Source organism: Streptomyces sp. NPDC037126 (genome assembly GCF_055605965.1).
Genome location: NZ_JBVJTD010000013.1, coordinates 240,618 through 283,844, shown reverse-complemented (window position 1 = coordinate 283,844; position 43,227 = coordinate 240,618). Strand labels below are relative to the sequence as shown.

The window sequence follows — 43,227 nt, the reverse complement described above, 5'->3', positions numbered from 1 at the left end:
TCACCAGACCACCAACCGCGGACCGGCAGAGTCCGCCCCGCAGCCACACGATCAGGCGACACCAGATGCAGTCAAAGGCTCACGAACCGCCCACTGAAGACCCGCAGATCCCGCACACGGTCCACAACGTCGTCGCTGTAGTCGTATGCGATGTCTCGCAGGGCAGTCAGCACGCTGACTCTCTCGCCATCCGTCAGCGTGCTGAGCGCCTCGTAGTACCGGTCATCGACGCCCAGGCTAAAGAAGTCCTCGTCGAGAGCAGTGAATCGGCGTGGCAGCCGACTCTCCGTGGCGTTGAACTCACCACGGCCACCTGACCCCATCTCAACGTGCCCGATACGGACACCGCCAACGGTCTGCGAAACACTCCCGCGACGCTTGATGCGCAACTTGTATAGCGTCACGAAGCCGTAGTCGTTCCAGTTGTCCGGCACCAGAAAGGCGCCGTCGAACTCCGCAGGTAGATCCCGTGGCCCTTCCACCACCACGAACTGCATGACGCCACCTCATCCCCCAGCTCGCCCTTGATCACACTGTAATCCAAAGACCGCGACCAGCTACAGAAACCCTGAGTCGGACGACGTGCTGCCCACCCGGTCGGCAAATAAAGGGTCGTTTCTTTCTGGTGTTTCATCACTTATGTGACGTTTGACGTCTGGAGTCGGGTTGCGCCAGGAGATGGTGGTCTCGTTGGTGAGGCGTCGGACCATGAGGCCGGTCATGGCGTGTGGATCAAACGCACAAGGCAGTTCCCCATCATCATGGATGCCGAGTACCGGGCGGGTCGCGCGACGTCCCCTGCTCACTACTTCGGCGCGGTCAGTTCCTAGCGAAACGGGTTCTCGGTACCACGGTCATGCTCGGTGGCGGCGTCGAGGAGTTCGGGCAGGTCAGTACCGTCAGCGTCGCGCTGATCGATCCACCACCCGGCCCGTGTGACCGTACGGGCTTTTTCCTCCAGATCTGCCCAATCGGCCTCGTCCCAGGTGCCCTCGACAACGAGCGTGGTGTGGGCTGCAGTCATGAGTTGGTGGCGGGAGCGTTCACCCCAGTCCACGGCGCGTTCCGGCCCTTCCAACGGGGGCATGCCGAACTTGGTGGCCCACTCGGCGGCGGCCCGCTGTTCCTCGGCCCGCTTGGCGGCAAGCCACTCCTCCTTGGAGGCAGTGTCGTTGCCGCGGGTGGCCTTCCAGCAGTCGGTGCAGTCCCGTTCGCCGAGCCAGCGGGCGAACCCGGCCCGCCGGTCGGTGGCGCGGTCGGACAAGTCATGGACGATTTCGTGGCCGCAGGCGTGCTCGACGGTCCACTTCGTATGGACAGCCATAGATCGATCTCCTTGAACGGGTCGTGTGTGAGTGAAGGTGAAAAGGGGCCAGCCCGCCGAACCCGCAGGCGGTCCTACGCTCGGCGGGTGACGGCCGTGCTACGGGGCGGCGCTGGGGGAGGTGTGGTGCTCAGGGCGGGGCGGGGCCGCATCCGCGGTGGTACCGGGGTGCCGTATGGCGGCAGCACGCCGACCGTGGCGGCGAGATCCTTGGCCGCGTCGTGCACCTCGCGGGTGAGGAACGTGAGTTGCCAGCCAAGGGCGTCGAGCTGCTGCCCGCGGACGGTGTCCAGGCTGTAAGAGAAGCGGCCCGCCGTATCAAGGAGGCGCTCCAACCGGACCAAGGGACCGGCTTCGTAGCCTTGCTGCGCGCGGTGAGCAGGGCCTCGGAGACCTCGCCGGCGGTGCGGGCCTCGATGACCTCTTGGAGCAGCTCCTGCATCGGAAGGTTTCAGCGGCGGGGCGTCCTGCTGGGCGGTGCATCGGCAGTCATGGCCGGCGGCCGTGAGGGCGCGGCCGGCGCCTCCTGGCCGGGTGGGTGAGGGCGAAGGCCGGGGTCGAGGTGCACCGGGTAGCGGGCGGCGGTGAGCATGTCCGCCGCCCAGGCCGCGTGCTCGTTCTCCCAGTCCCGGCCGAGGTCGAACGGCAGCCGTATCCAGTGCCCGCGCAGGGCCGGCAGGAAGAGGAACCCGGCTCGGAGCAGGATGTCCCGCGCGAACGCGTCGATGGTGCCGGTGACCTCGACCTCGCCACCCCGCCCGCGGGTGATGCGGATCGTCTCACCGCAAGGTGTCATCGGGAGCGTCCAGCCGACAGGTGAACGGTCGGAGCGTAGGTGGGCTTCGGCGGGATGGCTCGCGCGGCCGGTGCGGTGGTGGTCGGCGCCGCACGGCGTTGGGGGGAGCGCATGGCCGCGGCCTGTGCGATGCGGGCGCGACGATCCGAGACATCGTGGCGCCGTACCGGGCGCGGTGCGGCGGCCGGTGCGTCCGGATCGAGGCCCATGTCGGCGGACACCGAGTAGCCCTGAGCCCGCAGATCGCGGCCGGCCTGGCGGGTGCGGCGCGGACCGTCACGGTCGGGCTCGGTGAGGCGGTAAAGCCCGGGACGATCGGGGATGGGCTCGAACTGCTCGCGGGTGAGGAACCAGTGGGCCAGGTGCGCTGGCATCGTGGCGGTGAAGGAGGCGACGAAGCCGTGCTGGGGATGAGTGCCGAAGGCGAAGTGAGTACCAGGGTCCAAGAAGGTGGGTCTCCTTAGGAATCGGGTGCCGGTCAGCGATGGCGTGCCTGGCCGGGCGTGAGCCGGTGGGGCGGCTGGGGAAGGGCAACAGTGGGGCGTGGGCGAGGGGAGGCAGCGCGGGCCTGGCGCAGAAACTGCTGGCTGTGGGCGAGCCAGGTCTCGATGGCCGGCCGGGTCTGTGCTCGGTGCTCGGCGCGAGACAGCGGAACGCCGCTGTTCAGGTCCTCGCGAAGCTGCAGCGTGGTGAGGAGCGCGACGGCGAGCTGGTCGAGCACCTCGGCGTCCTGCGGCCACGCGCTGGTCGCTGGACGGCACTGGTCGAGTAGCGCCGGGGCGTGGTCCAGGACGGTGAGGAACTCCCGCCACGCGCTTTCCAGGAACTCGCCGACGGCCGTGGTGAACGCCGGGGGTTCGACGCGCACGGCGCCGCCGGGCTGGGGGGCGGCAGGCAACTCATTCCAGGAGCCCCACTCCGACTGGATGAGGTCGAGGGCCTCGGCCACGTGCGCGATCCGGCGCTCGTGGACGGCGCGGTCGTAGGCGGGCAGGTAGCGCTGGATGATCACCTGCGCGGCGCGGCCTGGGAACGGCGGCACGGTGATGCTGCGGGGAGCGTGCGGATCGTCGAACCCCTCACCGAACGGCTCTGGTACGAAAGCGCCGACGAGGTAGCTCAGTTGATGACCGGGGTGTTCGACGAGGAGCAAGGTGGTGCCGGAGATGGGGTCGGTGAGAGTGGCGGCGTGGGGGATTCGGTCGGTCTGTACGACGCGGGCGAGTTCGCCGCAGTCCCACAGGTAGGCCACGAGGTCTTCCTGCCACACCGGATGGGAGTAGATCTCGACCCGGGTGTCCCACTGGCCGGGCAAGCAACGGGCGATGTCCTGGGCGGTGTCACCGATGAAGCGCCGGCTGCTGGCCGTCACCTGTATCCCCCGCGCCTCGGCATGCTCGGCCAAGTGGGCCAGGGTGGCTCTGACTGCCGCCTCGTCCGTGTAGGTCAGCTGGTACACCCCGGCCTCGCCCCGGCGAAAACCGGCATCGTTCAACGCGCTTTCCGCGGACTTGTACTGCTCGCCGGTCGCAATGGCGACGACGCCGACATTCCGGCTGTAGGTGAGCGTGATCTGTGCGTCAGCCACGCAGGGCCTCACGGTGCAGGAGCGAGCGCAGGCTGCGGCCGTACTGCCAGGCGTGCTCGCGGGCGGCGCTCTCCAGCTGGTCGTATCCCGGCTGGGCGGTCATCTGCCCGGTGTGCTTGCGGTAGCGGTAGACCGGCAGTGGCAGCAGGATCCCGGGAGCGAGGCTGGTGATGCCGACGGCCGTCATGTAGTCCTCGCCCTGGACGAGGCCGCCCATCGGGGCCGCGCGCACCAGCTCGGTGCGGGCCAGGATCGTGGTCGGTCCGATCGGAATGGTGTCGGCCGGTGAGCGCCAGTACGTCCATACATCCCCCGCCTCGTGCCGGCCGGGCGGCGCGGGGCACCGCCAGAGCGTGGTGCTGCCGTCGGGGTGGAGGTCCTCGCTCCACCCGGCGCACCAGCCCACCCCCGCCTGCTCCAGGGCGTCGAGCCGGGCGGCCATTGCGTGGTCTGGGAACAGGTCGTCGTCGTCCGCCCAGTTCACGTACGGAGTGCGGACGAGATTGAGGGCGAGGTTTCGGGCGCAGGCGGCGCCGACGGGCCGCGGCACTGTCAGGGTGCGTACGCGCGGATCGCTGGCGAGCGCTGCCGGCAGACGGTCGGGGCCGACGCCGTCGAGGGCGAGGACGGCCTCCCAGGGCACGGTCTGCCGACAGAGACTGCGGTGCATGGCGGTCAGGAAGCCGAGGCGGTCCTCGCGCAGGCGGGTGGCGATGACGACCGTGATCAGGGGGGTGGACAGGGCGAGGTCTCCGGTGTGCGGAGGCTGGGGTTAGCGGCGTGCGGCCGTGCGGGGCCGTGGCGAGACCGCGGTCCGAGCGGTCCGCGGGACCGTGCGCGTGGAGGTGGCGAGCGGCGAGGGCGTGGGCGCGGGCCAGTCAGCCGGATGGTCGCTGAAGAGGGTGCGGGGATCGGTGTCCCAGCCGATGACCGGACCGGCGTCGGCGTGGGTCACGCTGATCACTTCGATGCCCTCGGAGCGCAGGCCATAGCCCCACTGCACGTCCTGGTCGGCGGCGGTTCGTTCCGTGACCGTCATACGGACTGGTGGGGATCCGTCCGGGGTGATGAGGTGGTCGAAGGTGCGGCTGGGCCACTGCTCGCCGCCGGTCAGCGCCGTGAATACCTGTGGTGGCGCGCCGGCAAGGAGGTCGGTGCCCAGCTCGTCCCAGCCGACGGCCACGCCGTCGACGAGGTGTTGGACCATGGCTTCGACGTCGCCTTCGAAGCGGTACTGGAAGGCGGCGAGGAGCAGGGGCAGCTTCGCGCTCGGCTGGCCGTCGAGCTGGACGTAAATGCCGTCATAGCCACTGGTGGTGGGGCGGGCGATGAAGGAACGGGTCGACAGAAGGAGCCTCCAGAGGTTGTGATCAGCGACCCGGGGCCGCACCGGTGGGCGGTGCGCCGGGCGGCGCGGGCGGGAGGCCGGGCCCAGCGCGGCCCGGGAACGGGCTGGGAGTGGGCGGCGGTGTCGGGTCGTACTCGGCGCGCAGGATCGCCAGATCCGCTTGATGGCCGAGGGCCAGCGCCGACAGGCTGTCGCTGGCCGCCCTCATCAGCATCTTGGGCGGTGAGCCCAGCTCCGCTCCGCGGTTCTGGCCCCGCCACCGGGCTGCAGCCACAAGGTACTCACTCACCGCTTCGAGCACGGGTGCGGCGGCATCCAGCAGGCGCTGGGTGACCGCACTGGCCTGCGCGGGGGTCTCGGCGGCGGCAAGGGCATGGAGATAGGGGCCGAGGTCGGGCGCCGGCAGCGGCTGCTCGGGCAGTGGGTGCTGGGCCAGGAACGGCTCGGCGTCCCGCCGGGCCCACCGCAGCAGGTCGTTGTCCGTGGCGATGCCGTAGCGGGCGGCGGCGATCTGGTCGCCGTCTCGGCCGACGTTGTCGTACAGCTCGAAGTCGGGTCTCGCAGGGCCGGCTCCTAGAGAGAGAAGTCGGGGACAGTGGGCTTGGCGTCCGTCCGGCGGCAGCCGTAGCCCAGCAGGCTGGAGGGCTTCGGCGTGGCCGGGACACCAGCGACGTCGGAGCAGGTAAAGGTGTAGGTGAAGGCAGGGGCCGGTGCGTTGAGCCAGGCGCGGTCGAGCTTGTCCGGCACGATCTGAAGCCCCGGGGCGGCCACGGCGTCGTGCTGCGTGTGCGTGTGGGAGAAGATCACGAGTGCACCGGTAGTCGTCTTCAGCGCGTACGCATCAGGGAACTCCGTATCGGCAGAGGAGAAGCGGGTGGTGCCGCGTGTGCCGAACTTGCGGGTCGTCTGGTCGTGGACCTTGGTCTGCCGCCGGGACGCCTCGGTCGGGGTGAAGACCTTCTTCCCCGTCTTCTCGCCTCCGGTGGCGAAGTTGTCCGCGATGGCCGTCCGCAGCACGCCGACCGGCGCGGCGAGCGAGGCGGAGGAGGCGTCGACCGCGGTGGCGTAGCCGTCCTTGTCGAGGATGATGTTCGGTAGATGCTCGGGGTCGTCGAGGTCGACGGCCGCGACCATCTCCCAGCGCTTGGCCTTCGTGTTCTCGGCCAGGACCAGCACGCAGGCGTACTGCTTCCTGCTGCCGGAGCGGGTCACGGCGGCGAACCACCGCTGTTGCCCTGGCGTGATGCGCGGGATGTAGACATCCGTTGCGTCGAGGTCGTACGCCCGCGGCCGGTACGGCTCGCGGTCCGGCCTCGGCAGGGCCGCCTCCTCCTTGAGGTCGGCGGACGACATCGCGTACAGCGGTCCGTCCTCGACGGTGTCGAGGAGCTTGGTGTCGCCGGTGGCGTTGGCCGTGTTGTTGATCTTTGAGTAGTGGGCGATCTGGGCCAGAGCCTCCTGCTTCGCGAGCGCCGGCTCAGCGGTCGGCGTGGGCTGCGCGGTGCGGGGCGCCCGTGGTGCTGTCGTGGGTGCTGCTGGAGGTGGAGCACGCGGACGCGGTCAGCGCGACAGCAGCGGCGGTGAGCAGGAGTGTGGTGCGGCGGACAGAAGTGTGCAGGGGAATGAGGAAACTCCGGGGGATCGTGATTCAGCGGGTGCGGGCTGGCGCGGGCGTCGGCGGTGACGGGGCTGGCCGTATCGATCGGGCGTCCGCAGCAGTGCGCAGGGACTTGGCGGCACGGGCGAGATGCGCGCGGCTCTCGGCAAGGCGTTCCACGAGTTGCTGGTGCGCGGTGTCCACGGTCCAGTTGCCGGCGCGGCCAGGATCTTGGTGGCTGAGATCGGCGAGGACGCCAAGGCAGTGGACGGCACCGCCCAGAGCAGCGAGTGCGGCTCCGGCGGGTTCAGCAGCACGCGCGAGGGCGAGGGCGGCGCGGCGTTGGGACGGCGTGGCCTGGTCCGGATAACGAGCAGCGGCTCGGTGGCGGAAGGCGCTCTCGCCGGCCAGGTAGCCCAGCAGCCGGGCCAGGTGCCGTACCTCATCGTCCAGAATCTCGCCGAGTCCGGGGCCCGGTTGGACCTGGTCAGGAAGCGGGAGCTGGTCGGCGACGGTGTTGATCCGGTCGGCCACGTCGTGCAGCAGCATCCGCTGGTCGGGATCGGACAGCGACGGTGTGCGCACAGGGAGGTCCGGTTCTACCGCCGGGCGGTCGGCTGCCTCGCGCCGGGCGGTGCGCCCAGGGCCGGTGCTGCCGTGCGGGGCGGAACGGATGGGATGGGGGCGGCATGCCGGAAGTTGACGCCGATGCCTTGAACGGTGAGCTGCCGGACCGCGCTCTGCAGCAGCAGGGCGCGTGCCTCGGTGCTGTAGGAGGCGGGGAGGACGAACGCCGCCTCGTGCGGGCTGTACTGGAAGTAGCAGGCGTACAGCACGGTGCGGGCCACGGCGGGCACGCTGGCGGACGGGGCGCCCACCACGCCGTCGGGGTACCAGATCAGCGTGAGCGACTTGGTGACCTCAGGCGCGGCGGGCCGGTGCGGTGGCTCCGGCTGATGGAGGGCGTTGCGCCGGACCGCGTTCAGGGCTTCGGCGTAGCGGGGCAGGACACGGCGGACGACCTGGGCGGCGGCACGGACCGGATCGTCGGGGACGGCGATGCCGTTCGGCTCGTCCACCCCGCGTAAATGGTGCGGCCTGAACCCGTCGGGCCGTAGCGGCGCTACCAGGTACTGGCGGGGGTAGTGGGGGCGCGGTATCACGCAGAGCTGTTCGCCGGCTGGCCCGTTGAGGAAGGCGGTCGGCGGGTCCCAGTCGAGCAGGGCCGAGTGGGTCGGCCCGCAGTCCCAGACCTGGTCTGCGACATGCGGCTGGTCCTGGGGCGGCGGGAATCCGGTGTACCGGCGGTGCCACTGCCCAGGGAGGTGCGCCGTGAGGTTGGTGGCGAAAGTGCTGTGAGTCTGTGAGGACAGGTGGCTACTCCTGGGGGCGGAAGGGGCCAGGGCGGCAACGTCAGCGGCGGGACTCGGGCGTGTGCCGTGGGGCGGTGGGGCCCGGCGAGGTGGTGGCGGTGGGCGTGGTCGCGCGTGTCGGTTCTGCGTTTGCTGTCGGTGGCGCGTAGTGGGCGCGCAGGTTCTCCAGGTCGGCTTGGGCCACCTTGGCCAGGGCGGTTCGGATACTCAGGGCCGCTTCGCGCAGCAGGCGCACCGACTGGGGCGTGTGTCGGTGCTCGGTGCCGGCCCAGAGGGCTATGGCGATGAAGTGGCTGGCGATGTGGTCGAGTGCGGGTGCGGTGGCGGCGACCAGCTGGTGGGTGATGGCGCTGACCTCGGCAGGTGTCTTGGCCGCGGGGAGTGCCTGGAGGTACGGCGTCAGGTCCGGTAGAGGGGTGGGCTGGTCCGGCAGCGGGTGGTTGGCCAGGAAGGTCTCGGCGTCGCGGCGAGCCATGCGATAGAGGTCGCCGGGTGGAGCGGGGCCGTCGGACTGTGTGGAGGGGCGTGGCGACAAGGAGCCTCCGGTGCGGTGGGCGAGGCCGTCCAGGGTCAGTGCATGCGGGCGTCGGTGTCGAAAAGCGCCAACTCGCTGCTGTGGAGCAGGTGTTGGACGATGAAGGATCTGCCGGCGACCTTCCACAGGCCACGGCCGCGGTTGAGGTGGGCGATGGCGTCGACTTCGACGGAGGTCAGGCCGAGCAGGGAGGCGGCGGCGTGGAGCTGGTCGGTTTCCTGCCGGTAGATGATGCGGGTGGAGCAGTCGGCGAGGAGGCCCTCGGCGAGTGCCCGGCCCTGTGATCCGGCGTCGCCGGCGGTGAGCAGGTCGCTGAGCCTGTGGATGACCATGAGGTTGGCGATGCCGAGTCCGCGGGAGAGTTTCCACTGGGCCTGCATGCGCTGCAGCAGGCCGACGTGGCGCATCAGGCGCCATGCCTCGTCGTAGACGATCCAGCGCCGGCCCCCGTGCGGGTCGGTCAGGGCGGACTCCATCCAGGCGGAGGCGCAGGTCATGGCGAGGACGAGGGCGGTGTCGTCGCCGGATCCGCCGAGCCGGGACAGGTCGATGGTCAGCATGGGCGCACGCGGGTCGAAGCGGACGGTGGAGGGCGCGTCGAACATGCCGGCGAGGTCGCCGTGGACGAGGCGGCGCATGGCGTGGGCGAGGTCGCGGGCGGCCTCGCCGAGGTGTCCGGACATCGTCCCGGCGGCCTCGTCGAGCTGGGCCGGGTTGTTGAGGGCGGAGGCGACGTCGCCGAGCAGCGGCGTGCGGCCGGTGCCGGCCGCACGGTTGACTGCGGCGTCGAGGGCGACGTCGAGCGCGGTGTGCTCCATGGGCAGCAGGTCCCGGCCCAGGACGGTCCGGGCCAGGGACCCGAGCAGGAGCAGGCGCCTTTTGCGGATCTCGCCTTCCCAGTCGGCCTCGGTGATGCTGTCCGGGCGCGGGGCCGCGTCCAGGGGATTGAGGCGGCCGGGCAGCCCGGGGCCGAGGGCGACGGAGGTGCCGCCCAAAGCCTGGGCGACCGGGGTCCACTCGCCCTTGGGGTCGCAGGGGACGTACACGCGGTAGCCGAAGGCGATGGACCGCAGGGCGAACGACTTCGCGAGCGCGCTCTTGCCCTGGCCGATCACGCCGGCCAGCAGCACGTTCGGGTTGGTGAAGCCCTCCACCTTGCCGTACAGCGCGAACGGGTCGAACACGAAGGATGCTTCGGCGTGGACGTCGCGTCCGATGTAGATGCCCTCGGCGCCGAGCCCCCCTTCGGCGAGGAAGGGATAGGCGCCTGCCGCGATGGCGGTGGTCATGCGGTGGGCGGGCAGCTTCAGCCGGTTTCCTCGGGCGGAGGCCCGTCCGGGGCGCCCGCCGGGCGGATAGACGGGTGCAGGCGTGGCGTGCTCGTCCGGTGCCGGGCCTGTGGCTGGGTGGGTGGCTGTCTCGGCGCGTGCCTTTGCGGCGGCTTCTGCGAGCTGCCTGCGGGCGGCGCGCCGGGCGGCGCGGTCGGTGCCGTGCGGGGTGAACAGCGGGCTGGCGGAGGCGCGGCGTGCGCGGCGGGCGGGCCGGTGGTTCATCGGGGCCCTCGATTCGGCGGATGGTGCTCATCGCACGCACGAGGTGGTGTGCGGTGCGCGGTGCAGGTCGGTGGGGGTGGTCTTGCGCCGGACGATGTGCCCGGCGGCGAGATGGCGCTGGCAGATGGTCAGGAAGGGAGGCCCTTCGGGGAGCTGCCCGGGCTGGCACTCGGCGGAGTCCGCGGACGTGGCCGGCAGAAGGTGGAAGGCCGCGTGGATGTCGGTGGTGGCCTGCCACAGCCGGGCGCGCGCCGCAGCAAGGTGTCGGCCAGCTGCGGGATGCGGGGGCCGTGCCGCCTCGGCCAGCTGGTCGAGGAGCCGGTGCAGTTCTGTGAGGTGGGCGTGGAGGGTGTCGAGGTGCCCCCGGTCCGGGAGGATCGCGGGCACGGAGCCGCTCAAGACACGCCTGTGATGGCGGATGCCTGCGGTGGCGGCCCGCAGGTAGGGGTGGGAGTCGGTCTCGCTGGAGCGGGGCTGGGGCAATCGGGGGTCCTTGCCGCCGTGGAGGCGGGAGCGGTGGCGTTTAGAGGGTGGTGCGGGCGAGGGGGAGTGCCGCGACGGCGAAGGCGTCGGGCTGCTGATACCAGAGCCTGCGCAGGTCGACGCCTGCGGTGACGGCGGCGGTCTCGATCTGGGCGCAGGCGGCGTCGAGGGCGGCGTCGGTGTCGGCGGTGACGGTGATCAGGCCGGTCAGGGCGACGTCGGCGTGCCCGGCGATCAGCTGGCGCTCGCGGTTTTTGACGTCGGCGTACTCGATGGAGTCCTCCTCGCTGTCGACCTGCCCGCGCCGGGCGCGTTCGGAGGCGTCGGCGATGATCGCGGCCTTCTTTCGCTGGACGTCGCGCAGCGCGGACTCGAGCGGCTGTGGGACGTAGGTGAGGGAGAGGGTGCGGCGCACGCCGGCGGTGAACATCAGGCCGTGCAGGAAGCCTGCGCCCATCTCGGTGCGCGGCCAGTTCTCCACCCAGTAGGTGGCGTGGCGGGCGGAGTCGGTGGCGATGCGGTCGTACTCCTCGACCTGGACGACGGGGCCGGCGGCAGCCGGGTCGGCTTCCGCGCGGCCGGTCGGGGACCACTGCTGGAGCGCGGCGAGGGCCTTGGGGTCGTAGGCGGTGCGCACGACGGCGGCGATCTCCCGCGCGGACAGCCACCCGGTGATCATCAGTCCGGCGTTCCGGGCGGCCTGGGCGATCGAGGCGGTGGTCTGTTCCATGACGGTGAACGCGCCGGGCAGTCCGCCGCCGGCCTGGGAGATGAGGCGCTTGGCGGCCTTGAGGTCGAGGGAGATCGCCAAGTAGGTCTCGTGCGGGGCGGCGGCCGGTCCGGCGGAGGCGACCAGGTCTGCGTACACCTGTCCTGCGACCGGTGCTTCGGGCCGGCCGTGCTGGGCCCAGTGCCGGGCCAGGGTGTCACCGGAGTCGGGGACCGTGCGTTCCAGGACCTGCACGGTGGCGACGTGCCCGGTGCGGGCGGTGCCCGCCAGCGCACGCCCCCAGCCGTTGACGTTGTGGTTCTGCGTGGCCGGGTCGAGCAGGGCGAAGGCACGGCTGCTGACGCGGGCGACAGCGGTGAGGGTCTGATGGTGCGGGTCGTGCACGGCGGCGGCCCCATTGGCGGAGTCGCCGGGGGTGACGACCTTGAGAGAGGCCGCCGTGCCGGGCAGATGAAGGATGCCGTCCTGGCGGGGCCGGGTGACGGGCCGGGCCAGCCACAGGGTCTGTCCGCTGTGGCGGCGCCAGGCGAAGCGCGCGACGATCGGCGCCCAGTCGATCAGCGAGCGTCCCTGCCGGCGAACGGCGACCACAACGGCCACCGCCGCCCACAGCGGAGTCAGGGTGATGGCGCCCAGCAGCCCGGTGGTCAGGACCGTGACCAGGAGCAGAGCCAGCGCGGCAGAGACGAGGACGAGCTGGTGGAGGGTGAGGCCGAGCAGGATGCCTCGGCGGCTGCGGTGCGGGAACTTGACGGTGGCCGGGGATACGGCGAGGTCGGACAAGGAGGCTGCTCCTGGAGCGAGGGCCCGGGGGCGGGAAGGACCGTGAGCCTTCCCGCCCCCAGGGATCGGGCATCGGGCAGGAGATCAGAGACCGGTCGCGGGCGGCGGCTGTGAGGCCGCACCGTTAGGCGCGGAGGTCGTGCCAGCGGTCTGTGTGCCCGCGGCGGGCGGGGCGCCCTGTGGCGGCGGAGTCGTGGCCGACGGCGCGGACTGCCATCCGCCGCTGTGGCCGGCGGCTGCGGCACCTTGGCCGAATCCGCTCGCACCGGGGGTGCCTGCGCTGGTAGGGCTGCCGCCCATCTGGCCGCTGGTGTCGTCGGCGACGTGGGTCGGCGGCGGCTGGACGGCTTGCTCCAGACCGGACTTGGCGGAACTGCCGCCCGACGGGCCATCGGAGGCACCGCCTTGGGCAGAGTCCTGTCCGTTGCCGGACGAGTGGGAGGCGATGTCGCCGGGGAACCCGTCTTGGCCGGGCACGGTGTCCGGGCCCTGCGGAGCTGCTGCGGCTCCGGCCGCGGCACCGCCGGTTCCAGCGGTGGCCGCCATCGCCGCGGCCTTCCGGCCCGCGCGCTCGGCGTGCTGCCTGGCCAGCTGCGCGCCCGCTCCGCCGGCACGGTGCAACGTCTCTCCGTCGGATCCCTCGGCCGCCCAGTGCACGAACTTGAAGGTGGCGTAGGGGCACAGCAGCACCAGGATCATGACGACGATGCCGGCGAGGACGTCCGCGAGGGCGGCCAGGCCGTCCTTGGCGTCGGTCTTGCCCATGGCGGCGATGCCGAGGACGAAGACGATCGTCATCAGCAGCTTGGATACGACGAGGGTGGCGGTGGCCTCGATCCAGCCCTTGCGCCAGCGGCGGGCGACTTCCCAGCCGCCGCCAGCTCCGGCGAACACGGCGAGGGTGACCATGACCAGGATGCCGACCTTGCGGACCATCATCACGCACCAGTACAGGAAGGCGCCGATGGCGGCTCCGATGCCGGCGAAGACGGCGACGAGCCAGCCGAGCCCGGCAAGTCCTGGCAGGGATGCCACCTTGACCATGCGGCGGACCGCGGAGGCTATGTCCGTGTGCGCGGCCTGGAAGAGGCCGGCGGAGAGGGCGTCGGTGACTTCGATCGCGACGGTGGTCAGGGCGATCGCGGCGAACGCGAAGATCACGCCGGAGGCGGTGCCGGTGAACGCCTGGGTCAGGGCCTGGCCGTCGCGGCGGATCGCGGCACGGACCAGCTGCGCGCAGAAGGTGGCCACGAGCATGACCAGGCCGATGGGCAGGATCGTCTCGTAGTTGTCGCGGAACCATCCCGCGTTCAGGTCGACGCGGGTGGTGGCGTCGACGGCCTTGGACGCCAGGTCGGCTGCGGACGCGGCGAGTTCGCCGGCGCTTTTCGCCATCCAGTCGCCGATGTACTTGCCCGGGTCGGAGGCGAAGTCGATGGCCTCGCCGACCGCGCAGACCTTGTCCGCGACGGGGAGATCACAAAACCCCATGAGGACTCCTTTCGGTCAGGGCGCGACGCGCGGGGCGATGGCGACGAGCGAGCAGTCGGCGGAGGGGCGGCACTGCACAGCGAGGGTCATCGAGCGGTCCTCCGCACCCCCGCCGCCCTTGGTCCAGGTGATCGTCTGCTGGCCGGTGACGGTGACTGCGTAGATGTACGCCTTGGTGATCGCGGCCGGGTCCTCGGACAGGGCCTGTTTGAAGGCGGCCGGGTAGTGGCCTTCGCTGATGGTCGCGGTGGCGTGCTGCTTCTGGTCCGCCATCCGAGACCACAGCACCGGGTCCGGTATCTGCGCCGAGACCGACGCCCAGTCGCCGTACTCGCTCTCCTTCGTCATCCACGCCTCCATGCCGGTCAGCTGCTGGGCCTGGCTGGTGGTGCGGGTGTCGTAGGACCAGAGCATCTTCGCGGCGGCTTTGGCGAACTCCACCGGATCGGAAATCCTCGGCGGCCCGGCCACCGGGCCACTGGCGGAGGAAGGCTGGTCCGTCGGGGAAGCGGAGCCGTGCACCGGCGCCGGGACGGGCGGGGCAGCGTGGGTGCGGTTGCCGTGGCCGGAGAAGATGGCCGCCGCGGCAGCCAGGGCGAGCAGGCAGGCCAGGCCGACCGCAATGGCGATGATGCGGCGATTCGGGGCCCAGCCGAGGCCGTATCCGGGGAGGCGTTTGAGCATCAGTGGACCTGCGACCCCAGACCGGAGAAGAAGGCCACGATGCCGTTCGCGGCGCCGAGCCCGAGGGCTGCGCCGACGGCGACGGTGGCGCCCTTCTTGCCGTTGGCCTCGGCCTGGTGGCCACCGGTGTGGTGGCCCCACGCCCAGACCGCGAGGCTGACGGCCAGGGCGCCGACGACCGCGATGATCGCGAACATGTTGATGCTGTTGACGACGTTCTTCAGGACGGTCAGGCCCGGAAGGCCGCCGCCTTTGGGGGAGATGCCGGGATCGTAGGCGAGTTGGACGGCAAGGGCAGCGAGGGGTGACGCGGGTATGGAGGGCTCCTTGCGTGGGCAGGCCCGAAGGCCCTGGCGGGAGGGGCATTTCAGAAAGAGGGGGTGTGCCGAGCGGCGGGAGAGAGGCCGGCGTCAGATGACGCGGCGGGCGGCGAGGACGGCCCAGTCCTTGAGCGGCGTGATCCGTACGGGCTTGCCGGTCCGGGGGGCTTCGATGACCAAGCCCTCGCCGATGTACATGCCGACATGCTCGGGCCGGGCCGCGGTGCCACGACTGAAGAGCAGGTCACCGGGCTTGAGGGCCTTCGGTGAGACGGCCTTGCCCTCGCCGACCTGGGTGTAGGTGGTGCGGGTGAGGGTGATGCCGGCGTGGGCGTACGCCTGCTGCATCAGGGAGCTGCAGTCGCAGCGGGCCATGGCGTCCGGGCCGTGGGGGTTGGTGCAGGATCCGCCCCACTGGTACATCGTGCCGAGCTGCTGCATCGCCCAGACGATCGCCTTGCGGGCTCGCGGGTCGGTGCCCTTGGGGATCTTGTATCCCTTGGGAACGGCGCCCTCGGGGATGGGCCCGTAGGACGTGCCGTCGGCGGTGTCGCAGCCGGTCGCGGGGGCGGGCTTGTCGTCGGTCTTGCCGGCGTCCTTCTCCCCGGAGTCGGGGAAGGTGGCGGCAATCGCCTTCTGCAGCGTGGTCGCCAGCGGTTCCCACTGTGCGTAAGCGTCCGGATAACCGGAGCGCTGCACTGCTTGGGCGGCCTGGGTGACGGTCATCTGCTGCCAGCCGTGGACCTTCAGCAACGCCTTGTAGAACTGCTCGGACGCGTAGACGGGATCGTGGATCTGCGCGGCGGTGCCCCAGCCCTGGCTGGGCCGCTGCTGGAACAGGCCGAGAGAGTCACGGTCGCCGCCGCCGAGATTGCGCAGCCGGCTCTCCTGCATCGCGGTGGCCAGCGCCACGATCTGACCGCGCTTGGGAACGCCGAGGCTGATGCCGGTGGCGACGATGGTCTGTGCGTTCGGGATCTGCTCGCCGGGCAGGTCCAGGTCCTTGATGTGCACCTTGGAGGCGTCTGCACCGTCGAGGATCTTGGTGACCTGATCAGCGATCTTGCTGGTGTCCACGTCGGAGAGGCAGTCGAGCGATGAGGTGGTGCTCTGGGCGGCTTCGCTGGAGGTGGCCATCATCACGGCGCCGCCGCCGAGAAGGAGAGGGGAGAGGAAGACGACGCCGATGCCGGCGGCGAGCCCCTTCAACCTGTGGTGCCCACGCGCAGATCACCGGTTTCGGGCAGGGGCGGATAACGAGACGTCATGCAGGGGTCCTTCGGGTGCGGTGTCCGGCACGCCGCGCGAGCGCAGGGAACGCGGGAAAGGGAGCGCAGCAGACCGGGGTGGGCGGAATCAGGAGTGGCCGGCCACAGGCGAGTAGCCGCTCGCCGAGCGTGGCCGACAGGTGAGGTAGGTGTGCGGGGGCAGCGTGAACCTCCACGAGCCAGAGGGGGAGTGGGCCAGCGCCGGTGTGCGCCGGGCGGTCCAAAAACAGTAGGCCCAGATCGGCCGTTGACCAAAAAGTCGGCGCGAGGTGCCGGAATCCGGCCCCTCAGCAGCGCACTTCTTGGTCATCGGCCGAATCACGTCTACAGTTTTTGAACTCCCCCTCGCCCTCCCCAGACCATGGTCATGGGCCTGCTCATGCCCGTTTTCCGGCCAATGGGACTTGCCGACGCGACGGGCATTCCACGCACGTACTCCCACCCGAATCGGGGTTCCTCTTTGCCTTTTTCCCTGCACCAGGGCGACGCGCTGAGCGTCCTGTCCAAGCTCCCGGACGACTGCGTCGACGCCGTCATCACTGACCCGCCGTACAACTCCGGTGGGCGCACGGCGAAGGAGCGCACCAGCCGGTCCGCCAAGCAGAAGTACACCTCCGCCGACGCCAAGCACAGCCTGGCCGACTTCACCGGCGAGAACATGGACCAGCGCTCTTACGGGTTCTGGCTGACGCAGATCATGACGGAGGCCCACCGCCTCACCAAGACCGGCGGTGCGGCGCTGCTGTTCACCGACTGGCGCCAGCTGCCCATCACGACGGACGCGATCCAGGCGGCCGGCTGGCTGTGGCGCGGCGTCCTGGCCTGGCACAAGCCCCAGGCCAGACCCCAGAAGGGACGCTTCACCCAGAACTGCGAGTTCATCGTGTGGGCGTCGAAGGGCGCCATCGACGGCTCCCGCAACCCGGTCTACCTGCCGGGCATGTACTCCGCTTCACAGCCGTCGGGCTCCCAGCGGCAGCACATCACGCAAAAGCCCGTCGAGGTCATGCGCGAGTTGGTCAAGATCTGTGCGCCCGGCGGCACAGTCCTCGATTTCTGCGCTGGCTCCGGATCCACCGGCGTGGCCGCCCTGCTCGAAGGCCGGGACTTCATCGGCGTGGAGAAGACCGAACACTACGCGTCCATCGCCGCCGACCGGCTGACGAAAACGATCCGTCAGACCCTCGGCCAGGAGGACGTGGTCCTCACCGCCTGACTCCACCGCCCCGCCACATACGAATCCGTGTCGACCGCCGCATTCGGTCGGTGCACTGCCGGATAGTTCCTGTCCCCATTTCCGCGGCACTCAGGAGGTTACTTCTCTCATGTCCGAATCCATCGACCCCCCGGCTGACGGAGAACTGGAGCCGGTGCGGATCCCGGACACGCAGCTGGAGGGGATCGAAGCCAGTGTCCGTCGGCTGATGGAACAAACCGCAGAACAGGCCCGGCAGTTGGATCACCTCGCCTCCGCTCCGCCCGCAGCTTCGCCGTTTGCGGCGTTCGGCATGCCGGGGTTCGGTGGATCCCCGGCACCGGCTGCGCCGGAGCCTCGTCCCATCCTGGAGCTGGAGGGCGAGGCGTACGAGGACGAACTCGACGCCCTGTCGGACTGGGTCGACGACTTCCTCTTGCCGATCTACGGGGCGGAGGTCACCACGGCGGCGCCCTGGTGCCTGCAATGGCAGGAGCACAGCGACGTCGTCGCCTGGCTGCACGCCCTGTGGCTGGCCTACCAGCAGCACAAGGACCCCGAGGCGGGCCTGGCCGGCATGTTTGTCTGGCACCGCGACTTCCTCACCCACGCCATGGCCGCGATCCGTGCACCTGGCGGCCCCCTGTCCGCCTGCATGACCTCCCCGGACCGTCCCGCGCACCGTCTCCTTCCCGGACCGCCCCCCTCGGCCCGCGCGGAGAAGGAGTCCGCCGCGGCGGAGGCGTCCGGGCCTGGGGAGTACGGGCTGACGGCATGAGCGAGGGGCAGCAGCCGGCTTTCGGCCTGAGCTTCGATCCCCGTGCCCTGAACGACCTGCTCCAGGCGCCATCCGACATCCGCGATCTCACCCTCGCCTATCTGCAGGAAGTGGTGAACGCCGAGCGCTTCGGGCTCCGCCTGACTGGTGACCTGGAGGGCTACCGCAAGCTGTTCGTGGACGCTCGCAAGGACTGGCGGGTCGTCTACGGCATCCGCCCGGCGCCCGAGTCGTCGGCGCACCGGCGGGAGATCCACGTGGTCGCCGTACGGCCGCGGGCGGGCAACGACGTCTACGACGAGGTCGGCCGCCGCCTGGGAATGACCCGCCGACCGCTCAGCGCCCGCACCCACGCGGCACGCGCCCGTTCCCCGCAGCTGGTCACCCGCGGTCCCGTACCCAGGCCGGCACCGCTGCCGTCCGCCATGCCGGGCCTGCCCCGCCCCGCGCAGAGCCCCTCCCCGCTTCACACTCGCTGACCACAAGGAACCGCCTATGCCCCCTGATCCGGCGCCCACGGCTGCCCGCCGCGCTGTGTCCCCGCTCGACCCTCGCATCGAGGCAGCCACCGGCCACGACGTCGACACCCTGTGGGCCCACCGCGACCGCGGCATCCTCGACCAGGAGCACACCGAGCTGGTCGACCGACATCGGGAACTGGCCCAGGCCGAGACCGGCGTCACGTTCTACCGCACCCTCCTGCACCGGCTGTCCTCCGGGGAGTTCCCCGTCGATGCCGCTTTGTTCGAGCGGATCGACCGCACCGTGGACCAGCTGGAGGAGGCCGCCGCATCCCGCGACGCCGCCATGCGGCGGGTGCTCGACGCGCTGGAGCCGATCGAAGCCGCCGCGCGATCAGCACAACGTGGCGGCGAGGCGCAGATCACCGCGGCTGATCAAGCGGCGCTGCTGGCCATCGCCGGCGGCGCCAAGCTCTACGAGCATCTCCTGACCGGCCGGCTGTCCGTGACCACCGCCTCAGGCACCCGCGTCCCCTACGCCGAGCTTCAGCGGCTCCAGTCCGCCAGTCTCGTCGCCCTCGATACCAGCCATCCCGTCCAGGCCGGCCAGCCGGTCAGTCTGACCGACGCCGGCCGTGCCGCGCTGACCGCCAACCGCCGTACAACGCAAGCGTCGTTGCCCACGGCGCGACCAGGGGCATGGCCGTCCGCACCGGCACAGCGACGCTGAGCTGAAAGACCGCATGCCCACCCACGAACCATCCCCACCCGCCGACCGGGACCTGTCCCCTTCCCTGAGCTTCCGGGTGGACGACCTTGACACCGACGAGCAGATCAGCGCGGCATTCTTCCGTCTCGTCAGCGTTCACAAGGACATGCTCGTCTCCCTCGCCGAGCACCACAGCGCCGATGGCGCCCGCAGCTTCTACGTCCTGTACGACGGCTCGGCCACCTGGGACCACCCAGGTGTGCCGCAGTACGTAGCTCTCCACCTGCAACGAGACCTGGAGAGACGCACGTTCAGTCTCGAGCGGGCCACGTTGCCTCCTTCCTCGATGGCGCAGTCCTGGCTGATCCGCCGCGGCTGTCCGCCCGAGTTCCTCACGCTCGATCCCGAACGGGGCACAGCGCCGGCCGACGAGGCGACGCAGGCCCTGGAGCAACGGCTCATGAGAGACGGGGACCACTACGCGCTCGGCTGGTCCCACACCCAGGACGACCCGGACGACTGGCTCACGCTCGCGGTGTTGCGGGCCCTGGACGAGCGCGCCCCCTCCCCATTCCGCGTCGTAGTCGAGGACGTCGACATCGAAGCGGGAACGCACACACTGCGCGAGGGCGGCTTCGATTCGGTCGAAGAAGCCTTGCAATGGTGCGATGACCGCCTCGGTGGCGTAAGTAAGGCTCTGCCGCCGGTCCGCCCGGTGCCATCCCGCCCTGCTCCTGCGCCGAAACCGGCGTCCTCCCGGCCCTCTGGCCGCTCACGCTGAAGCCCCGTTTTCCCGTCGGCGCGGCGAAACATAGCCGATGATCGCCGGTTGGCCAAACCGGCGATTCTCCGGACTCTTATACGGCCGCCGGGAGCACCCCGGGTTCGGCACTCCCCAGCATTCCTTTTCCCTCGTATGGAGGTTCTTTCCGCATGCGCGCAACCCGCATTGCCGTATCCGCTGCGATCCTCGGCGCCCTCGCCCTGCCGATCGCGTCGGCGACCACCGCCACGGCCGCCCCGAGCAGCGCCCTGACCTCCCAGTCCTGCAACGACCCCGGGCCGTGGGTCATCGGCACGAAGGCCGTGACCATCCGCTCCAAGGCGTCGGCCAAGTCCACCGCCGTGGGCATCCTGTACCGCGGGCACAAGTTCACCGTCCACAAGACCAGCGGCAACTGGCGCTACATCACGGACCGAACGACGGGTGTGAAGGGCTGGGTGTCCGCCACCTACGTCTACCGCGACGTCCGCATGTGCCTCGACTAAGCCGCGCACGCCAGTAACTCGACTGTATAGCGGCGCTTTTGAGCGTTCGATTCCCTCCCGGACCTGCCAGTTAGAGGATCCCGGTGTCTACCAAGAGGAGTCTCTCGTGTCTGACGCTCCACTCGATGCGATAGACGATGTCGTGGGCGTGCTCACCGAACAGATCGAAACCGTTTCGGGATGAGCATGGATCAGTTGAAAGCCGCCGTCGCCGCTGCGCCGACCGCCAACTCGCAGGCCACCGACGTGGTCAAGTGGCACGGCCTTCTCCTCGAATCGCAGGCAGCGCTGGAGCGTGCGGAGGACACCCTCGTGGCCGCGCTGGACGGCCAGCCCAGTGAGGTCGACGACCCGACGATGGAGTTGGCCCATCGCGTCAACGCTGCCGTCACCACCCGCGACGGGCGGGCCATGGTTGTGCGGTGGCTAATCGACCCGGAGGCCAGGGGCAAGCAGGATCTGGCCGCCCGGCGGCCGGCCCGCTTGCGCGGGCGTCAGGGACCGGCCGTCACCACCAGCCCCCCGCCGAGGCCGGCGACCACCCAGCAGCAGGGAAGGAGCCTTGCGCGGTGAGCGCCCGGCTCAAGCCCAGCTCCGCGGACGACCGGCTGCACCAGGTCTTCGGCGTCCCGGTCTGCGACCTGTACACGGCAGCGGTTCGTCCCGACGCTTCCCCCGCGCTGTGCCGGGCTCTGGAGCTGCGCTCCTTCCTGGCTCTGGCCGAGGAGCAGGTCGCCCGGGTCCGTGACCGTGTACACGCGGCGATGGCCGGGGACCGTGACATGGGCGAACTGTCCGCCGAGGACCTGCGGACGGATGCGCAGTGGCTCGAGGCGGCACTCGATGCCCGCGACGGTTACCGCTTCGCCCTCGATCAGCTCCTGCGTGCCATGCCCGCACCCGGGCAGCATGCCCGGGCCGCGCGCACCGCACAACCGGCCCGTCCCCCCGCCCCGTTCCCGACCGCGGTCGCCCCGGCACCCACGGGTGCCGGGGCGACCCGGGCCCGCCGACTGTGAAAGCCCCGGCTTGACCCACCCGATGTCCACCGAGATTGCCGGACGGATCGAGGACCTCTACGGCGCTCCGCTCGCCGCCCTCGAAGTACATGCCCGAGACCAGCCGCCCGGCATGCTCACCGCCCTCCTCGGCCTGCACGACACGCTCGACTTCGCCGAGCGCAGCATCACCTTCCACCGCGAACGCCTCGCCCAATTTATCCACGTCGGGCGGAAGATCAGTGCCCACGAGGTGGTGCACGTGCTCGACTGCGCCCGCCGTCTCGCCGAGGCGGTCGCCGTCCGGGACACCCAGGCGGTCGCGGCGTCGGCGGTGCTGCAGAGCCTGGTGCGCACCGAGCCGGCCGGGCAGGCCGAGCCGCGGGAGCCGTCCCCGGCCCCACCCACCACCACGGTGCCCACGGGCCCTGCCGCTGCCGCCACGAGCAGCACGCCGAGCCGCTGACCCGCACGCGTATCCGTCACGATCACAGGAGTTTCTTCCTTGGCCCTCACCGGTCTGCCGCCCGACACCGACGCCGACGTCGCCCGGGTCACCGAGGCACTCGCCATGATCACCCCGCGCTGGTACGTGCGGATCCTGCTCGCCCTGAACGGGCAGCCGCTGCGCTACAGCGAACTCGCGGCCAAGGTGTCCTGGCTGCGCGACGGCCAGCTGCACCCCAAGGTGCGGCAGCTGTGCGAGGCCGGTCTCGTCCAGCGAAACGAGCACACCCCGCGGCACGTCACCTATGGGCATACCGACCGTGCCACCGCGCTGCTGCCGGTCCTGCCGCTGATCGTCACCTGGGCCGAGCAGTACCTGGAGAAGGCGGAGCAGCCGCTGACCGCGATCGAACAGATCGAGGACAGCCTCACACTCCTGACCCGGCGGCACGCCGCCGCGATCCTGTGGGCGCTCAAGATCCGGGGAGAAGCCAGCGGCCGGGCTCTGGCCCAGACGGTCATGCCCGGCAGCGACTGGACCAACATCTACCCCCCGCTGCGGCAGCTCGTGGACGACGGTCTCGTCACAACCGACGGGATCGGCCAGCCCTACCGCCTGTCCGCCGCCGGCGACGGTCTCGGGCCCCTCCTGGGCGCCCTGTCGGCATGGTCCGCCGGCCAGCCCCTCACCCAGGCCGGACAGCACCCGGTCTGGGGACAGACCAGCGCCACACCGCAACAGCGGATGTGGCTCAGCAGCCAGGCGCGGACCGTCACCCCGGCGACCACACCGGCACCCACCAAGACCGATCAGACATCGCCGCCGGCCTGGCAGCGCAACGCCCTCTTCTCCCACGCCACCCCACCCCGCCCGCTGGTGGCACTTCATACTGGAGCACCACGCCGATGACCACCCTCACCCCGGCCGCCATCCGGCACGCCTGCACGGTGCTGTCCGCACCCGGTCTGATCCGCCTTGTCACCGAGATCGACGACAACGGCCCCATCCCGCCGCGCAGCCTGACCCGCACCCTCCCCGACCTGCCAGTCCCTCAGCTGCGGCATTCCGTCGAACAAGCCCGCGCTCTCCGGCTGGTCCACAACCGGCCTGGTGCCGGGCTCACCCTGACACCGTCCGGATCCGGCCTGGCCGACGTCTACGACGCGATGGCCCGCTGGGCGCGCCACCACTGCCTTCCCGCTCCGGTCTGCGACTTCACCAGCCGCGTCCAGCACGCCCTCTCGCTCTACGCCGTGCCTACCGCTCTCACTTCGCAGGAGGGGCGGGAAGGCGCTCCGGTTATCGAGACCGGTGAGAAGCATGCCAGCCCGGGCGACCTTCTTACCCAGTGGCTGCACGAGAACCCGCAGCTTGTCCAGGGCGCCGAGCCCGTGCTGGCCGCGTGAGGGCTGGCAGAGCCCGGCACGCCGACCACCCTTCCTTGTTCCGCAGCGTCTACCTGCCCCGCTCGGCTGACGGTGCCGCGTTCGCGATGACCACCTATGGCATCCCGCTCATCGTGGTCGCGACGACAAGGTCGGCAACCCTGACGGGCGTCGCGTTCGCGCTGGAGTGGATGCCGCGCCTGGTGGCGTTCACGGTGGCCGGCTCCCTCGTCGACCGCCAAGGCGTCTCCCGTATCTTCCGTACCGCGTGTGTCGGCAGGGCTCTTGCCGTCCTGCTGGCCGCGCTCCTGCTGGCGGCGCCTGACGTCGGGGTGCCGGCGGCGGTCACCGTGATGGCGCTCGCCCCGGTCAGCGGCTTCCTCACGGAGTGCAGTTACATCGCTGTGGAAACGGCTGGCGGCGAGGCGAGCCGGACAGCCGGATCGCGGGCGCACCGGGTGCAGTCCGTCCTGCTGGGGATCGACCAGATCGCCATGCTGGCCGGCCCTCTCGTTTCCGGCTTGCTGCTGAAGTACGGCGGGCCGGCGCTCATGCTCAGCACGCTCGCCGCCCTCTCACTGCTCGCCGCCGCGCTGCTTCCGCGCCGGCCGACCGCGCCGAGCCGTTCCCCCGCGAGCAGGAGTGGTGTGCGGGCAGGCTGGGGCACTCTGCATGCCCTTCCTGCCCTGGCCTGGCTGGTGGGCGGCCTGCTCGTCTCCAATACGGCCATTGCCCTGTTGCAGGCGGCGATGCCGGTGATCGTGGTCACCGAGCTGGGCCGCTCCAGCGCCGACGCTGGACTCATCTGGTCCGCCGCCGCTGTCACCTCCCTGCTCGCCATCGCACTCGCGCGCCGGGCGATCGACCGGTGGGGGCTGTGGCCGGTTGGCGCCACCGCAGCCGCCCTTGCCGCGGCAGCCACCCTCGCGGTCGCCAAGGCCGACACCTACCCCGAATACGTCCTGCTGATCGCCGTGCTGATGGCCGGCGAAGGCGGCCTCACCGTCGTCCTGCGCACCTTGCGCTCCCACCTCATCCCGCCCGAGGTCTTCGGCAGCACCCTGAGCCTGACCATCCTGCTGCTCCTGGTGCCCTTTCCCGCCGCCGGACTGCTCGTCGCAGTCGTCCCGCCCGCCCAGATCGGGCACGCCGTCACCGTCACCGCCCTCATGCAGGCCCTCGGCCTCTTCACCGCCTTCGCCCGGCTGCGCACCCTGCGCACCACGCCCACCTGAACCCCACCCCGAAAGGAACCGCTGCCCGCATGCCCTCCACCGTGCAGGACGGACTGCCCGGCCTCGACTTCCCGTACCGGGACGGACCCACGATCACCGAACAGTTCCGCGCCTTCGACGCCCAGTACCCCTGGATCTACCGGTCTTTGGAACGGCTCGTTGAGGAACGTCTTGCCGCCGGAGCCAAGCGAGTCGGGATGAAGGCGCTGTTCGAGGCCCTGCGCTGGCGCCAGCCAGCAGGGGTCAAGGGCCTGAACAACAACTACACCGCCCTCTACGCGCGCAGGCTGCTCGCCGCCCACCCGGAGTGGGCGTCCGTGATCGAGGTCCGCCGCCGACGCAGCCCGTAAAGCCTCCCTCGGCCCCTTCATCCCCCGTTGATCTCTGAGGAGTTCGTACTTGTCCCACCGTCCTGTCATCCTGGTCGTCGCCGCCGCCGACATGGAAGCCGAGGCGTACCGCGGCTACTGCCTCCAGTCCGTGGCCGCCGCCTACGACGTCGTCCTGATCACCGGTGAGGAGCCGTCGTGGGAGGTGCCCTATCTCCGTGACTGCGTGGTGGTGCCCGACCCGGCCGACCCGGTACAGCTGTCGGCCGCCGGGCAGGCGCTGGCCGACCGCTACGACCTGGCAGGCGTGTTCACCTGGACCGAGTGGTACCTCGTCCCCGTCGCCCGCCTCGCGCGCCGGCTCGGCCTGCCCACCAACACCCCCGAGGTCATGCAGGCGTGCCGCAACAAGGCCGTCTCGCGCAGCCTGTTCGCCCAGCACGGGGTCCCGTCGGCCGCCTCGGTGACGGTACGCACCGAGGCCGAGGCCGAGGCGGCGGCCGAGCGGATCGGCTACCCGGTCGTGCTGAAGCCAGCCGCGCACGCGGCCAGCATCGGCGTGATCCGCGCCGACACCCCCGGACAGCTCACGGCCGCGTACGCGTTCGCCAAGAAGGCCGCCGGTCTGGGGCAAGAGAGCACGAGCGTGCTGGTCGAGGAGTATCTCGACGGGCCGGAGGTGTCGGTGGAGTGCGTCACCTACCGGGGCAAGACCACCGTGGTCGCGGTGACCCGCAAGACGGTCAGCGACCCGCCGTACTTCGAGGAACTGGCCCACGTGGTGGACGCCGCTGATCCGCTGCTCGACGTGGTCGCCCCCGCAGCATGCGCCGCGATCCGCGCTCTGGGGATCACCGACGGTGTCAGCCACGTCGAGATGCGCCTGGTCGACGGCCAGCCGAGGCTGGTCGAGGTCAACGGCCGGATCGCCGGCGACATGATTGGCCACCTCGTGCACCTGGCGACCGGCATCGACCTGCCGCGCGCCGCCGCCGACATCGCCTGCGGCCGGGCACCCGATCTCACCCCCAACCGCTCCTCGGCCGCCGCGATCCAGCTGATCTACCCGGACGTCTCCGGCACCCTGCGCCGCGTCTACTTCGACGGCATCTGCCCGCGCTGGCTGGAACGCGTCCACTTCCAGCACCAGGCCGGAGACCCACTCCTCCTCCCGGCCGACGGCGGCACCATGTTCACCGCCCGCATCGGCTACCTGATCACCACCGCTCCCACCGCCGACCTCGCACGAGCACGCGCCGAACAGGCCGCCCGCCGCCTCCACATCGACATCGCGCCCCTCGCGGGCGATGCGTCTGGCACCGGAGGTCGCGCCGCGTGAGCCGTCCCACCACCGCTGCCCGCCGCAGCCGGATGCTGCTGACCGGCTACTTCCTCGGCCTGGGCGTGGTGATGGCCATCTGGGGCGCCCGGATGCCCGCCGTCCAGCACGCCGCCCACCTCAGCACCGCCCAGCTGTCCTGGGTCCTGCTCGCCGCCGCCCTCGGCATGGTCGCCGGCCTGCAAACCGGTGGCCGCCTCGCCCGGCCAAAGCGGCTTCCCGTGCTTCTGATGGGCGGAGCTGTCGGCCTCGCCGGGGCTCTCGCCGTGCTGGGCCAGTGCCGCACCCTGGCCTCGCTGCTCGCGGCGGCGCTCACCTTCGGCATCGCGCACGGCGTCCTGGACGTCGCCGCGAACTCCGCGGCGGTGCGCTGCCAGAACGCCTACGGCCGGCCCATCATGTCCTCCCTGCACGCCGCCTACTCCCTCGGCGCGCTGGCCGCCGCCGCCCTGGCCGCCGCCACCGCCGCGATCAGCCACCACACCCTGTTCCTCGCCACCGGCCTGACGCTGACCGCTGTTGTGTTCGCTGCCGGACCAAGCACCCTCGCCCTGCACGGCACCGATCAACCTCTGACGTCCAACAACGCCGGCTCCGGCGCTGCCCAGGCGACACTGGCGCCCACGAGGCTGTGGCTGCTGGGTGCACTGGCGGCCGCAAGTCTGCTGGGGGAGGGGGCGGCAGCCGACTGGGCCGCCGTGCACGCTCACTCCCTGCACGCCACCACGGCCGTCGCAGCGAGCGCGTTCGCCCTCTACAGCGCCGCCATGGCCCTGGGACGGCTGAGCGGCGACCGGCTCACCGCCGTCTTCGGCGCCCCCACCGTGTTCTGTACCGGCGCACTGCTCGCCGCCACCGGCCTGACGGTCGGTGTCCTGGCCGACAGCGTGCCCGCGGCCCTGGCCGGCTGGACGGTCTTCGGACTCGGCCTGTCCGGCACGGTCCCCTGCCTGATCACCGCCGCCGGGACCGGCGGACCGAAGGCCGTGGCCGCGGTCTCCGTCACCGGCTACCTCGGCCTGCTGGCCGGCCCCGCACTCATCGGTGCCCTCGCCAGCACCACCACCTTGTCCACGGCACTTCTGCTGCCCGCCCTCCTCGCAGCCGCCATCGCCTTCCTCGCCCACCGCGCCCTGGAGAACACCACCTCTTGACCCGCCACACCGGCCTCGACGCCGTGATCCTCGACTACAACGGCGTCATCGGCCTGCAGCCCACTCGCAGCCAGTGGCTCCGCCTCGCTCGCACCGCGTCCTGGCCCGACGACGACCTCACCGGTTTCCAGCGCGCCTTCTGGAGTGCCCGCGAACCCTACGACGCCGGCCAGCTCAGCGACATGGCGTACTGGGCCCGCGTCCTCGGCTCCCACCCCGGCCCCCGGCTCCTGCGCGAACTCCTCACCGCGGACACCGACATGTGGACCGGAACGGACGAGCACGTCCTGGCCGTCCTTCGCCGCGTCCACCGGAAGGGACTGCCGATGGTGCTCCTGTCCAACGCACCCCGCCACCTCAGCGACGTGCTCGACACCCACGACTGGCAGCAGCTGATGACCCAGGCCCTGTACTCGGCCCGGCTGGAGGCGTGCAAGCCCGACCCGTCCGCCTACCACCATGCCCTTGCGGCCACCGGCGCCCGCAACCCGGAGCGCGTGTTGTTCGTAGACGACCGCGCCGACAACTGCCAGGCCGCTCGCAGCCTGGGGCTGACCGCGCTGCACTACACCGGTCGGCCCGCCGTCCTTGAAGCGGCACTGCTCCCCACGGCGTGAACCGCCCCACCTCACTGTCCAGGATCCTGTGCTACCTCACGACGACACCATCGACGGGGACGTCTACGTCTCCCCGCGCTACCTTGCCCGCGCCACCGCGATCGGCGATCCCGGCCTCGACCCGCTGCGCAACCTCGGTTGGGAACTCCGCCACGACGATCTCGGCAACGCCTACCTGACCGCGCCCGACAGCAAGGTCCGCCTCGGCTACCTCCCCGAGGGCGAGGACGACGGCCTGTGGCGCATCAACGCCTACAAAGACCCCTTCGGCCCGCCCGTCTGGGGCGTGTGCTTCAACGACTCCTGTCCGACGGAGTTCGTCACCGCCTTCACCACCGCGCTCGCCGAGGCATATCAGCAGGGGCCGGACAGCTACCTGGCCAGACCCCTCTCGGGGGACAAAGACCATGACCCCTTCCTCGCGGTCGCACCACTCATCAACCGGGGCTGGCTCATCGACCGGCCCCGCTGGGGCGTCTTCGCCGTCCAGTCACCCGACAAGCTGGCCGGGCTCGAATACACCACCGGCGACCTCGACCCGGAAACCGAGCTGACCACCCGTGGGGCACGCTGGCAGCTGTGGGCCGGCACCTCCATCGACCGGCCCTACTGGTACGCCACTGCCAGCACGGACACCCCCGTGGCTCTGCTCAAGGCCGTCACCGAGTGCGTCTCCGGCCCGGCGCCGCTGCCTCGCTGGCGCGAGGACACCTACAGCTACGTCAAGAGCAAGGGCCAGGTCACCTCCATCGTCCCGCCGAGCCCGCCGGCTCCGACCCCGCTCGATGTCCAGCGTGCCGTCACCCGCCGCCCGACCGCCCGGCCCGCTGCCAGCGTCCCACGCTGGAGCACCACCAGCCGACCCGTGCTGGCCGGGCCACACCGCTGACACCACCGGGAGACCCACATGGCCATGCACGCCCCCGAGTTCTTCGCCCAACTCGACTTGCCCTTCGCCGACAGTGCCGTTGTCGGCGACACCTACTACGCCACCCCCGTACCCGGGGGACCGCTGCGGCTGCGGATCGACTTCAGCCCCACCCAATGGGCCAACGAGTACGCCGGCCTCCGCCTCGCTACCCTCCACCAGGACTGCGGGCAACTGGACGTCACCGTTCTGCGGTTCGCCGATCACGGGACGTTCGATCACCGCGACTCCACGCGCGGCCTTCAGCCGCACAACTCGGGCTACGGCACGTTCAAGGAGTTCAAGGACCGACCCGACTGGGTGCCGTGGGAAGGGGCCCACACAAACGGCCTGCGCGATGCGATCGAGCAGTACAGCGCTGTGTGGTTCCCCGGTACGTGGCCGGCACCCGCCCTCAGCCGAGCCGCGGGCCGGACGGCGCGGCCGGTCCCGTCGCCGGCGGCTCAACGCAGCGCCGCGAGGGCCCGCTGACCACGAAATTCCCACAGACAGGATCCCTTTCTGTTGCCCGACCCCTTCGAAGACCCCGACCGTGGAGCCTGCCCTCGTTCACCTCGCAGACTGCTCCATGATCGAGGGCACACCGCACCCGATCAGGACAGACGAGGCACGAGCGGCGCTCACCGATCCCGCCATCGAGCCCTGCGTATTTTGCAGACCGGACACCGAGCTGGGTATGGATCTTGCGTGACCGTCGCTGTGCGCGCGCCCCCGTGTGGCCGGATATATTCGCACCTATGGACGGGGTGCTTCAGCGCATCGACCCGGAAACAGACCGGTCCGTCGCGGCACGCCTGCTGGGCTGTGCGCCCGACGAGGTCGGGTATTGCCCACGCTGCCAGGGGCTGACTCACCGATACGGTCGTAATGCCCGGATCATCTGTCCAGCCTGCCGCGCCGCTGAGCCCACGCCGGCGGCTGGTGCTTCGGAGTGACATGGTGCTTCGACCGCCGGTGGAACCGATGCTGGCGCAGGCCCGCGACAGCCTGCCCGCGCCCAGCGCGCTCCCGGGCGAACTCATATTTCAGCCGAAGTGGGACGGCTACAGGGCGATCTTGTTTACTCCCTGTCCGTCGCCCGGACCGGTGCTGCTGCAGTCTCGCCGGGGGACTCTCATCCAGGGGCGGTTCCCTGACCTGGTGAGCGCGGCGTCCAGCCTGCCTCACGGCCTGGTCCTCGATGGCGAACTGGTCGTACTTGCCGGTGAGCGACTTTCGTTCGAGGCCCTCCAGCGACGTGCGGCCTCCGGGGGGCTGACTGCTGCCCGGCTTGCCGGGGAGTTGCCGGCCCACTTCGTTGTGTTCGACGCCCTTCAGATCGATGGGCGTGAACTCTTGCGGACGCCGTACGTCGAGCGACGTGCCTGCCTGGAGGCCATGTTCACCGAGCGCCGCCTGAGTGATCCCTGGAGGCTGTGCCCGGAGACGACTGACATTGCCCTCGCGCAGGAGTGGTTTACCTCCTGGACCCAGGTTCCCGGCATCGAGGGCCTCGTGATCCGGGGCAGCCAGCAGCGCTACCTCCCCGGAGCACGAGCGCTCATCAAGGTGCGCCGTCGGGACACGACGGAGGCCATCGTGGGGGCGATCACCGGCGCGCCGCGCCGCCCTCAGACCCTGCTGCTGGGACGTTTCGATCAGAGCGGGGTCCTGCGTCCCGTAGGCCGGAACACACCGGTGCGGCCGGACGCCGCCCGGCAACTGGCCGGGCAGCTGACGCTTGCAGGGCCGGACCACCCATGGGAAGGCGTGCGGTTCACCACCTCGTGGGGCTCGCGTACCCCACTTGATGTCGTACTGGTCCAGCCCGACTTGGTGGCTGAGATCGTGGTCGACACGTCTCAAGACCGCGGGGGATGGCGCCACCCGGTTCGTTTCGCCCGGCTTCGCTCGGACGTCACCGTCAGGGACGTGCCTCCCTTCGGTGCGGGTGCCATACCGTCCGCAGGATGACCAGAGCCTCCGGGCCCGCAGATGACGGACCGGCGCGTTGCAGGCAATCCCGGTAGTTGTCCTTTGTCATCCAATCGAGGCGTTTGACAGCGAACCCAGCCGTTTCGGCTTCTCTGACAGTGAATCTAGTCGTGAGGGCTGAGCAGCCTCGATCCCGATAGCCTGGAGACTGAATCGTGCGGGCACGGGGGGATGATGGTTCGAGCACTTCTGCTTGGAGTTGGGACCTTCGAGAGCGCGGTCGACGGAGAGTGGAGTCCCACGTCGGAGGGGTTGCTTCCGCTGCCGTCGGTTGAACCGCAGGTGCGTGAACTCGCCGTGGTGCTCTCGCGCTTCGACGGGCTGAACGTCAGTGAACCGTTGATCGACGCGGACTGGGTCAGCGTTCAGGAGAGCTGGAAGCACCTGCGGCACGATTCGGTGGGCCGGCCGCGTATCGTTCACTTTGCCGGTCACGGGGTCTCTCGTGGCCGGGTCTTGTACCTGCCCGTGCACGACAGCCGTCCGACCGACCTCCCGGAGTCGGCGATCGATGTCGGCCGTTGGCTGAACGAGGTCGAGCACGGCTCCAACCAATCTCCCGTCCTATTCCTGCTCGATGTTTGCGGTGCAGGGGCCGCGACGGACTACCAGCTATTCCAGGACGTTCCCGAGGGCGACCGAAAGACCTGGGTGATTGCGGCCTGCACGGCGGACGAGAGCGCCTTCGACGCACGGTTCACCAAGGCCACAGCCCAGGCGCTGGAACGGCTCCGCTTGGGGCACTGGGACATCTCTCCCACTCTGTCCCACGTGCCGGTGGAGGCTGTCGCCGACGAGATCGCGCGGGAGCTGGTCTGCCTCGGCGAAGGGTATCCGCAGACCGTGGTGCACTCGCCGCGCCGGGCTGCCTCGTTGACGGTACCGGAGTTCTTCGCCAACCCGGCGTTCAGCACTGACGGCTGGCAGCGTCTTCGGAGCCGACTACGGTTTGCAGTGCGGGAACTGGCGGCGGAGTTCGACCCCGGCCTGGACCCAGTGCACTTCCTCACCCGGGCGTCCGGCCGCCTGGACGACGCCGCTGCGATGACGGGCTGCCTCTTCACTGGACGGACACGTGAGCTGACCCAGATTCGCTCCTGGTTGGCGAGCGACGAACCCCTGTTGCTGGTCACCGGAAGCCCTGGCGCCGGAAAGTCGGCGCTACTGGGGGTGACGGTCTTCCTGGCACACAACCAGCTCGCCGAGCTGAGTACCGGGCTGGTTGGCCGCATTCGTGCTCAGTACCGCCCAGAGCGTCGGTACCCGACTCTTGTCGCGGTCCACGCCCGGCACCGGAGCACGGACGAGGTGATCGCATCGATCATGGTTCAACTGTCTCCCGAGGACGCGGAGCCAGCCGCCGCTAGCAGTGAGCAAGCTCTAGACGACCTCAAACGCATCGCCCAGGACCTGCCGGAACCGGTGGTACTCATCCTCGATGCCATTGACGAAGCCCTGGAGAGCGGCCACATCGCCCGCTATCTGCTCCCCGACCTCCTGCGCACGCTCCGCTCTGACGGCCGCCCCGCCTTCCGGGCACTCGTGGGGATGCGCCCGCCGAAGGCGGACGGCCACCGGTTCTGCGAGGTGCCCGGTGACCACGCGATGGTGCTCGACCTGGACACCTCCTCCAATGTCGAGGACCTCGCGGACGACCTCACGACCTACATCGCCGACATCCTGTACAGCGCACCCGGTTACAACGACCAGGCCCTTCGCGAGTCCGTAGCCCGTGCGGTCGCTACCGAGATCGCTCATAGCCCCGATCGCAGCACCTTCCTCGTCGCAGCACTCTTCGCCGACTTCCTGCGAACCGGTGCACCTCTGAATCCCGCGGAGGCGGTCGCCCAACTGCCGCAGAACCTGCCGCACCTGCTCGAACTGCACCTGCGGACCACGCTGGACGGCGACCCGTGGATGCGGCACTTGATGGTGGGGCTGGCACAAGCGCGAGGGCAGGGTATGCCGCTGGACCTTGTGGCCGCAGCCGCCGCCGCTGCCGCCATGGCCGCGGGTCAGGAGCTCCGCCCGCTGACCCCGGCCGAGGCCCGCGAGAAGCTGGCTACCGCCCGCTTCTATCTACGAACGAACATCGACTCGGACGGACGTCAGCTTTACCGGTTCTTCCACGAGACGATCACCGAGCACTTCCGTGACGCCGGGGCCGAACTCGACGGGCTCGCCGACACGCTCTTTCACGAGCTATTGTCGACCGTCCCCGGGCGGTGGGCCGCTGAAGGGCCTCGGTGGGACCTTGCCGCACCGTATCTGCTGCGACATCTCATGGAGCATGCCGTCGCTGTCCCGGGCGGATCCGCGGTCGACCAGCTGTTCCTAGACCCGGAGTACCTAGTCCGCGCCGACCACGCCGGCATCTGGGACGCCGCCCACAGGACGAAGACCCCCACGGCGCGGCGGGCCGGAGTCGCGTACCGGAAGGCATTCGACCGCTCCGACCTCGGCAGCCTCTTCGGCCAGCGCATACCGCTGGAGACGCGACGTGCCAGGCTTCAGCAGAGCCTCGTGACCTACCACGCGGCCGAGCTCGCATGCCGTCTCCACGACGAACGGACCCCGCTCCGCACGCACTGGAGCACGGGCTTGCCTGAGGAGTCCCTGCTGTACGTCATCAGCGAGGACGAGTTGGGCGCCGCCGTGTCAGCCCTCGCCCTGGGAGCCGTCGATCGACGGCTCCTCGCCGTGTTCGGCGGCACCGATGGCTCCCTCCAAGCGTGGGACATCACACCGAGCCCTGACAGCGCGGTCCCGTACTTCTCGGCTCCGAGAACAGACAAGGGCGCCATCACCCAAATGGCGATCGCGGATCTGGATGAGCGGTCAGTCATCGCCGCGGTGACTGACCAAAACGCTCTTCTGCTGTACGACCTCGCAACGGGTGCGCTCGTCGCCGACACACGCCTCGACGGCGCGACAGTCTCAGCCTTGGCGGTCGTCGGCACCGGCGACGAAACGGCTCTTGCAGTCGGTCGAGTCAGTGGCGAGATCAGCCTGGTCGGCCTGCTCGGCGAGTCGTTCGGCAGGATCTTCGACACTGTCGAAGCCGGGGGCGCCGCCATCGGTTCGTTGCTCGGCGAGGAGTCCGCAGACGGCTCCCTCGCCTTCCACTGCGTTTCCGCTGAGTCTCAGGCACATGGGCCGAGGGTGCTGCGGAATCTGGGCGAGCGGCCCGTCATCATATCGTCGGGGGGACGGCTCCAGGAGGTGCGGATTCAGCCCATCAACGCGCGCACCCCGCTGTTCTCCCTTATCGCCTACCACCCCAGCATGTATGCGGTAAGGGTGAAGGGTGAGACTGTCCACTTCGTCACGGAGGCCAAAGACCGCGGGCTGACACTCGCTGACATCCGTCATGTAGACCGCTTTCAGCTCGCGCTGACCGCCCATCGCGACGGCAACATGCGGGTGTGGGACCTGGACGTTTGCCCGCAGTTCGGTCACGGCCAAAACCACTGGCACCCTGCCACAATCCTCGGCACCATCCGGCTCGGCGGCTCGGAACTCGTCCTCAGCGCCGAACTCGCGTCTGGCGAGATCAAGGGCTGGGACCTGAGCACCGGCGCCGAGGATCATGAACTGACCGAACTGGGCGGGCTCAGCCATGCCGCCGTCGTGACGGCCGGCGATGCGTCCTACGTCGTCACAGTAACCACGGAGAATGAGCTCGACACCTGGAATGTCCGTGAGGACGCCTTGCAAAAAACGGTCCGCCTCCCCGCTCCGGCCACCGCGCTGGCAGCTGTGCCGCAAGGCGATTCAGTGTGGGCCGTGGTCGGCGGTGCCGACGGTGATATTCATGTGTGGGACACGAGCAAGGAGTCGCCTTCCCACGTCCTCACCGGCGTGGACGGACCGGTCACGGAGCTGGTCGCGGGCGACGTCGGCGGCGAGTCTCTCCTGATCAGCGTCCACAACGAACGCAGGGTCTGTCTCTGGTCCCTGGCTGACGGCACCCTGCGGCAATCGATCATGCTGGACCGGACCGGAGCGATCGCGATGCAAGGAGGACGCCTGCTCGCCGCCGAGCAATCGTCGGACGACGACCAAGTGCGGATCTGGGACCTTATGACGGCCTCCCTCGTGGGCTCTGTCTCCGTGGCCGGCCCACAGGTAATGACTGTCAGCCAAGTAAACGGCAGGCCGGTACTCGTGGCCGCTGTCAACGAGGCGGAAGTCCAGGCATGGGATGCCGAATCCGGCGATCCACTCGGATACCCGGCCCCAGTGCCCGATCGAGTGCACACGATCGCCCCCCACGAGAGCGGCGTGCTGGTAGGCAGCAAGGCAGGCCATGTCACGGCCCTCGGCTGGGCCTGCACCACAGCGGCGTCGGCACTCCGCCCGACGCGGCCGACCGTCCACGTCACCCACGTCCTGGCTTGGTTGCCGGGCGAACTGCTATGCGGCGATGCCCGCGCAGACGGATGGGAGTTGTACACCGTCGACGAATGGGAGGGAGGACTGCCGCCTTCCTTCGGCCTGGTCTACGCCCGCCCCATCACTGCGACGACGGCAGAACTCCACGATGCTCTCATCGACGTACTGACGCCCGACGGATTTGAGGCCGTGCGGCTGGAGGCACACTGGTACGAGATCAGCAACGTCAACGGCGTGACCAACGGCGGCCCGTGGCGATTCCCGGCCTACTCCGTTCATTGTCACTCGGAGGAAGGACCAGAGCAGTGACGATCCTCGCAGTGCACGGCATCGGCAACCACCTGAGCGGCCGGTCGCCGGAACAGGCAGCCACCCAACTAGCAGGACAGTGGCAGCTCAAACTTCAGCATGGGTTCACTGCCGCCGGACTGGGCGCCCACCGACTCCCTGCCCTGCACGTCGCGTACTACGCTCACCACACCCACGCCGCGGAGCGGCAGGCCGTCGTGCCCGATGTACTTTCTCTCGACGATCGAGAACAGTCCATCGTCATCGCCTGGGCGCTGGCCCTAGGTTCACCCACCCTCCAGGAACGGCAGGGACTGATTACTGCACCACTGCGGCAGGTCCTGTCCTGGCTTTCCCGACGCCGCAACATCCCCATCGGTACGGTAATTCGGCTCGCTGTCCAACTGGCCGGTGAGGTCCGCCGCTACCTCCACGTTCCGCAGGTACGGGCTGCCGCCCGGTCCACCGTGGCCGAGTCGATCCGACGGGTCCGCCCCCACGTGGTGCTAGCGCACTCCCTCGGCTCCGTCATCGCGTACGAGGCTCTCCATGCCCACCCGGAATTGACCGTGGATTGCTTCGTGACCTTGGGCTCCCCCCTGGGCCTGCCGGGCGGGATTTTCGATCACCTGGTGCCCGCGCCAATCGCCGATCGGGGTGCCCGGCCTGCCGGGGTCCGCTACTGGGTGAACCTCGCCGACACAGGTGACCTCGTCGCGATTCCTCATCGGCTCGGCGACCGATTCCCCGTTGACCAGCACGCCGACACTCCGATTGGCCGTATCGACTTCCACACCTTCGGAGCGTACTTGTCCTCCCCGCTCACCGCTGCGGCAATCACTCCCTTCGTCCACAACCCGACGATCCCGGACCAGATCGCCTGAGACTTTCGGCAGTCTGCGTCTTAAATGATCCGGCGTCGCAGGTAACGCCCCTCCACGCAGGCAAGCGACTCGATTGAATGGCAAAGGACAGTAGTTCGCCTGGGGCAGACAGGAAAGATCCGCGAAGGACTGGCCAACACTTCCAGCGGCATGTCAACGTAGACGACCTTCCCGGAAAAGCGCCAGGTCAGGAAGGTGATGGCGCGTGACGGTCGGCCGCTAGCCGCTTCTCCCGAGGTTCCTTCATTCCGAGACGCCGGCCGACATGCTGCGTCGCCGTCCAGAGGTGCCGGAGCCGCCCGACGCGTGCAGCGCGCCATGCTCCAGCTCTGCCTATTGGCTGGCCACCCATCCCCATGCAAGGAGCCTGTCCGTGCCGTCTACGGAAATGACCGTTGGAGATCTCATCGACCTGCTGTCCGCCTGCGACCGCGACGCCCCGGTCCGGCAGGCGATCAACCCGTTCTTCCCGATGGAGCACCGCCTCGCCCAGGTCGTCCAGTCCTTCGACGCAGCCGGGCAGACGGTCGTCCATCTCGCCGAGGGCAGCGATGAGCACAGCCAGCTCGGTGTCCTGCCGCCCGAGGTAGCCGTGACGCTGGCCTGGCAGTCTCCCGTCCAGCCACCGCGTCGGCCCCGCCGCACGGCTCGCGGCGGCCAGTAGATCCTCATCATCCTGGAGGTGCCCCTGAATCCCGACTTCCCCCTCGACCCCGCCGCACCCGATCGGACCCAGGCCGCGTACTGGGTGGGCCCCCGCCACCTGGCCGGCGACGACGGACGGCTCTACGACACCGTCGCCGACACCCTCACCGGCCTTGGCTGGATGAGCCTGACGATGGTCCGCGGCCGGCAGGAGCCGGACGAGGTACCGGAGGACCGACAGGTCGTACGCAGCACCGTCCTGCACCTCAGCCCCGACACCCTCCGATGGGCCCAGTGGGTTCTGGCGGACGAGCCGTTCCTGCTGGGGGACCTGCCAGTCGCCTGGCACGTGTCGGCTCGCACGGACACGGCCAGTCCGCTCGCGCAGTGGTCCGCGTACTTCACCCCCGACGTCCCCGGAGAGGCCGTCGTCGACTTTCTCGTCGCACTCGACGCACGGCAGCGCCCGGCCGAGAAGTTCGGCGAGACCGAGCTGGTCCTCGACGCCGTCACCACTCACGGCTGGCTCCTCGACATCGACCAGCCCCGTGCGGGAGCGATGGACGCGACCTTCACCTCCCACATCAGCTACGGCACGGTGCCGGCCCTCATTCAGGACGCCGACCCGCGCACCCTGACCGACGACACAGGGACGAGCCTGGACGGGTGGCAGGCATGGGCCGAGCCAGTGCTCGGCGCACGATGCCTGTGGGCCGCGTCGTTCAGCTCCAGCGTCCCCCACGACCTGGTCGCCGCCTTCGCAGGCTCGATCAGCTCCACCGCACCGGTCCTGCGCCGGGCGCTTCCCGCGAGCACCGAAGACCGGCTCCTGCGCGCTCCGGCCATCTGACGCCACGCGTCGTGATCCCACAGGGACAGAGAGGAGAAATGAGGTCAGGGCCCTTGTGTGGCATCGACTGGTCGGAGCCCTCAATGGGGCATGTACCTAGCGGCCCTCCGCGTGCTATCGAAAGGCCCGGACACCCTCGAAGGTGTCCGGGCCTTTTCGCGCACCCGTCACATGTCTTGCGCTCATCAAGAACGCCAGAGATACGAATAAAGCGCCGCACGGGTATGGGTTGGCGCCGTAGGCTGACCTGTTCGCCCAGGAAGGCACGGGGAGTTGAAAGAATGAGCGAAGCCGAGAGCGCGTGGCGGCCAACCGAGCACGGAGCCAACATCGGACACTCGTCTGCCGTTATGGCCCACCGGAAGGTGGCTCTGGACGTTCACAGGCTTACCCATGAACGCGACTCCGGCCGGGCCGTCATAGACGCTCCGTATACGGTGATGGCACTACGCCACGTTTTGCGGGGCGTCGAGATGACACGCACACACGTGAAGACAGAAGCAGCTCGGCAGTTGGTCAGCGACGCCCTTGAGGCATTCGACCGTGCGGTGCCGGGCGGAAAACACGCCCGGGATGTAATCGAGCACTTCGACGAGTACGCCATGGGTGTCGGCAACCTGCAACAGCCCCAGGTGCGCAACTTCAGACAGCGGCAGCCGGACGATCAACTGTCTGAAGAATTCAGGCACCGTCTGGAGTGGGCCGGGACCAGTGACGAACGACGCCCCGTATACGTCGCCGGCCCCTACCGCATCGACATCCTGGCCGCGGAGGACGCTGCATTCCGGCTGATATGCGACACGTACGAGGCCCTACTGCTCGACGAAGGACGGCCTGTCCCACGCGGGTGGGCGTACGAGGTCCAGCGCGGCTCGCTGCGATGTGAATGAAGGGCCATGCGACGGTGCCCCGCCAGGAACGCGCGGGGCGGGGCACCGAGCAGTGGGATTTTCAGCGGCCTGCGGTTGCCTTGGTGAGGGCCTTGTCGAGGTGCCGGTCGACGAGAGCGGGCGAACCGGAAACGACCACGAGGACGTTCCCGTCGCGGATCGCGGTCTGCTTCACCACCCTGTCGTGTCCGCCGGCGGAGAAGGCCAGCAGCTGGCTCCACTGCTCCTCGCCGAGGTGGGGCGATGCCGTCTTCTGGGTGGCGATGTCAACGGCGGAGCCGCCGACGAGGATTTGGTACTCGGGGCACCCGGCCATGGCGTCGAAGACCTCGACCATGCCGTCGGACAGCTTGGCGGGCGTGTCGCTGTACAGCTCCTCCGAGACCTCGGAGTCGCTGTGGCCGGCGTAGGTGAAGGAGGTCTTCGCCTGGCGGGGGAAGTCGAGCGATCCTCCGGTGGCCGCCTCGCCGCCGAGGTCGGAGAGGGCAGGGCAGCCGAGAACGGTGACGTCGTCATGCCGTGCAGGGAGCTCGGCCTTGCGGGTGTAGCCGCTGCCCAGGTCGCTCTCGTCGAGCAGGCGGGCGGTGAGTGCGGCCGACGACAGTGGGGTGCTGTTCACCTCATTGACGGCCGGGCTGCCGGAGGCGGCGGAGGACGACGGTGCAGGAAGTGCCGCGCTGTGGGGCGAGCAGGCGGGCAGGGCGAGCAGGGCAACGGCGGTGATGCCGACGGCGGTGGTGGCGACGCGAACGCGCACGACTTGACCCCTTGGTTCTGGGAGAAGGTTGGGCAGTGCGGGCCAGTGGGCCCTGTGGGGTCGTAGGGGTATAGGGGTCAGTGGCCGAGGTGGCGCAGGCAGTCCTCGAACGTGGCGTGCGTGGCATCGACCGGCGCGGAGTTCCGGTTGTACCAGGCCGTGTCCAGGCGCCTCTCCTGCTGCTGGTGACCGGCGCGGCAGCGCAGCCAAATCTCATCTTGGGTCGAGATGATGATCCAGTCCCGGTACGCGCCGCACTCCGCGCAGGTGACGACCTCGCCGTCCAGGACGAGAGGCCGCAGCCAGGGCATCATCCGGCCGGCGACCTGGTCGTGGCTCGGGACCCGCAGATCCGGCGGCAGGAAGTCGTCCACCTCGGCCACTGGCTCGGACAGCTGCACGCCAGGCTGCGGCATCGGAGGCGTGGGGAGGGGCATGCGCTGCCACATCTCCCACATCTCCTCGTGCCGGCGCTGCATCTCGATGTCGAACGCATCCGGCTTGCGGCGGCGTATCCGATCAAACACGCTGGCTCCTCCTGCGCCTCGTCCTGCTCGCGTCATGATCGTCCTCGAAGGCATGTGACCTGTTCAACTCGCAAAGTCCACAGTCACGACCGGCCTCGCCGGGCGGTGGTCCGGCCCTGCTCCGCGCGTCCGGTGCGGCTGGTCAGGTGCTCCGTCCCGCGGTCGGCGGTCACGGCATTGCTGGTGTCGGCGGGCAGGTCGGCACTACGGCGCAGGCGCCAAACCAGCACGTCGCTGACGGATTCCGCGGTGTCGAGTTCCCTGCGTCCGGCGGCATCGGCGAGGAGCGCGGTGGCGTTGTGGCCGGCGGCTTCGGCGTCGGCGAGGGTGGCTGCGAGCGCGTACCAGCCGGGCTCGGCCAGGACCTGGTCCGCCAACTCCGGCACAGCCTCACGCAGCACGGCCGTCTGCCGCTGCAGGAGAGGGTGGCCCAGGCGCCGGCCGCGCTGGTAGAGGGCGCCCAGCGGCTGGGCGGCGGCGGCCTGGTAGGCGGCACGAAGGTGTTCGGCGGCTTGACGGGCGGAGGCAGCTTGCTGAGCGTGGCCCTTCTTCGCGTGCCAGTGCATGGCCGCGGTGACGAGGAAGAACAACATGTCGATCGCCATCGCGGTGGTTGCCCCGTCCTCCCCGCGGCCGAGCGCGGGCCCGCTGAGGACCAGGTCGCGGGCGGCCTGCCGCAGCGCCCGGTCGTGGCCGCGCTCGGCCCGGAAGTGCGAACGGGAGGCCCGCTCGAAGGCGAGGGCGGCCTCGCGCAGTTGAGTCCGGGTGTGGGCGGCGGAGGTCTTGGCGAGCGCGTCCAGGACCTCGCCGGCCGAGGCGATGTGAGCGGCGGCGACCGCGTCGTCGCCTTCCTCGATGACGATCAGTGCCTGCCATGCCGCGGAGGCAGTGCCGCGGCGCGCGGTGGACGGGGCGCCGGGCGCCGTGCGTGACGGCGCAGCGACTGAACCGCTGGCCTGGTCGTCGTCGGCGGACCAGCGTTCGCGGATGCGGGGCAGCGACAGGTCCGGGGCAAGTCTGGACCCCGAGTAGAAGATGGGTTCGCCGTCCTTGTTGCGGTCGTCGGGCAGCGCGACGGTGTAGCCCAGCAGGTCACCGGAGGGTGCGATCCGCCGCCGGATGAGCAGGCCGGCAGCGGCGAGCCGGTCGAAGAACTCCCTCTCACCGGTGGCTCCGGCCACGGCCCGGCGAACGGTTTCACGCAGTTCCTCGCGCGGGGTGCGTTCCCGCTGCTGTCGTTCGGCCTTGTGGCGCTCGGCGCTGGTCGGCCGCTGGGCGGCGGTGCCGTCCCCGGTGTTGAGCCGCTTGAGGCCGTACTCGGCTTCGATCAGACGGGCTTCGGCCTGAGCGCGTCCCGCGTCGTTGTTCAGGCGGGGCCTACGGCCGTCCTCCCGGACGAGGGTGGCGATGATGTGGATGTGGTCGTCGGCGTGGCGGATGGCCGCCCAGCGGCAGGCGGCGGCGTCGCCGTCGGGGGCGATGCCGGTGGCCGCGACCATGCGCCGGGCGATCTCGCCCCACTGCTCGTCGGAGAGTACGGGGTCCTCTGGCGCGGCACGCACCGACAGATGCCACACATGCTTGGCCGGGCGACGGCTGGGGGCGAGGGCTTCGACCGGCTGGTCGAGGAGCTTCTGCAACTCCGTGTACGTCGCCTGCGGGTCGCGGCCGGGGTCTGGCGCCAGGCTGTCCCAGGCGGCCACGAGGTGCGGGTCGACGTGTTCCTCGTGCGTGCCCGGCCCGTACAGGTAGTACAGCAGCCCGATGGTGCGTGTCCCGCGCTTGTGGACTCTGGGGATCATGCGACGTGGTTCTCGGTGTCCAGGTAGTGCTGGGTGAAGGTCTCCACCCGCTTGGCGGCGCGGTGGACGGCGTCGAGGACGGCTCGGGTGTGCGGGACGTCGGCGCCGGCGTTGGTGGCCTTGGCCACCTGGTTGAGGTTGTTGCCGATCTGGCCGAGGTGCCGGCGTACGGCGAACAGCTCGGTCAGCACTTCTCGTTCGGTGGCGATCTCGGCAGCGGCGCGGTCGAGGTCACGGGCTGCTTTGAGGGCGGCGTAGGCGAGGAAGCTGGCGACGCTCATGCGGCAGGCGGACGCGGCGCGGACGAGGAGCTGGTACTCGTCGTCGTTCATACGGCAGCTGGGCTGACGCATGCGCTTGTGCTCGTCACGCAGGCGCTCGCGCTGGCGCACGTGTGGCTTCGGCGGCGCGGCGTGCTCGCAGTACGCGGTGTGGCACGTGTGCGGCAGCCCCCCTTCTGGATGCGGTCCGCCCTCGGTCGCATCCTGGTGGACCGGCACCTCCCGGTGCCGGTCCGCTCCCGCCATTCCAGAGGCGGGGGAGGCAAGAGCATTGCTCCCGACGGGAGCAATGCTCTTGCGATAACTTGCTCGCCCCCAGACCGAGTTGGGGTCCCGAGCAGGATCCGGGGTGGCGCTGTTCTCGTTCGGGTTCGTCATCGGCTGTCGGGCCTCGCCGTACGGAGCTGCCGCTGGATGGTGGCGGCCAGATCGAGAACGGAGGCCGGTCCGTGCAGGAGCTGGACCGGCCCGTTCGGCACCTGCTGGACGAGCCACTGGCCGGTCGGGACGGGCACCATGGCGTAGACGAGGTGCCGGCGGACCAGGACGGTGGCCCACGCAGCCGCCTCGGTGGCCATGTGCCGCGACGGAGGGTTGGGGTGGGAAACCACGGGATGCCTCTCGGTACGGGGCGGTGGCCCGGGGTGCGCCGGGCCACCAAAGGGGGACAGGGGGAGTGACCTGCTGGTTTGCAGGGTCAGCCGCACTCGGGGCAGCGTCCGACGTGGCCGCTGAGCGCCCGGGCCATCCGCGCCTTCGTTGAAGCGGCGTACGTCGAGCTGGCCTTCGCCGACGGCTTGCCGGCATGCCGCCTGGAGTGGGCGCTCAGATAGCCGATCTCCCGCTCGTATTCCTCACGGATGGCGGCGAACTGCGGGCAGGTCCTCATGGTGTGGTGCTCCTTGTCGTCGTGTTGCTGTTTGGGCTGCGCAGGGCTGCCAGGACCAGGCTGAGTCGGTCGTTTCGGCCGCCGGGGAGCTTCTCGCGGCGGATGATCTCCCTGAGCTGGACTCGAGTCACGGCCGCGTTGCCGTCCCGTTCCAGCAGCGCGGGCACGTGGGGGCGGATCAGCTCGACCAGCTGGTCGATGTCCTGCTCCGGCTCACGCGCCGGACGCTGAGCCTGCGGGCCGCGGGACCGGCTACTGCGCTTGCTCTTCCCCTTTGCCTTGGGGGCCGGCGTCCGGCGCAGGGGAACCTGGGCCCTCCGGTCCCCG

At 70.0% G+C, this 43,227-nt stretch carries 48 protein-coding genes and 3 pseudogenes; 26 read left to right on the top strand and 25 right to left on the bottom strand.

What is annotated here, in order from left to right; translation table 11 throughout:
- Positions 1-71: 71 nt before the first annotated feature.
- The 7 genes from ACZ7FF_RS27225 to ACZ7FF_RS27195 form a co-directional block, all read right to left on the bottom strand.
- Positions 72-497: a hypothetical protein gene (locus ACZ7FF_RS27225; RefSeq protein WP_470815064.1), complete on the bottom strand. Its 426-nt coding sequence runs from the start codon at positions 495-497 to the stop codon at positions 72-74.
- 329 nt (positions 498-826) lie between these two features.
- Positions 827-1,324 carry a hypothetical protein gene (locus ACZ7FF_RS27220; protein WP_470815063.1) on the bottom strand — a complete coding sequence of 166 codons (498 nt, stop codon included), beginning with the start codon at positions 1,322-1,324 and terminating at the stop codon, positions 827-829.
- 451 nt (positions 1,325-1,775) lie between these two features.
- The gene (locus ACZ7FF_RS27215; RefSeq protein ID WP_470815061.1) at positions 1,776-2,120 is read right to left on the bottom strand and encodes a hypothetical protein; all 345 of its coding nucleotides are present in this window, start codon (positions 2,118-2,120) and stop codon (positions 1,776-1,778) included.
- A complete protein-coding gene (locus ACZ7FF_RS27210) occupies positions 2,117-2,566 on the bottom strand; it encodes a hypothetical protein (protein WP_470815060.1) in 450 nt (149 codons plus the stop codon). The genes ACZ7FF_RS27215 and ACZ7FF_RS27210 overlap by 4 nt, the downstream gene beginning before the upstream one ends.
- Before the next feature lie 32 nt (positions 2,567-2,598).
- Complete coding sequence (locus tag ACZ7FF_RS27205; protein ID WP_470815058.1) at positions 2,599-3,708, bottom strand: hypothetical protein; 1,110 nt, start codon at positions 3,706-3,708, stop codon at positions 2,599-2,601.
- The gene (locus tag ACZ7FF_RS27200; RefSeq protein ID WP_470815087.1) at positions 3,701-4,438 is read right to left on the bottom strand and encodes a glycosyltransferase family 2 protein; all 738 of its coding nucleotides are present in this window, start codon (positions 4,436-4,438) and stop codon (positions 3,701-3,703) included. The genes ACZ7FF_RS27205 and ACZ7FF_RS27200 overlap by 8 nt, the downstream gene beginning before the upstream one ends.
- A 42-nt stretch (positions 4,439-4,480) precedes the next feature.
- Complete coding sequence (locus ACZ7FF_RS27195; RefSeq protein WP_470815056.1) at positions 4,481-5,098, bottom strand: hypothetical protein; 618 nt, start codon at positions 5,096-5,098, stop codon at positions 4,481-4,483.
- Positions 5,099-5,429: 331 nt separating this feature from the next.
- Here ACZ7FF_RS27195 and ACZ7FF_RS27190 point away from each other — a divergent pair, with 331 nt between their 5' ends.
- Entirely contained in the window at positions 5,430-5,633 is a 204-nt protein-coding gene (locus tag ACZ7FF_RS27190; RefSeq protein WP_470815055.1) for a hypothetical protein, read from the top strand.
- Here the strand turns inward: ACZ7FF_RS27190 and ACZ7FF_RS27185 are convergent.
- The 11 genes from ACZ7FF_RS27185 to ACZ7FF_RS27135 form a co-directional block, all read right to left on the bottom strand.
- Positions 5,630-6,481 (bottom strand): DUF8094 domain-containing protein, encoded by an 852-nt coding sequence (locus ACZ7FF_RS27185; RefSeq protein ID WP_470815085.1) that lies wholly within the window; start codon positions 6,479-6,481, stop codon positions 5,630-5,632. The genes ACZ7FF_RS27190 and ACZ7FF_RS27185 overlap by 4 nt on opposite strands.
- Before the next feature lie 223 nt (positions 6,482-6,704).
- Positions 6,705-7,238, bottom strand: a complete 534-nt coding sequence (locus ACZ7FF_RS27180) for a hypothetical protein (protein ID WP_365170094.1) — start codon at positions 7,236-7,238, stop codon at positions 6,705-6,707.
- A 14-nt stretch (positions 7,239-7,252) separates the two neighbouring features.
- A complete protein-coding gene (locus ACZ7FF_RS27175; protein WP_063823264.1) occupies positions 7,253-7,732 on the bottom strand; it encodes a hypothetical protein in 480 nt (159 codons plus the stop codon).
- A 334-nt stretch (positions 7,733-8,066) separates the two neighbouring features.
- Entirely contained in the window at positions 8,067-8,501 is a 435-nt protein-coding gene (locus ACZ7FF_RS27170; RefSeq protein ID WP_470815052.1) for a hypothetical protein, read from the bottom strand.
- Between the two features lie 95 nt (positions 8,502-8,596).
- Positions 8,597-10,114: a VirB4 family type IV secretion system protein gene (locus tag ACZ7FF_RS27165; RefSeq protein ID WP_436999650.1), complete on the bottom strand. Its 1,518-nt coding sequence runs from the start codon at positions 10,112-10,114 to the stop codon at positions 8,597-8,599.
- A 27-nt stretch (positions 10,115-10,141) separates the two neighbouring features.
- Positions 10,142-10,597, bottom strand: a complete 456-nt coding sequence (locus ACZ7FF_RS27160) for a DUF6238 family protein (protein ID WP_470815051.1) — start codon at positions 10,595-10,597, stop codon at positions 10,142-10,144.
- 40 nt (positions 10,598-10,637) lie between these two features.
- Complete coding sequence (locus ACZ7FF_RS27155; RefSeq protein WP_470815049.1) at positions 10,638-12,110, bottom strand: SCO6880 family protein; 1,473 nt, start codon at positions 12,108-12,110, stop codon at positions 10,638-10,640.
- 84 nt (positions 12,111-12,194) lie between these two features.
- Positions 12,195-13,601 (bottom strand): SCO6881 family protein, encoded by a 1,407-nt coding sequence (locus tag ACZ7FF_RS27150; protein WP_058082971.1) that lies wholly within the window; start codon positions 13,599-13,601, stop codon positions 12,195-12,197.
- A gap of 15 nt (positions 13,602-13,616) precedes the next feature.
- Positions 13,617-14,285, bottom strand: coding sequence for a hypothetical protein (locus tag ACZ7FF_RS27145; protein ID WP_436999647.1), 669 nt, complete (start codon positions 14,283-14,285; stop codon positions 13,617-13,619).
- Positions 14,285-14,602, bottom strand: a complete 318-nt coding sequence (locus tag ACZ7FF_RS27140; protein ID WP_470815083.1) for a DUF6112 family protein — start codon at positions 14,600-14,602, stop codon at positions 14,285-14,287. Before ACZ7FF_RS27140 ends, ACZ7FF_RS27145 begins: the two co-directional genes overlap by 1 nt.
- A 93-nt stretch (positions 14,603-14,695) precedes the next feature.
- A complete protein-coding gene (locus tag ACZ7FF_RS27135; RefSeq protein ID WP_351348516.1) occupies positions 14,696-15,814 on the bottom strand; it encodes a C40 family peptidase in 1,119 nt (372 codons plus the stop codon).
- Positions 15,815-16,333: 519 nt separating this feature from the next.
- Here ACZ7FF_RS27135 and ACZ7FF_RS27130 point away from each other — a divergent pair.
- From ACZ7FF_RS27130 to ACZ7FF_RS27010, 25 genes and pseudogenes are all read left to right on the top strand, one after another.
- Positions 16,334-17,089: a DNA-methyltransferase gene (locus ACZ7FF_RS27130; protein WP_058082975.1), complete on the top strand. Its 756-nt coding sequence runs from the start codon at positions 16,334-16,336 to the stop codon at positions 17,087-17,089.
- A gap of 208 nt (positions 17,090-17,297) precedes the next feature.
- Positions 17,298-17,846, top strand: coding sequence for a DUF4913 domain-containing protein (locus ACZ7FF_RS27125; RefSeq protein ID WP_058084157.1), 549 nt, complete (start codon positions 17,298-17,300; stop codon positions 17,844-17,846).
- Entirely contained in the window at positions 17,843-18,325 is a 483-nt protein-coding gene (locus ACZ7FF_RS27120) for a hypothetical protein (protein WP_058082976.1), read from the top strand. Before ACZ7FF_RS27125 ends, ACZ7FF_RS27120 begins: the two co-directional genes overlap by 4 nt.
- A 16-nt stretch (positions 18,326-18,341) precedes the next feature.
- Positions 18,342-19,037 carry a hypothetical protein gene (locus tag ACZ7FF_RS27115; protein ID WP_058082977.1) on the top strand — a complete coding sequence of 232 codons (696 nt, stop codon included), beginning with the start codon at positions 18,342-18,344 and terminating at the stop codon, positions 19,035-19,037.
- 13 nt (positions 19,038-19,050) lie between these two features.
- Positions 19,051-19,797, top strand: a complete 747-nt coding sequence (locus tag ACZ7FF_RS27110; protein WP_470815046.1) for a hypothetical protein — start codon at positions 19,051-19,053, stop codon at positions 19,795-19,797.
- A 152-nt stretch (positions 19,798-19,949) separates the two neighbouring features.
- Positions 19,950-20,285 carry an SH3 domain-containing protein gene (locus ACZ7FF_RS27105; protein WP_203349077.1) on the top strand — a complete coding sequence of 112 codons (336 nt, stop codon included), beginning with the start codon at positions 19,950-19,952 and terminating at the stop codon, positions 20,283-20,285.
- 106 nt (positions 20,286-20,391) lie between these two features.
- A pseudogene (locus ACZ7FF_RS27100) lies at positions 20,392-20,858 on the top strand (hypothetical protein).
- Positions 20,855-21,304: a hypothetical protein gene (locus ACZ7FF_RS27095; protein ID WP_391700684.1), complete on the top strand. Its 450-nt coding sequence runs from the start codon at positions 20,855-20,857 to the stop codon at positions 21,302-21,304. The pseudogene ACZ7FF_RS27100 and the gene ACZ7FF_RS27095 overlap by 4 nt, the downstream one beginning before the upstream one ends.
- Positions 21,305-21,326: 22 nt before the next feature.
- Positions 21,327-21,749: a hypothetical protein gene (locus tag ACZ7FF_RS27090; protein ID WP_470815044.1), complete on the top strand. Its 423-nt coding sequence runs from the start codon at positions 21,327-21,329 to the stop codon at positions 21,747-21,749.
- A 39-nt stretch (positions 21,750-21,788) separates the two neighbouring features.
- The gene (locus ACZ7FF_RS27085; protein WP_470815042.1) at positions 21,789-22,640 is read left to right on the top strand and encodes a winged helix-turn-helix transcriptional regulator; all 852 of its coding nucleotides are present in this window, start codon (positions 21,789-21,791) and stop codon (positions 22,638-22,640) included.
- Positions 22,637-23,137: a hypothetical protein gene (locus ACZ7FF_RS27080; protein WP_381079679.1), complete on the top strand. Its 501-nt coding sequence runs from the start codon at positions 22,637-22,639 to the stop codon at positions 23,135-23,137. The genes ACZ7FF_RS27085 and ACZ7FF_RS27080 overlap by 4 nt, the downstream gene beginning before the upstream one ends.
- Before the next feature lie 86 nt (positions 23,138-23,223).
- Positions 23,224-24,351 carry an MFS transporter gene (locus tag ACZ7FF_RS27075; protein WP_470815081.1) on the top strand — a complete coding sequence of 376 codons (1,128 nt, stop codon included), beginning with the start codon at positions 23,224-23,226 and terminating at the stop codon, positions 24,349-24,351.
- A gap of 29 nt (positions 24,352-24,380) precedes the next feature.
- A complete protein-coding gene (locus ACZ7FF_RS27070; protein WP_208898255.1) occupies positions 24,381-24,701 on the top strand; it encodes a hypothetical protein in 321 nt (106 codons plus the stop codon).
- Positions 24,702-24,792: 91 nt separating this feature from the next.
- Positions 24,793-26,019: an ATP-grasp domain-containing protein gene (locus tag ACZ7FF_RS27065; protein WP_470815079.1), complete on the top strand. Its 1,227-nt coding sequence runs from the start codon at positions 24,793-24,795 to the stop codon at positions 26,017-26,019.
- Positions 26,007-27,173, top strand: a pseudogene (locus tag ACZ7FF_RS27060) (MFS transporter); the annotation flags it as partial. The gene ACZ7FF_RS27065 and the pseudogene ACZ7FF_RS27060, both read left to right, overlap by 13 nt.
- The gene (locus ACZ7FF_RS27055) at positions 27,170-27,790 is read left to right on the top strand and encodes an HAD family hydrolase (protein WP_470815039.1); all 621 of its coding nucleotides are present in this window, start codon (positions 27,170-27,172) and stop codon (positions 27,788-27,790) included. The pseudogene ACZ7FF_RS27060 and the gene ACZ7FF_RS27055, both read left to right, overlap by 4 nt.
- A 28-nt stretch (positions 27,791-27,818) precedes the next feature.
- Positions 27,819-28,679, top strand: coding sequence for an SPDY domain-containing protein (locus ACZ7FF_RS27050; protein WP_470815038.1), 861 nt, complete (start codon positions 27,819-27,821; stop codon positions 28,677-28,679).
- An 18-nt stretch (positions 28,680-28,697) separates the two neighbouring features.
- Positions 28,698-29,189: a hypothetical protein gene (locus ACZ7FF_RS27045; protein WP_351348534.1), complete on the top strand. Its 492-nt coding sequence runs from the start codon at positions 28,698-28,700 to the stop codon at positions 29,187-29,189.
- 61 nt (positions 29,190-29,250) lie between these two features.
- Positions 29,251-29,409: a DUF6233 domain-containing protein gene (locus ACZ7FF_RS27040; RefSeq protein ID WP_470815035.1), complete on the top strand. Its 159-nt coding sequence runs from the start codon at positions 29,251-29,253 to the stop codon at positions 29,407-29,409.
- 272 nt (positions 29,410-29,681) lie between these two features.
- A complete protein-coding gene (locus tag ACZ7FF_RS27035) occupies positions 29,682-30,671 on the top strand; it encodes an ATP-dependent DNA ligase (RefSeq protein ID WP_470815078.1) in 990 nt (329 codons plus the stop codon).
- A 303-nt stretch (positions 30,672-30,974) separates the two neighbouring features.
- Positions 30,975-35,396, top strand: a complete 4,422-nt coding sequence (locus tag ACZ7FF_RS27030) for an AAA family ATPase (RefSeq protein WP_470815034.1) — start codon at positions 30,975-30,977, stop codon at positions 35,394-35,396.
- Positions 35,393-36,259 carry a serine peptidase gene (locus ACZ7FF_RS27025; protein ID WP_466386202.1) on the top strand — a complete coding sequence of 289 codons (867 nt, stop codon included), beginning with the start codon at positions 35,393-35,395 and terminating at the stop codon, positions 36,257-36,259. The genes ACZ7FF_RS27030 and ACZ7FF_RS27025 overlap by 4 nt, the downstream gene beginning before the upstream one ends.
- A gap of 373 nt (positions 36,260-36,632) precedes the next feature.
- A complete protein-coding gene (locus ACZ7FF_RS27020; RefSeq protein ID WP_365170429.1) occupies positions 36,633-36,923 on the top strand; it encodes a hypothetical protein in 291 nt (96 codons plus the stop codon).
- Positions 36,924-36,935: 12 nt separating this feature from the next.
- Positions 36,936-37,754, top strand: a complete 819-nt coding sequence (locus ACZ7FF_RS27015) for an SPDY domain-containing protein (RefSeq protein WP_470815076.1) — start codon at positions 36,936-36,938, stop codon at positions 37,752-37,754.
- Between the two features lie 281 nt (positions 37,755-38,035).
- The gene (locus ACZ7FF_RS27010; RefSeq protein WP_470815032.1) at positions 38,036-38,644 is read left to right on the top strand and encodes a hypothetical protein; all 609 of its coding nucleotides are present in this window, start codon (positions 38,036-38,038) and stop codon (positions 38,642-38,644) included.
- A 61-nt stretch (positions 38,645-38,705) separates the two neighbouring features.
- Here ACZ7FF_RS27010 and ACZ7FF_RS27005 read toward each other — a convergent pair whose 3' ends face one another.
- From ACZ7FF_RS27005 to ACZ7FF_RS26975, 7 genes and pseudogenes are all read right to left on the bottom strand, one after another.
- Positions 38,706-39,401, bottom strand: coding sequence for a hypothetical protein (locus ACZ7FF_RS27005; protein ID WP_381079665.1), 696 nt, complete (start codon positions 39,399-39,401; stop codon positions 38,706-38,708).
- Positions 39,402-39,478: 77 nt separating this feature from the next.
- The gene (locus ACZ7FF_RS27000; protein ID WP_381079850.1) at positions 39,479-39,838 is read right to left on the bottom strand and encodes a hypothetical protein; all 360 of its coding nucleotides are present in this window, start codon (positions 39,836-39,838) and stop codon (positions 39,479-39,481) included.
- A 173-nt stretch (positions 39,839-40,011) separates the two neighbouring features.
- Complete coding sequence (locus ACZ7FF_RS26995) at positions 40,012-41,730, bottom strand: relaxase/mobilization nuclease domain-containing protein (RefSeq protein ID WP_351348558.1); 1,719 nt, start codon at positions 41,728-41,730, stop codon at positions 40,012-40,014.
- Positions 41,727-42,122, bottom strand: coding sequence for a plasmid mobilization protein (locus ACZ7FF_RS26990; RefSeq protein ID WP_351348561.1), 396 nt, complete (start codon positions 42,120-42,122; stop codon positions 41,727-41,729). Before ACZ7FF_RS26990 ends, ACZ7FF_RS26995 begins: the two co-directional genes overlap by 4 nt.
- A gap of 263 nt (positions 42,123-42,385) precedes the next feature.
- Positions 42,386-42,589, bottom strand: a complete 204-nt coding sequence (locus tag ACZ7FF_RS26985) for a hypothetical protein (protein WP_058083009.1) — start codon at positions 42,587-42,589, stop codon at positions 42,386-42,388.
- Positions 42,590-42,708: 119 nt separating this feature from the next.
- Positions 42,709-42,900 carry a hypothetical protein gene (locus tag ACZ7FF_RS26980; RefSeq protein WP_058083010.1) on the bottom strand — a complete coding sequence of 64 codons (192 nt, stop codon included), beginning with the start codon at positions 42,898-42,900 and terminating at the stop codon, positions 42,709-42,711.
- Positions 42,897-43,227: pseudogene (locus ACZ7FF_RS26975) on the bottom strand (hypothetical protein); the annotation flags it as partial. The gene ACZ7FF_RS26980 and the pseudogene ACZ7FF_RS26975, both read right to left, overlap by 4 nt.

What these genes read in the sequence shown, in the direction of transcription:
- ACZ7FF_RS27225 (WP_470815064.1), bottom strand. Translation starts at nt 497, where the DNA reads ATGCAGTTCGTGGTGGTGGAAGGGCCACGGGATCTACCTGCGGAGTTC.
- ACZ7FF_RS27220 (WP_470815063.1), bottom strand. Translation starts at nt 1,324, where the DNA reads ATGGCTGTCCATACGAAGTGGACCGTCGAGCACGCCTGCGGCCACGAA.
- ACZ7FF_RS27215 (WP_470815061.1), bottom strand. Translation starts at nt 2,120, where the DNA reads ATGACACCTTGCGGTGAGACGATCCGCATCACCCGCGGGCGGGGTGGC.
- ACZ7FF_RS27190 (WP_470815055.1), top strand. Translation starts at nt 5,430, where the DNA reads ATGGAGATAGGGGCCGAGGTCGGGCGCCGGCAGCGGCTGCTCGGGCAG.
- ACZ7FF_RS27170 (WP_470815052.1), bottom strand. Translation starts at nt 8,501, where the DNA reads ATGGCTCGCCGCGACGCCGAGACCTTCCTGGCCAACCACCCGCTGCCG.
- ACZ7FF_RS27165 (WP_436999650.1), bottom strand. Translation starts at nt 10,114, where the DNA reads ATGAACCACCGGCCCGCCCGCCGCGCACGCCGCGCCTCCGCCAGCCCG.
- ACZ7FF_RS27150 (WP_058082971.1), bottom strand. Translation starts at nt 13,601, where the DNA reads ATGGGGTTTTGTGATCTCCCCGTCGCGGACAAGGTCTGCGCGGTCGGC.
- ACZ7FF_RS27145 (WP_436999647.1), bottom strand. Translation starts at nt 14,285, where the DNA reads ATGCTCAAACGCCTCCCCGGATACGGCCTCGGCTGGGCCCCGAATCGC.
- ACZ7FF_RS27125 (WP_058084157.1), top strand. Translation starts at nt 17,298, where the DNA reads ATGGAACAAACCGCAGAACAGGCCCGGCAGTTGGATCACCTCGCCTCC.
- ACZ7FF_RS27120 (WP_058082976.1), top strand. Translation starts at nt 17,843, where the DNA reads ATGAGCGAGGGGCAGCAGCCGGCTTTCGGCCTGAGCTTCGATCCCCGT.
- ACZ7FF_RS27115 (WP_058082977.1), top strand. Translation starts at nt 18,342, where the DNA reads ATGCCCCCTGATCCGGCGCCCACGGCTGCCCGCCGCGCTGTGTCCCCG.
- ACZ7FF_RS27110 (WP_470815046.1), top strand. Translation starts at nt 19,051, where the DNA reads ATGCCCACCCACGAACCATCCCCACCCGCCGACCGGGACCTGTCCCCT.
- ACZ7FF_RS27105 (WP_203349077.1), top strand. Translation starts at nt 19,950, where the DNA reads ATGCGCGCAACCCGCATTGCCGTATCCGCTGCGATCCTCGGCGCCCTC.
- ACZ7FF_RS27090 (WP_470815044.1), top strand. Translation starts at nt 21,327, where the DNA reads ATGTCCACCGAGATTGCCGGACGGATCGAGGACCTCTACGGCGCTCCG.
- ACZ7FF_RS27080 (WP_381079679.1), top strand. Translation starts at nt 22,637, where the DNA reads ATGACCACCCTCACCCCGGCCGCCATCCGGCACGCCTGCACGGTGCTG.
- ACZ7FF_RS27075 (WP_470815081.1), top strand. Translation starts at nt 23,224, where the DNA reads ATGACCACCTATGGCATCCCGCTCATCGTGGTCGCGACGACAAGGTCG.
- ACZ7FF_RS27070 (WP_208898255.1), top strand. Translation starts at nt 24,381, where the DNA reads ATGCCCTCCACCGTGCAGGACGGACTGCCCGGCCTCGACTTCCCGTAC.
- ACZ7FF_RS27065 (WP_470815079.1), top strand. Translation starts at nt 24,793, where the DNA reads ATGGAAGCCGAGGCGTACCGCGGCTACTGCCTCCAGTCCGTGGCCGCC.
- ACZ7FF_RS27045 (WP_351348534.1), top strand. Translation starts at nt 28,698, where the DNA reads ATGGCCATGCACGCCCCCGAGTTCTTCGCCCAACTCGACTTGCCCTTC.
- ACZ7FF_RS27035 (WP_470815078.1), top strand. Translation starts at nt 29,682, where the DNA reads ATGCTGGCGCAGGCCCGCGACAGCCTGCCCGCGCCCAGCGCGCTCCCG.
- ACZ7FF_RS27010 (WP_470815032.1), top strand. Translation starts at nt 38,036, where the DNA reads ATGAGCGAAGCCGAGAGCGCGTGGCGGCCAACCGAGCACGGAGCCAAC.
- ACZ7FF_RS27000 (WP_381079850.1), bottom strand. Translation starts at nt 39,838, where the DNA reads ATGCCCCTCCCCACGCCTCCGATGCCGCAGCCTGGCGTGCAGCTGTCC.
- ACZ7FF_RS26995 (WP_351348558.1), bottom strand. Translation starts at nt 41,730, where the DNA reads ATGATCCCCAGAGTCCACAAGCGCGGGACACGCACCATCGGGCTGCTG.
- ACZ7FF_RS26985 (WP_058083009.1), bottom strand. Translation starts at nt 42,589, where the DNA reads ATGGCCACCGAGGCGGCTGCGTGGGCCACCGTCCTGGTCCGCCGGCAC.
- ACZ7FF_RS26980 (WP_058083010.1), bottom strand. Translation starts at nt 42,900, where the DNA reads ATGAGGACCTGCCCGCAGTTCGCCGCCATCCGTGAGGAATACGAGCGG.